Origin of the sequence: Streptomyces sp. JHA26 (assembly GCF_002005565.1) — a bacterium.
In the GTDB taxonomy this organism is placed as follows: Bacteria; Actinomycetota; Actinomycetes; order Streptomycetales; family Streptomycetaceae; genus Streptomyces.
In genome coordinates, this window is sequence record NZ_BDJC01000008.1 from 1 (window position 1) to 56,473 (window position 56,473).

55 protein-coding genes (1 of these 55 cut by a window edge) are annotated in these 56,473 nt (G+C 73.7%); 25 read left to right on the plus strand and 30 right to left on the minus strand.

Going from position 1 to position 56,473, the window contains the following annotated elements:
• Positions 1–106: 106 nt before the first annotated feature.
• The 3 genes from JHAT_RS06960 to JHAT_RS06970 all read right to left on the minus strand — a co-directional run bounded on the left by JHAT_RS06960 (position 107) and on the right by JHAT_RS06970 (position 3,141).
• Positions 107–1,162, minus strand: a complete 1,056-nt coding sequence (locus JHAT_RS06960) for a hypothetical protein (RefSeq protein ID WP_077797152.1) — start codon at positions 1,160–1,162, stop codon at positions 107–109.
• 91 nt (positions 1,163–1,253) lie between these two features.
• The gene (locus JHAT_RS06965) at positions 1,254–2,525 is read right to left on the minus strand and encodes an aromatic acid exporter family protein (RefSeq protein ID WP_077797153.1); all 1,272 of its coding nucleotides are present in this window, start codon (positions 2,523–2,525) and stop codon (positions 1,254–1,256) included.
• 121 nt (positions 2,526–2,646) lie between these two features.
• Positions 2,647–3,141, minus strand: coding sequence for an FBP domain-containing protein (locus JHAT_RS06970; protein ID WP_077797154.1), 495 nt, complete (start codon positions 3,139–3,141; stop codon positions 2,647–2,649).
• A 272-nt stretch (positions 3,142–3,413) separates the two neighbouring features.
• On the opposite strand from JHAT_RS06970, the gene JHAT_RS06975 reads away from it, so the two are divergent.
• Entirely contained in the window at positions 3,414–3,701 is a 288-nt protein-coding gene (locus JHAT_RS06975) for a hypothetical protein (RefSeq protein WP_077797155.1), read from the plus strand.
• 87 nt (positions 3,702–3,788) lie between these two features.
• Here the strand turns inward: JHAT_RS06975 and JHAT_RS06980 are convergent, their stop codons facing one another.
• The 3 genes from JHAT_RS06980 to JHAT_RS06990 form a co-directional block, all read right to left on the minus strand.
• Complete coding sequence (locus tag JHAT_RS06980) at positions 3,789–4,820, minus strand: SDR family oxidoreductase (RefSeq protein ID WP_077797279.1); 1,032 nt, start codon at positions 4,818–4,820, stop codon at positions 3,789–3,791.
• A gap of 289 nt (positions 4,821–5,109) precedes the next feature.
• On the minus strand, positions 5,110–6,420 hold the full coding sequence (locus JHAT_RS06985) for an aromatic acid exporter family protein (protein ID WP_077797156.1): 1,311 nt from the start codon (positions 6,418–6,420) through the stop codon (positions 5,110–5,112).
• A 40-nt stretch (positions 6,421–6,460) separates the two neighbouring features.
• A complete protein-coding gene (locus JHAT_RS06990) occupies positions 6,461–7,117 on the minus strand; it encodes an HAD family hydrolase (protein WP_077797157.1) in 657 nt (218 codons plus the stop codon).
• Positions 7,118–7,367: 250 nt separating this feature from the next.
• Between JHAT_RS06990 and JHAT_RS06995 the strand changes: the two genes are divergently transcribed.
• Positions 7,368–8,177, plus strand: a complete 810-nt coding sequence (locus JHAT_RS06995) for an SDR family oxidoreductase (protein ID WP_077797158.1) — start codon at positions 7,368–7,370, stop codon at positions 8,175–8,177.
• A gap of 61 nt (positions 8,178–8,238) precedes the next feature.
• The gene (locus JHAT_RS07000; protein WP_077797159.1) at positions 8,239–8,484 is read left to right on the plus strand and encodes a hypothetical protein; all 246 of its coding nucleotides are present in this window, start codon (positions 8,239–8,241) and stop codon (positions 8,482–8,484) included.
• A gap of 299 nt (positions 8,485–8,783) precedes the next feature.
• Here JHAT_RS07000 and JHAT_RS07005 read toward each other — a convergent pair whose 3' ends face one another.
• The 4 genes from JHAT_RS07005 to JHAT_RS07020 form a co-directional block, all read right to left on the minus strand.
• A complete protein-coding gene (locus tag JHAT_RS07005; protein ID WP_077797160.1) occupies positions 8,784–10,037 on the minus strand; it encodes a glycoside hydrolase family 16 protein in 1,254 nt (417 codons plus the stop codon).
• A gap of 151 nt (positions 10,038–10,188) precedes the next feature.
• Positions 10,189–10,728 (minus strand): VanZ family protein, encoded by a 540-nt coding sequence (locus JHAT_RS07010; RefSeq protein ID WP_077797161.1) that lies wholly within the window; start codon positions 10,726–10,728, stop codon positions 10,189–10,191.
• Between the two features lie 94 nt (positions 10,729–10,822).
• Complete coding sequence (locus JHAT_RS07015) at positions 10,823–11,485, minus strand: DUF4230 domain-containing protein (protein WP_077797162.1); 663 nt, start codon at positions 11,483–11,485, stop codon at positions 10,823–10,825.
• A gap of 154 nt (positions 11,486–11,639) precedes the next feature.
• Complete coding sequence (locus tag JHAT_RS07020; protein WP_375603550.1) at positions 11,640–12,029, minus strand: hypothetical protein; 390 nt, start codon at positions 12,027–12,029, stop codon at positions 11,640–11,642.
• Between the two features lie 96 nt (positions 12,030–12,125).
• Between JHAT_RS07020 and JHAT_RS07025 the strand changes: the two genes are divergently transcribed.
• Positions 12,126–13,082: a ribose-phosphate pyrophosphokinase gene (locus tag JHAT_RS07025; protein WP_077797163.1), complete on the plus strand. Its 957-nt coding sequence runs from the start codon at positions 12,126–12,128 to the stop codon at positions 13,080–13,082.
• Here the strand turns inward: JHAT_RS07025 and JHAT_RS07030 are convergent.
• The gene (locus JHAT_RS07030) at positions 13,045–13,434 is read right to left on the minus strand and encodes an anti-sigma factor antagonist (RefSeq protein WP_077797164.1); all 390 of its coding nucleotides are present in this window, start codon (positions 13,432–13,434) and stop codon (positions 13,045–13,047) included. The genes JHAT_RS07025 and JHAT_RS07030 overlap by 38 nt on opposite strands.
• A gap of 125 nt (positions 13,435–13,559) precedes the next feature.
• Positions 13,560–14,510, minus strand: a complete 951-nt coding sequence (locus JHAT_RS07035) for an NADP-dependent oxidoreductase (protein WP_171990783.1) — start codon at positions 14,508–14,510, stop codon at positions 13,560–13,562.
• A gap of 71 nt (positions 14,511–14,581) precedes the next feature.
• Between JHAT_RS07035 and JHAT_RS07040 the strand changes: the two genes are divergently transcribed.
• Positions 14,582–15,550, plus strand: a complete 969-nt coding sequence (locus JHAT_RS07040; protein WP_077797166.1) for a GlxA family transcriptional regulator — start codon at positions 14,582–14,584, stop codon at positions 15,548–15,550.
• A 169-nt stretch (positions 15,551–15,719) separates the two neighbouring features.
• Positions 15,720–16,115: a VOC family protein gene (locus tag JHAT_RS07045; protein ID WP_077797167.1), complete on the plus strand. Its 396-nt coding sequence runs from the start codon at positions 15,720–15,722 to the stop codon at positions 16,113–16,115.
• Positions 16,116–16,223: 108 nt separating this feature from the next.
• On the opposite strand, the gene JHAT_RS07050 is transcribed toward JHAT_RS07045, so the two are convergent.
• Positions 16,224–16,526: a DUF4235 domain-containing protein gene (locus tag JHAT_RS07050; protein ID WP_077797168.1), complete on the minus strand. Its 303-nt coding sequence runs from the start codon at positions 16,524–16,526 to the stop codon at positions 16,224–16,226.
• A 58-nt stretch (positions 16,527–16,584) separates the two neighbouring features.
• Positions 16,585–17,610 carry a glutathione S-transferase family protein gene (locus JHAT_RS07055; RefSeq protein WP_077797169.1) on the minus strand — a complete coding sequence of 342 codons (1,026 nt, stop codon included), beginning with the start codon at positions 17,608–17,610 and terminating at the stop codon, positions 16,585–16,587.
• A 122-nt stretch (positions 17,611–17,732) separates the two neighbouring features.
• Here JHAT_RS07055 and JHAT_RS07060 point away from each other — a divergent pair, with 122 nt between their 5' ends.
• Positions 17,733–18,776, plus strand: coding sequence for a cation diffusion facilitator family transporter (locus JHAT_RS07060; RefSeq protein ID WP_375603551.1), 1,044 nt, complete (start codon positions 17,733–17,735; stop codon positions 18,774–18,776).
• A gap of 65 nt (positions 18,777–18,841) precedes the next feature.
• Here JHAT_RS07060 and JHAT_RS07065 read toward each other — a convergent pair whose 3' ends face one another.
• Entirely contained in the window at positions 18,842–19,291 is a 450-nt protein-coding gene (locus JHAT_RS07065; RefSeq protein WP_077797170.1) for a nitroreductase family deazaflavin-dependent oxidoreductase, read from the minus strand.
• A 150-nt stretch (positions 19,292–19,441) separates the two neighbouring features.
• Positions 19,442–20,014 (minus strand): TetR/AcrR family transcriptional regulator, encoded by a 573-nt coding sequence (locus tag JHAT_RS07070; protein ID WP_077797171.1) that lies wholly within the window; start codon positions 20,012–20,014, stop codon positions 19,442–19,444.
• A 97-nt stretch (positions 20,015–20,111) separates the two neighbouring features.
• Between JHAT_RS07070 and JHAT_RS07075 the strand changes: the two genes are divergently transcribed.
• The 3 genes from JHAT_RS07075 (at position 20,112) to JHAT_RS07085 (ending at position 22,189) form a co-directional block, all read left to right on the plus strand.
• On the plus strand, positions 20,112–20,573 hold the full coding sequence (locus tag JHAT_RS07075) for a nuclear transport factor 2 family protein (RefSeq protein ID WP_077797172.1): 462 nt from the start codon (positions 20,112–20,114) through the stop codon (positions 20,571–20,573).
• A 31-nt stretch (positions 20,574–20,604) separates the two neighbouring features.
• On the plus strand, positions 20,605–21,147 hold the full coding sequence (locus JHAT_RS07080) for a flavoprotein (RefSeq protein ID WP_077797173.1): 543 nt from the start codon (positions 20,605–20,607) through the stop codon (positions 21,145–21,147).
• A 73-nt stretch (positions 21,148–21,220) separates the two neighbouring features.
• Positions 21,221–22,189, plus strand: a complete 969-nt coding sequence (locus JHAT_RS07085) for an aldo/keto reductase (RefSeq protein ID WP_077797174.1) — start codon at positions 21,221–21,223, stop codon at positions 22,187–22,189.
• 19 nt (positions 22,190–22,208) lie between these two features.
• Here JHAT_RS07085 and JHAT_RS07090 read toward each other — a convergent pair whose 3' ends face one another.
• A complete protein-coding gene (locus tag JHAT_RS07090; protein ID WP_077797175.1) occupies positions 22,209–22,910 on the minus strand; it encodes a DUF4232 domain-containing protein in 702 nt (233 codons plus the stop codon).
• A 106-nt stretch (positions 22,911–23,016) separates the two neighbouring features.
• Positions 23,017–25,395: a SpoIIE family protein phosphatase gene (locus JHAT_RS07095; protein WP_107481851.1), complete on the minus strand. Its 2,379-nt coding sequence runs from the start codon at positions 25,393–25,395 to the stop codon at positions 23,017–23,019.
• 255 nt (positions 25,396–25,650) lie between these two features.
• On the opposite strand from JHAT_RS07095, the gene JHAT_RS07100 reads away from it, so the two are divergent.
• The 6 genes from JHAT_RS07100 to JHAT_RS07125 all read left to right on the plus strand — a co-directional run bounded on the left by JHAT_RS07100 (position 25,651) and on the right by JHAT_RS07125 (position 34,810).
• Positions 25,651–28,746, plus strand: coding sequence for a glycoside hydrolase family 2 TIM barrel-domain containing protein (locus JHAT_RS07100; protein WP_077797177.1), 3,096 nt, complete (start codon positions 25,651–25,653; stop codon positions 28,744–28,746).
• Between the two features lie 151 nt (positions 28,747–28,897).
• Positions 28,898–31,141 (plus strand): glycoside hydrolase family 9 protein, encoded by a 2,244-nt coding sequence (locus JHAT_RS07105; protein ID WP_077797178.1) that lies wholly within the window; start codon positions 28,898–28,900, stop codon positions 31,139–31,141.
• A gap of 97 nt (positions 31,142–31,238) precedes the next feature.
• Positions 31,239–31,487 carry a hypothetical protein gene (locus tag JHAT_RS07110; RefSeq protein WP_077797179.1) on the plus strand — a complete coding sequence of 83 codons (249 nt, stop codon included), beginning with the start codon at positions 31,239–31,241 and terminating at the stop codon, positions 31,485–31,487.
• A gap of 3 nt (positions 31,488–31,490) precedes the next feature.
• Positions 31,491–31,868, plus strand: coding sequence for a toxin Doc (locus JHAT_RS07115; RefSeq protein WP_077797180.1), 378 nt, complete (start codon positions 31,491–31,493; stop codon positions 31,866–31,868).
• A gap of 500 nt (positions 31,869–32,368) precedes the next feature.
• On the plus strand, positions 32,369–33,979 hold the full coding sequence (locus JHAT_RS07120; RefSeq protein ID WP_077797181.1) for an RICIN domain-containing protein: 1,611 nt from the start codon (positions 32,369–32,371) through the stop codon (positions 33,977–33,979).
• Between the two features lie 225 nt (positions 33,980–34,204).
• Complete coding sequence (locus JHAT_RS07125; RefSeq protein WP_077797182.1) at positions 34,205–34,810, plus strand: bifunctional 2-polyprenyl-6-hydroxyphenol methylase/3-demethylubiquinol 3-O-methyltransferase UbiG; 606 nt, start codon at positions 34,205–34,207, stop codon at positions 34,808–34,810.
• A 3-nt stretch (positions 34,811–34,813) separates the two neighbouring features.
• On the opposite strand, the gene JHAT_RS07130 is transcribed toward JHAT_RS07125, so the two are convergent.
• Complete coding sequence (locus JHAT_RS07130; protein WP_077797281.1) at positions 34,814–35,983, minus strand: lactate 2-monooxygenase; 1,170 nt, start codon at positions 35,981–35,983, stop codon at positions 34,814–34,816.
• Positions 35,984–36,333: 350 nt separating this feature from the next.
• Here JHAT_RS07130 and JHAT_RS07135 point away from each other — a divergent pair, with 350 nt between their 5' ends.
• Positions 36,334–36,768, plus strand: coding sequence for a protease inhibitor (locus JHAT_RS07135; RefSeq protein ID WP_077797183.1), 435 nt, complete (start codon positions 36,334–36,336; stop codon positions 36,766–36,768).
• Between the two features lie 156 nt (positions 36,769–36,924).
• Here JHAT_RS07135 and JHAT_RS07140 read toward each other — a convergent pair whose 3' ends face one another.
• The 9 genes from JHAT_RS07140 to JHAT_RS07180 form a co-directional block, all read right to left on the minus strand.
• Entirely contained in the window at positions 36,925–37,155 is a 231-nt protein-coding gene (locus tag JHAT_RS07140) for a CDGSH iron-sulfur domain-containing protein (protein WP_107481852.1), read from the minus strand.
• Positions 37,136–37,780 carry a HemK2/MTQ2 family protein methyltransferase gene (locus JHAT_RS07145; protein WP_077797185.1) on the minus strand — a complete coding sequence of 215 codons (645 nt, stop codon included), beginning with the start codon at positions 37,778–37,780 and terminating at the stop codon, positions 37,136–37,138. Before JHAT_RS07145 ends, JHAT_RS07140 begins: the two co-directional genes overlap by 20 nt.
• A 5-nt stretch (positions 37,781–37,785) precedes the next feature.
• Complete coding sequence (locus JHAT_RS07150; RefSeq protein ID WP_077797186.1) at positions 37,786–38,841, minus strand: iron-containing redox enzyme family protein; 1,056 nt, start codon at positions 38,839–38,841, stop codon at positions 37,786–37,788.
• 53 nt (positions 38,842–38,894) lie between these two features.
• Entirely contained in the window at positions 38,895–39,077 is a 183-nt protein-coding gene (locus JHAT_RS07155; protein ID WP_077797187.1) for a hypothetical protein, read from the minus strand.
• 64 nt (positions 39,078–39,141) lie between these two features.
• Complete coding sequence (locus JHAT_RS07160) at positions 39,142–40,152, minus strand: hypothetical protein (protein ID WP_077797188.1); 1,011 nt, start codon at positions 40,150–40,152, stop codon at positions 39,142–39,144.
• 94 nt (positions 40,153–40,246) lie between these two features.
• Positions 40,247–43,069: an NHLP bacteriocin export ABC transporter permease/ATPase subunit gene (locus JHAT_RS07165; protein ID WP_077797189.1), complete on the minus strand. Its 2,823-nt coding sequence runs from the start codon at positions 43,067–43,069 to the stop codon at positions 40,247–40,249.
• A gap of 1 nt (position 43,070) precedes the next feature.
• Entirely contained in the window at positions 43,071–45,293 is a 2,223-nt protein-coding gene (locus tag JHAT_RS07170; RefSeq protein ID WP_077797190.1) for an NHLP family bacteriocin export ABC transporter peptidase/permease/ATPase subunit, read from the minus strand.
• Positions 45,290–46,096, minus strand: coding sequence for an HlyD family efflux transporter periplasmic adaptor subunit (locus JHAT_RS07175; RefSeq protein WP_077797191.1), 807 nt, complete (start codon positions 46,094–46,096; stop codon positions 45,290–45,292). The genes JHAT_RS07170 and JHAT_RS07175 overlap by 4 nt, the downstream gene beginning before the upstream one ends.
• Positions 46,097–46,197: 101 nt before the next feature.
• The gene (locus JHAT_RS07180; RefSeq protein WP_077797192.1) at positions 46,198–46,413 is read right to left on the minus strand and encodes a hypothetical protein; all 216 of its coding nucleotides are present in this window, start codon (positions 46,411–46,413) and stop codon (positions 46,198–46,200) included.
• A 567-nt stretch (positions 46,414–46,980) separates the two neighbouring features.
• Here JHAT_RS07180 and JHAT_RS07185 point away from each other — a divergent pair.
• From JHAT_RS07185 to JHAT_RS07205, 5 genes are all read left to right on the plus strand, one after another.
• Positions 46,981–48,336, plus strand: coding sequence for a S1 family peptidase (locus tag JHAT_RS07185; protein WP_077797193.1), 1,356 nt, complete (start codon positions 46,981–46,983; stop codon positions 48,334–48,336).
• Between the two features lie 217 nt (positions 48,337–48,553).
• The gene (locus JHAT_RS07190; protein WP_171990784.1) at positions 48,554–50,995 is read left to right on the plus strand and encodes a SpoIIE family protein phosphatase; all 2,442 of its coding nucleotides are present in this window, start codon (positions 48,554–48,556) and stop codon (positions 50,993–50,995) included.
• Positions 50,996–51,113: 118 nt separating this feature from the next.
• Positions 51,114–51,533 (plus strand): CBS domain-containing protein, encoded by a 420-nt coding sequence (locus JHAT_RS07195; RefSeq protein ID WP_077797194.1) that lies wholly within the window; start codon positions 51,114–51,116, stop codon positions 51,531–51,533.
• Positions 51,534–51,632: 99 nt separating this feature from the next.
• Entirely contained in the window at positions 51,633–51,812 is a 180-nt protein-coding gene (locus tag JHAT_RS07200) for a hypothetical protein (RefSeq protein WP_077797195.1), read from the plus strand.
• A 169-nt stretch (positions 51,813–51,981) separates the two neighbouring features.
• Positions 51,982–52,482, plus strand: a complete 501-nt coding sequence (locus JHAT_RS07205; protein WP_077797283.1) for a metallophosphoesterase — start codon at positions 51,982–51,984, stop codon at positions 52,480–52,482.
• 274 nt (positions 52,483–52,756) lie between these two features.
• On the opposite strand, the gene JHAT_RS07210 is transcribed toward JHAT_RS07205, so the two are convergent.
• Both JHAT_RS07210 and JHAT_RS07215 read right to left on the minus strand, forming a co-directional pair.
• Complete coding sequence (locus JHAT_RS07210; protein ID WP_077797196.1) at positions 52,757–54,016, minus strand: YncE family protein; 1,260 nt, start codon at positions 54,014–54,016, stop codon at positions 52,757–52,759.
• 324 nt (positions 54,017–54,340) lie between these two features.
• Positions 54,341–54,706 (minus strand): nuclear transport factor 2 family protein, encoded by a 366-nt coding sequence (locus JHAT_RS07215; protein ID WP_077797197.1) that lies wholly within the window; start codon positions 54,704–54,706, stop codon positions 54,341–54,343.
• 173 nt (positions 54,707–54,879) lie between these two features.
• Between JHAT_RS07215 and JHAT_RS07220 the strand changes: the two genes are divergently transcribed.
• The 3 genes from JHAT_RS07220 to JHAT_RS07230 all read left to right on the plus strand — a co-directional run.
• Positions 54,880–55,161 (plus strand): hypothetical protein, encoded by a 282-nt coding sequence (locus JHAT_RS07220; RefSeq protein ID WP_077797198.1) that lies wholly within the window; start codon positions 54,880–54,882, stop codon positions 55,159–55,161.
• Between the two features lie 200 nt (positions 55,162–55,361).
• Complete coding sequence (locus JHAT_RS07225) at positions 55,362–56,450, plus strand: S-(hydroxymethyl)mycothiol dehydrogenase (RefSeq protein ID WP_077797199.1); 1,089 nt, start codon at positions 55,362–55,364, stop codon at positions 56,448–56,450.
• On the plus strand, positions 56,450–56,473 hold the 5' end (the start) of the coding sequence (locus tag JHAT_RS07230) for an MBL fold metallo-hydrolase (RefSeq protein WP_077797200.1). It continues 606 nt past the right edge of the window; the window shows 24 of its 630 coding nt (coding positions 1–24); its start codon is at positions 56,450–56,452; the stop codon falls past the right edge of the window. Before JHAT_RS07225 ends, JHAT_RS07230 begins: the two co-directional genes overlap by 1 nt.

A 56,473-nucleotide genomic window follows, 5' to 3' on the forward strand; every position in this document is an offset into this window, starting at 1 on the left:
CGCCGCGGCGGCCGCCCGGGCGAGGACGCCGGCGAACCGGCGCCTGCTCCAGCCACCACCGCTCATGCGCGCTCCGTTCCGTCGCCCCGTCCCGTCCGCCCCGTGTCTACCAGTCGCCGTCCTGCACCGGTGCCCCCGGGGCGTCACCGAGGGGCTGGATCTGCTGCGGGGCGGGCTGCTGCCAGGGCTCGTGGTCGTCGCCGATCCAGTCCCCGACCGGCTTGACGTCCTGGAGCGGCTCGGCCGGCGCCAGATCCTGGGCGTCCTGGTCGTAGTAGTCGAACCACGGCAGACCCGCCCTGGTGTACGCGGCCCGGTCCACGGGGGACGGCGGTGGTGCCTCGCCGGTGATGCGCCGCCACTCGGGAGGCGTCACCAGGTGCACGAAGACCCGGCCCGCCGGCCGCTCGGCCCAGTCGGTCAAGGGCCGTTCGTCCTGGTAGACCTCCTGTCGCATGGAGCCGCCGACGCCCAGTCCCATGGCGGGCGCGGACCGCTGCGGGGCCCCGCCGGCGGGCGCCGGGGCCGCGCCCGGGGCGGGCGGCGCCGCCATCGGCATCGCGGTCCCGAAGGCGCTGCGCGGCCGGATCCCCCGGGCGCGCAGCGTCTCGGCCCGGCGCCGCTCCTCCTCGCGCCAGCGGGCCAGCTCCCGGTCGTTCAGGGGGAAGGCCTGCATCTGCACGCCGCCCCACACCTCCTCGCCGGTCACCTGGCCCTCGACGGTCGCACCCATGCCGAGCGGCACCGCCACGAACTGGCGGACCGTGCCCGCCCCCGAGTTGATGCCGTCCAGCCAGGGCTGCCGGGGGAGCACCACGTAGTTCTGCGGGTCGCGGGAGAGCCGGTCGCTCCACGGCCTGCCCGACACCGCGCACACCTTGCCCACCCCGACCTGGAGGGCCGCGGGCTCCGTGGTGCCGGCGAAACTCAGCCACATGGCCTCGCGCAGGTACACGGGCAGCATCACGCCGCCGCGCGCCCGCCACGCCTCGGGGACCGTGTCGGCGTAGTCGGCGACCCGGCGGACCGGGAACTCGCCGAGCCCCGGCGGCAGCGGATGCGTGCCCGTCTCGGGCAGCCGCAGGGTGCGGATGAACCGCACCGCCGCACCGCCCGGCAGCCGCAGCGTGTTCCCGTCGATCCGCACGCCGGTTCCCGTCATCCGTACGCCCCCTCTTCCCGTCGCCGGGCCTCCACCCGGCCGGCCGTGCCCGTCGGTGCCCGTCGGCGCGCGTCCGTTTCCGTCCGTGTCTTCAGTGAGAACGACGCCCGGCGGCACCCCGGTTCCGGCGCGGCCGTGTCACCTTGCGCACCCGGTCCCACATCCGCGTCAGCCGCGGGCGGCGTTCGCGCTGCTCACGCGTGTGGTGGTCCAGTTCCTCCAGCAGCCTGCGCGAGCGGTGCTCGGTGTCCATCTCGTCGATGATGCGGTTGACCTCGGTCAGCACCGCCCCCTGCAACTGCCACTGCCGGGCGTCGTGCTGGATCTCCTCCAGCAGCAACTGGGCGAGCTTGTCCCGGGTGACCGCGGCCTGCCGCAGCTCGGCGGTCAGCCGTTCCTCCGCCGACTCGGCGTTCTCGCTGACGCTGGTGGTGACCAGGACCGAGAAGCTGACCACGGCGTCGGCGATCTCGGACAGCAACTGCTGGATGGTCGCACCCGTCTCCGGGGGGAACAGGGGATCCGGCTCACGTTCCTTCGCGAGGTCGGTGAGGGTGCGCGCCAGGACCCGCAGCACCACCGTGCAGATCTCCAGGGTGTCCAGACCGGTGCGCAGCACCACGCGGTGCAGCAGCCCCTCCCGGACCCGCGGGTTGAGCCGCAGGCTGTCCTCGGCCTGTCTCAGGTCCTCGTCCACCTCGGCGATGTCGTGGTCGAGGCGGCGGGCCTCGTGCAGTCGGGCAGCCGCCTCGTGGAACGGCGTGCTGCCCGCGGCCTCCTCACCCATGCGCAGCATCAGCTGCCGCACCCGCCGGGCCAGCCCCTCGATCGACTCCCCGGCCTGCTCCACCCACACCGGAGGAGCGAAGAGCAGGTTGAAGACCAGTCCGACGATCGCCCCGATCAGCGTCTCCACCACCCGGGCCCAGGCCAGCGTCCCGTGCGAGGTCACCCCGAGCACCAGCATCGCGCTGATCGCCACCTCGGCCACGAACTCGTGCGCCCGCACCAGGTGCCCGACGCCCAGCGCCGCCACGATCACCAGCGCGAGGCTCCACCAGCTCAGTCCCACCACCGCGCTGAAGACGATGGCGACCAGGACACCGGCCACCACCGCGTTCACCCGTCGGACGCTCATCTTCAGCGTGGCGTACAGGGTGACCTGGACGACCAGCAGCGCGGTGAGGGGTGCGGTGAGCGGCGCCGCCGACTTGTCGGGGCTCAGCCGCACCGCGATGACATAGGCGATCGACGCCGCGGCGGCCGAGCGCAGCGCCTGCACGACCATCGGATCCCGGTGCCATCGGGCCAGGCGCTTCGCCTCTCGCGCGGCGGACGCCACGGTCTCACGTACATCCAGCATCCTCGGGCTGTTCCCCTTCCCCAGGCGCATCGAACGTATCCGGACAGACGGTAACCGGACGTAGGAGGCCAAAACCCCCCTCACGCGCCGGGCGCCGCCCGATGGGCCGAGGGTGGGTGGATCAACCGGTGATCTTGGCGAGGAAGGCCGACAGATTGCCCGTGGTGCGGGCGATCTGTTCCTCCAGGGTGAGGCTCTCCTCGAAGCGGGCGCCGGTCTCCGGCACCTTCTTGCCGCGCAGGTACAGGGAACAGGCGAGGTCGGTGCACATGTACAGGCCGACCGAGTTGCCCTCGCGTCCGGCCGGACCCGCCTTCCGCGCGGTCATCAGCGACACGCCGCCCCGGGGATGGGTGGTCAGGCACAGCGAGCACATGCTGCGGTGGAAGAAGCCGCGCTGGGCCGGCTGGAAGCGCAGTGCGACACCGACGAGGCGCCCGCCCTCCTCGGTGACCAGGTAGCTCCGGTCGGGCGCTCCGGGGTCCCGCCAGCCCAGGAAGTCGAGATCGTCCCACGGACGCTCGTCGAGGTCGCGGGGGACGGCCAGGCGTTTCGCCTCGCCCTTCGAGCAGTTGACGAAGGAGCCGCGGATGTCCCGCTCGGTGAGTGTTCTCATGGAAGGCCTCCGGATGTGACGGCGGTCGGTCGTGGGACCGTGAACCTAGGGGGTCTAGGGTTCTGCCTAGGGTAAGTAGCCACACGTCGGCCGGGCCAACGGATTTCGCGGCAGGCCTCCGGAACGCCGCTGGGCCGGCGCCCGGCGATCCCCTCCCCGTCCGGCGCGCGGCCCCCGGCGGACGAGCGCCGCGCCGAGGTTTCGCCGGTGACCGCGGAGGTACCCGGCGTGGCTCGTACGACCCGACGGAGACCACTGGGAGGGAGAGCGCCGTGACCGACCACCGCCTCGAAGGACCGGGGGAGAACGGTGCCCCCGTGCCGCGGGACCTGCCCGACCAGCAGGCCGGCACCGGCGAGGACCCCTGGGAGGCCGCGCCCTCCCGTGCGGAGCCGGAGACCGCCGACGACACCGAGGAGCAGGCCGACCGCGACGAACCGGCGGACCGGGGCGGCACCGACGTCCCCGACACGGACGAAGCCGGGACCGGCCGCCGGGGCGCACCGCGCTCCGGCAACGTGCACCCCGAGCACCCCGAACCCGACGAGTCCTCCGGCTGACGGCACGGGGCGCCGCGCGCACTCCGGCGCGGGACGGCCGGCCGAGACGGATCCGATCCGCCCGGCCGGCCGTCCCGCATCCGGCGCTCAGCCGACCTTGCGTCCCCGCAGCGGTTCCGTCGCCGCGCCCGCGCCCTCCCGGAAGCCCCGCAGGAACTCCTCCAGCACCTCCGTCGCCGTGCGCACCGGGCGCCAGCCGAGCTCCACGCGCGCCCGCGTGCAGTCCATCAGAGGGAGCCGCAGCACCGCGTCGAACAGGTGCGGGGACGCCGGCAGCAGGTGCAGCCCCCACGCGGCGGCGATCGCCGAACGGGCCGCCGTGCGGGGCAGCCGCACCGGCCGGGTCCCGGTCATCTCGCCCAGCAGCTCCGCGTCGACCGGCGGGTCGGTCGCCAGGTTGTACGGACCCCGGGCGTCCGGCGTACGCACCGCCAGCCGGTAGGCGTCCGCGGCGTCGTCGGTGTGCAGCACCTGCATCCGCAGCCCCGGGACGTCCGGCAGGAACGGCAGCCGCTCCGGACGGGCCAGCGCCCCGGGCAGGAACTTGCCGCCGAAGATCCGGCGCTGTTCGCTCGCCGACTCCCGCTTGAAGAGGAAGCCCGGCCGCATCCGGACCACCCGGACGTCCGGGTGGTCGCGTTCGAAGATGTCCAGGGACCGCTCCAGGTAGGCCTTCTCCCGGCAGTACGCCGCGTCCGGCCAGCCGTGCGTCGGCCATGACTCGTCCACGGCGCGGTCCTTCGGCCCCGGCGAGTACGCGCCGACCGACGAGGCGTGCACCAGCGTCGGCACCCTGGCCGCGGCCACCGCCTCGAAGACCCGCAGGGAGCCGAGGACGTTCGTGCGCCAGGTCGTCGCGGGATCGTGCGTCGGCTGGAACGCCCACGCCAGGTGGACCACCGCGTCGGCACCCGCGAAGAGACCGGCCGTGTCGGCCTGCTCGGAGGCCAGGTCGACCGCCGCCCACTCCGTCTTCGGGGGCGACCACGCGGGGATCCGCCGCGCCAGTCCCAGGACCGAACCGACCTCCGGATCCTCCGAGAGGAGTCTCACCACACTGGTGCCCACGTTGCCGGTCGCGCCCGTGACCACGATCCTGCTGCCCGTTGCGCTGCTCACCTTGCGCTCCTCCCGTCCGCCTGCCAGTTCGGAGGCCACGGGTACCCCGCCCTGCCGCGGGCAAAGAAGAGCCCCGACCGGACGGGGGGATCACGGTCGGGGCGGTCTGTGGCGGATACGGACGGCGGTCGCCTCTCGGCGAGGGGCTCCACAGGGCTTCAGCCGAACGATCGTCCCTGTGGGCGATAGGTGAGGCCCGGGGACACTGTCCCGTCCGTACCCACGCTCTCTTCAACGGCGGACATCCTCCCGGTGTTCCACCGTCTGTCATGTTCTGGGGTGATCCGCGTCACTGGTTCCCGAGCTCGGGACCGACCTCGGCCCACAGGTTCTCGGCCTGGAGCAGCAGCGCGCCCAGCACCGACGCCTGCGCGGCGCCCTGCCCGGCGTGCTTCCGCAGCCCGTCCTGCAACTGCCGGTGCAGCTCCTCCATCGTCTCCTCCGTCGCCTCGGCCGATTCCTCCTGCCCGGCCGCGCCCTTCGGGTCCTGCACGTCCTGCGTGTCCCGGGGGTGGGGGTCCGCCGCCCCGCCCACCATGCGGCCGGCCTGCGCGTGGCAGGAGTCGCCGATCAGCTTCAGCAGACGCGCGTACAGGTCGAGCACCGGGCCCTCGGGCATGGCGGGTGTGCGGTTCTCGTCGGCCGCCACCGCCAGCGCCCGGGTGAGCGCCGTGATGTTCCCGGTGACCCGGGTCCACCGCTGGTCCTCCTCCTCGGGCGGGGCCGGAGGGGGCGCCCGGTGCAGTGCGCGCAGCGGGCCGTAGGTCAGCCGCAGGCTCTCCTGGCTCCAGGACCGCGCCGACGTCAGCGCCTGCACGCGCCGCTGCAGCCGCGTGGACTCGCTCGACCAGCCGGCCGCGGTCTGCGCGTCCCACTCGTTCTCCCGCAGGTCGGCCGCGACGGTGTGCAGGACGTCGCCCGCGTCCCGGGCCAGCGCCGCGAGGTTCTCGTGGACGTCCCGCAGGTGGATCGGCGGCAGCACGAACGCGTTCACCGCGATGCCGATGACCGCGCCGAGCGCCGCCTGCCCCACCCGGTGCCCGACCGCGGCCGCGGAGACCGGTGTCCCCGCGGCCAGGACGAACACCGCCGTGGTGGCCGCGTAGACGCCCTGCTGGCCGAAGCGCGGCCAGTTCGCGAGCAGCATCAGCAACGGCAGGGACAGCGCCAGCGCCCCGGTGGTGTCGTCGGTGATCACCTGGGCCGCGGAGGCCACCAGCGACCCGAGGCAGATCGCCCCGAACTGCTGACCGCCCTGGCGTACGGAGCTGTAGACGGTGGCCTGGACGAGGACCACCGCCACCCAGGGGGCCATCAGGGCCATCGGATCGCCGAGCCAGACGCCCGCCACGGCCCAGGCGAGCAGAGCCGCGCCCGCGGCCTTCAGCGACTGGACGACCAGGTCGCGTTCCCGGCCCGGCCCCTGCCAGGCGGCCCGGACGGCCTGCCCGACGGCACCGGCCTCCCGCCGTGCCCAGTCCACCGGCCGTGCTCCGCGCAGCGCCCGCGTCAGGACGTTCCACCACCGCCGGCGCCCCGTCCCGGCACCCCAGCCGTCGTTCCCGGCCGCTCGCCGGGTGTCGTGCTCCACGTCCGTCATACGCGTCGTGCGGGGCCGAACGTCCTCATGACCGGGCGGCTCATGCCAGCGGGCTGTTCGCGAGCGAGGCCAGCAGGTCGGCCGGGTCCGCGTACACCGCGTCGGCGCCCGCCTCCTCCAGGTCGGCCCGCGGCAGGCCCCCGCACAGCACGCCCACGCACCGCACCCCGGCGCGGCTGCCGGCGCGCATGTCCCAGACCGTGTCGCCGACGAACACGGCCCGCTCGGCCGGCACCCCGGCGAGTTCCAGGGCGTGCTCCACCGGCTCCGGCGCGGGCTTGCCCGCGTCGACGTCGTCGGCGCTCGCGGTGGCGGAGATCACGTCGTCGGCGTCGATCGCCCGCCGCAGCGCGCCCAGCTCGGCGCCGCCCGCCGAGGTGGCGAGGACGACCTTCCAGCCGTCGCCGGCCAGGCGCCGCAGCAGCTCCCCCGCCTCCGGCAGCGCCGGCAGCCGGTCGAAGTACTGCCCGTAGAGCGCCTTGTGGGCGGCGCTCAGCTGCGCGTCCTGGTCCTTGTCCCGGTCCTCGCCCAGCAGGTGGCCGATCAGGTCGGTGGAGGCCAGACCCACCGCACGGTGGACGGCGTGCATAGGCACCCGGTGGCCCGCCTGCCGGAACGCCTCCCACCAGGTGACCACGTGCAGATGATTGGTGTCGACGAGGGTTCCGTCGACGTCGAACACGGCCGCCCGTTCCATGCACCGTTCCTTCCTTCGCGCTGTGTCGGCCCGGCGGGTACCACGTCAGCCGCCCGCCACTCCGGCCGGTACCCGGCCCCGACGGGTCCAAGGCCGACGACGCGTCGAGCGACCGGACGGTCCCGCCTCCTCCGGCACCTGCGGGGCCCCGCGGGGCCGAGGCCGTACGACGGCCCCGGCGGTTTGTCCGCGCGGACCCCGGGTACTGCGATGCCCCGTCACACCGTCCGCGCCCCCGAGGAGGCCCGCCGTGCCCAGTCCCACGCCGACCGACACCAAGGTGGCCGTCGTCACCGGTTCCGACTCGGGGATCGGCCGCGCCACCGCCGTACGCCTGGCCGAGGCGGGCATGGACATCGGCATCACCTGGCACACCGACGAGGAGGGCGCCGAGCGGACCGCCGAGGAGGTCCGCGCCCTCGGACGCCGCGCCGAGGTCGCCCACGTGGACCTGACCCGGCTGCCCGGGGCCGCCGAGACGGTGGACGCGCTGTGCGAACGGCTCGGCCGGATCGACGTCCTGGTCAACAACGCCGGCACCGGCACCGCCACGCCCTTCCTCGACCTCGGCCTCGACGACCTGCGCCACGTCCTGGACGTCGACCTGGCCGGGCCCTTCCTGTGCGGGCAGAACACGGCCCGGCGCATGATCCGCCAGGGCGACGGCGGCCGGATCGTCAACGTGACGTCCGTGCACGAGCACCAGCCGCGGGTGGGCGCCGCGCCGTACTGCGCGGCCAAGGGCGGCCTCGGCCTGCTCACCCAGGTCATGGCGATCGAGCTGGCCGAACACGGCATCACCGTGAACTCCGTGGCCCCGGGCGAGATCGCCACCCCGATGACCGGCCAGGAGGACACCGACCCGCACACCGAGCACCGCCCCGGCGTGCCGCTCGGCCGTCCCGGCGACGCCCGCGAGGTCGCCGCCGTCATCGCCTTCCTCGCCGGGCCCGAGGCCTCGTACGTCACCGGCGCGTCCTGGAGCGTGGACGGCGGCATGCTCCGCATGGGACCGATGGCCGGATCGCACCTGACGGGCGACGACTGGCGGCGCCCCTGATCGGGCCCTCGCGGATCCGGCCACGAGGCCGCTCCCGGGGTTTGCGGCCTACCCTCGAGTCATGACCGAAATCGCGAGCCCGCACATCGGCAGTCCGCGGATCCTCGTGCTCGGGGTGCAGCCGGGCACGCCGCCGTTCCGGATCGTGGAGATCGACGGTCAGGTGGTCGGAGAGGCGACGACCGTCGTCGACGTCCTGGAGGCCGCCGCCGCCTTCGGCATCAAGGTCCACGACCTCGACGACCCCGACGTGGTCCGCTGGGTGGGCGGGGACAAGTTCACCTGGACGCCGCGCACCCAGGTGTAGTGGTCACGAGCACACCTGGCGGCCCGAGCCGGGGATTCCGTCGTCGCCGACCGGTGCCCGGCGGGCCGCGCCGGCGGGCCGGGCGCGCACGGCCGCGTCCCGGCCGCGGGGCGAGGCCGACGGCACCCGCGGGCGGATCCGGTTCTCCCGCACGCCGGGCGTAGGCGTCCGGCGGTGGACGTGGCCGCCCGTCCGGGCCGTCGGCCGGGAGTCCGGTGCAGCCCGGTCGCTGCCGGGCCCCGCGCAGCGGCCGGGAGCAGCGGGGGTCCGCGTACGGACCCCCCGTCCCCGGCGTCGCGTCAGCCGACCGTCCACTTCTGGTTGGCGCCTCCCGTGCAGGTCCAGATCTGCAGCCGGGTGCCGTTGGCCGAGTTGTTGCCGGCGACGTCGAGGCACTTGTCGGCCTGCGGATTGACGATGTCGTGCGCGGCGGTGACGACCCAGCGCTGGGCGGCGGTGCCGTTGCAGTCCCACAGCTGGACGACGGTGCCGTCCGCGGTGCCGCCGCCGTTGACGTCCAGGCACTTGCCGAGCGCCCGGATCGTGCCGTCGGAGCCGACCGTCCACCGCTGGGCGGCGGTGCCGTTGCAGTCGTAGAGCTGCACCGGGGTGCCGTTGGCGGTGTTCGCGGCGGCGACGTCCACGCACTTGCCGGCCAGGCCCCGGATCGCGCCGCCGTTCGCCGAGTCGCTCGTCGTCACCGACACGTGGTCCACCACCAGCGTCTGCGGGAAGGTCGTGGAACCGTCCGGGTCGCCCGGCCAGTAGCCGCCGACCGCCAGGTTCAGGATCAGGAAGAACGGCTTGTTGAACACCCACTGCCTGCCGCCCAGATCGGCCGGGGTGCGCCGCTGGTAGACGTTGCCGTCCACCGACCAGGTGATGGAGTCGGGCGCCCAGTCGACGGCGAAGGTGTGGAAGGCGTCCGCGAAGGCCTGGCCGCCCGGCAGGGTGTAGCCGGCGCCGATGCCGCCGGAGCCGGAGTAGCCGGGGCCGTGGATCGTGCCGTGGACGGTGGAGGGCTCGAAGCCGACGTTCTCCATGATGTCGATCTCGCCCGAGTCCGGCCAGTTGACCGGTGTGCCCAGCATCCAGAACGCCGGCCACATGCCCTGCCCGCGCGGGATCTTCATCCGCGCCTCGACGTGCCCGTACTGCGCGCTGAACTTCCCGGAGGTGTTGAGCCGGGCCGAGGTGTACTGGCAGGTGCCGTACCAGCACTGGTAGTTGGCCGGGTTCTCGCGACGGGCCGTGATGACCAGGTGACCCTGGCCGTCCAGGGCCGCGTTCTTGTTGCCGGACGTGTAGTACTGCCGTTCGTGGTTGTTGACGTTGTCGCCGGTCTCGATCTGCCACTTCGAGGAGTCGACGGCCGCACCGGCCGGACCGTCGAAGGTGTCGGAGAACGTCACGGCGGCGGCCGCGGTGGTGGTGCCGGCGGCCCCGGCGGCTTCGGGATCGGCCTGGGCGGGACCGGCCACGAGCGAGGCGGCCAGTCCGGCGGACAGGGCGGCGGCGAGGAGACATCTACGGAGCAACAGTGGGCGGGCCACGGCTCTCCCTTCGTGCGGCGTCCCGTGGCGGGAGCGCCGGCAGAGGTGGGGGGTAAGGGTGTCGCCTCTTGATTTAAGGAGTGAGATAAGAGCCCGTCAATACTTTGGTACGGACCACTTGGCCTCGTCTCGGGCAGGAGCCCGGCCCCGCTCAGTCCCGGGGCCGGCGCGCGTGCACCGCGCGGCTGGTCCGCCGACCCAGGAGCAGGTAACCGACCAGCGCGCCCGCGCTGTTGAGGATGACGTCGTCGATGTCGAAGGCCCGCCCGGTGACCAGGGCGCCCTGCGCGAACTCCACCAGCAGCATCACCACGGCGGTCAGCAGCAGCACCCGCAGCACCCCGCGCGTGCGCGGCGCGACCACCGGGGCCAGGACGCCGAAGGGGACGCCCAGCAGCAGGTTGCCGCCGACCTGTTTCACGGCGTCGCGCAGCGCGGGCTGGTCCAGGTAGGCCCGCAGGGAGCGGCCGGGACGCATGTTGGTGTGCGTCAGCGCCTCCGAGGCGGGGGAGGGGTGCAGGGTCAGCCGGGCCAGTACGGCCGCGAACGCCACCATGAACACGAACGCGCACGCCATCGCCAGCAGGCGCAGCGGGAGGGCGAGCGGGTGCCGTTCGCGCCGGTCGGCGTCCCGCACCTTGGCGGCGCGGGGGCGCCACGGGGAACTCGGTCGTGGGACGGCGCGAGCCATGCGGTCCTCCAGTCGTCGACTTCCCCGCGTGCCGGTGCGGTTACCCGCGAAGCCGCCGGGGATGCGGGGCCTTCCCCGGTCCGGGTCCCGCGGTTCAGGAGCCGTAGGTCACCCGTACCTCCTCGAAGCCGAGGGAGTGCAGCAGGCCCTGGAGCATCGCCGTGGTGTTGCCCTCGGCCCGCGTGGTCAGCCCGCTCTCCTTCGCGGCGTCGCCGATGTGCCGGGCGGCGAGTTTCTGCACGGCCTGCTCGCCGTTGGGGTTGTCCGAGAACAGGTCGCCGAGCCGGTCGAGGAGGCCCCGTTGCTTGGAGACGGCGTACGAGTGCTCCGGGTCGAGGGCCGGTTCGCCCAGCGCGGCGTGCGGCAGCCGCAGCGTGGCCGACGTGCGGTCGTCGTTCACCGTCACGTCGTCCTCGCCCACCTCGCCGAGGTCGACGTAGGCGTCGACGGTCCCGGCGCCGACGTACAGGGTGCGGGTGCCGCGGATCGCGTCGGGCAGGAACCTGGCGTCCTTCTCCAGGTCCACGACGACCTGGAAGGAGCCGGAGGCGGCCTGGTAACGGCTGAGGTCCTGGACGGACTTCAGCAGCGCGGGCCCGGAACGGTCGTGGGTCTCGGAGCCGAACAGGTCCTTCAGGCCCGGCAGGACGCTCAGCCGCAGTCCCGCGAAGAGGACGACGAGCACCAGCACGATCACGCTCAGCGCCTTGGCCCAGCCCGGTATCCGTCCGGGGCGGTGCCTGATGGGAGTCGTCATGGCGACGGCCCTCCTTCCTGCTGTCCGCATGCCCCTCATCCCCCTTGCCAGACACGGAAGTCGGTGATCAGGCGGGAGCGCGGAGGCGGGTGGGGGCGCGGGGCGGTGGTCGGTGCGGTGGCTTCAGCGACCGGTTCCGCGACGGTCGGGAGGATCACACCCCCCTCCCCGCGCGTGAGCCCGGGCAGGCGCAGTTCGGCCTGCCGCACACGCCGGGCCGGGGTCGTCCCCGAGTGCCGCCAGGATGTCCGTGTCCACCTCGGCGGTACGGGCGGCGGGCCAGTGGGTCCGTCGGGCGACAGGGCCGCACGCGGGCACCGGCCCGGTCGATCGTGTCGACGAGGACGAGCGCGGGCAGCCGCAGCCACAGCCGCCGCAGGGTGCGCATCAGCGCCCGCGTCCGCGCCTGGGCGCCCTCCACGGCGGACAGCAGCGGCACCGTGCCGTCCAGGACCTCCACGACCGCGGAGCGGAGGGCGATGCCGCGCCGGCGCTCGATCCCGCCGTCGTCCGTACGGGTGTCCCCGGCGGCGACAGGGAACACGGACGGCGTCATCGTGACGCCTTCCCCCGGGCCCGCCGCAACCGGATTTCCGTAAGCTGAGGTCCCGGCCGGACAGGATCACGCGAGGAGCGGTCCGTGCGAGACATCGCCGTGTTCAGCGGTAGTGCCCACCCCGAGCTGGCCGAGGAGGTCTGTGCCCACCTGGGCGTGCCCCTCAGCCCCGTCCGGGTCAGCCGGTTCGCCAACGACTGCCTGGAGGTGCAGCTTCGGGCCAACTGCCGGGAGCGGGACGTCTTCCTGGTCCAGTCGCTGGTCAAGCCGGTGCAGGAGCACCTGGTCGAGCTGCTGCTGATGTGCGACGCGGCCCGCGGGGCGTCGGCCGGGCGCATCACCGTCGTCCTGCCGCACTACTCCTACGCCCGCTCGGACAAGAAGGACGCACCGCGCATCTCGCTCGGCGGGCGCCTGGTCGCCGACCTGCTGGTGGCGGCGGGCGCCGGCCGGGTCCTCGCCATGACCCTGCACTCGCCCCAGGTGCACGGCTTCTTCCCGGTCCCGGTCGACCACCTGCACGCGCTGCGCGAACTGGCCGCGCACTTCCGGCAGTACGACCTGTCCCGGACCACGGTGGTCTCGCCGGACCTCGGCAACGCCAAGGAGGCCGCCGCGTTCGCCCGGCTGCTCGGCGCCCGGGTGGCGGCGGGCGCCAAGCAGCGGTTCGCCGACGACCGGGTCAGCATCAGCGCCGTGATCGGGGACGTCGCCGGGCGCGACGTCATCGTGCTCGACGACGAGATCGCGGGCGGCAGCACCGTGCTGGAACTCCTGGACCGGCTGCGGGAACAGGGCCCGCGCACGGTCCGGCTCGCCTGCACGCACGGGCTGTTCGCGGCCGGTGCGCTCGGCCGGCTCAGCGAGCAGCCCGACGTGCTGGAGATCGTGTGCACCAACACCGTGCCGGTGCCGGCCGACGGCCACACGGAGAAGCTGCGGGTCCTGTCCGTCGCCCCCGCGCTCGCCGAGGCCGTGCGCCGCATCCACAACGGCGAGTCGGTCAGCGCCCTGTTCGACGCCCCTGCCGCGGCGGACTGACGCCGAGCACCTCCGTCAGGGTCGGCCGCGGGGGCAGCAGCCGCGCGAGTCCGGTGATCCGCAGCATGCGCAGCGTCAGCGGATGGACGCACACCAGGTGCACCTGGCCGCCCCCGTCGAGCACCCGGCGCCGGGCCCGGTACAGCAGCCGCAGCCCCGAACAGTCGAAGAACTCGACCCCGCCGAGGTCGAGCACGATCCGGGCACCGGGACGCCCCGTCTCCCGGTCCAGGTGCGGGACGATCTCGTCGGCCGACGCGATGTCGATCTCGCCGAGGAACTCCAGCACCGTGTGCCCCCGGTCACGGCGGACGCGCAGATGCCTGGTGAGCGACGCGGATTCCTGTCGCACGACGACAACGCCTCCAGCCTGCTCCGGGGGCCCAACTGCCCAACCTCACACGCAAGTTACCCCGAACGAGCGAGATTGAGCATGTTCGATCGACATATGTCATCGAATTCTTACGGCGCGGTCCGTCAGTCGACCACGAGGACCAGCTTCCCCGTCGTGCGGCCCGTCTCACCGAGCTCGTGGGCCTTCGCCGCCTCGGCCAGCGGGAACGTCTTCTCGATCGTGGCCCGCAGCCTGCCCGACTCGACCAGGCCGGCGATCTCCCGCATGTCGGCCCGGTCCGCGTCGACCAGCATCCGCACCGCCCGCACGCCGAGCCGCTCCGCCTCCTCGAAGAACTCGTCCGAACCGACCGGCAGGATCGACACCACGATCCCGCCCGGCCGCAGCACGCGCAGGGACCGCAGCGAGGTCTCACCGCCGAGCGTGTCCAGGACGACGTCGACGTCCTTCACGGCCTCGGTGACGTCCGTCTCCCGGTAGTCCACCGTCTCGTCCACGCCGAGGGAGCGCAGGAACTCGTGCTTGCCCGCGCTCGCCGTGCCGATCACGTAGGCGCCCCGGGCCTTGGCGATCTGCACCGCCACGTGCCCCACACCGCCCGCGGCGGCGTGGATCAGCACCCGCTGCCCCTCCCGCAGGTCCGCCCGCTCCACCAGGGCCTGCCACGCCGTCAGCGACACCAGCGGGAGCGCGCCGGCCTGGACGTGGTCGATCCCGGCGGGCTTGTGGGTGAAAGCGCGGGCCGGGGCCGTGACGTACTCGGCGTGGGAGCCGTGGCCGAACGGGTAGGACAGCATGCCGAAGACCTCGTCGCCCGGCCGGAACGCGGCGACGCCGATCCCCACCGCCTCCACCACGCCCGAGACGTCCCAGCCCAGGACGAAGGGCGGCTCGCCGAGGAAGCCGCCGTTCGCCCGGTGCTTCCAGTCGGTCGGGTTCACTCCGGCGGCACGCACCCGTACCAGCACCTCGTTCGGGCGCGGCTCGGGCCGTTCCAGCCGTACTTCACGCAGTACCTCGGGACCGCCGAGGGTGTCCTGGCTGATGGCTCGCATCGTGTTCACATCGCTCATGGTGACCCAGCCTGCCGTCCTCCGCCCCTCAGGGAAATGGCATGATTGCCATGCTCCGATAGAATCGTGCCATGCAGCATGCGAAGCGCCCCGCGGGGCGGACGGAACGGGTCGTGGTACTGGCCCTCGACGGCGCCTATCCCTTCGAGCTGGGCATTCCCAGCCGGATCCTCGGTGCCGCCGACGGCCGGTACGAGGTGATCACCTGCACCGCCGACGGCCGGCCGGTGCGCACCGACGCGGACTTCACCGTCACCGCCGACCACGGACCCGAGGCGCTGGACTCGGCCGACACGGTGGTCGTCCCCGCCGTCTCGCCCTCCCTGGTCACCGACGAACCGGCCCCCGAGGTCACGGCCGCCCTCGCGCGCGTCCGCCCCGACGCCCGCATCGTGTCCATCTGCACCGGCGCCTTCGTCCTGGCCGCCGCCGGGCTCCTCGACGGCCGCCGGGCGACCACCCACTGGCAGCTCGCCGACCGGTTCCGGCGCATGTTCCCGCACATCCCCCTCGACCCGGACGTCCTCTTCGTGGCCGACGGCCGCATCATCACCTCGGCGGGCGCGGCCTCCGGCGTCGACGTCTGCCTCCACCTCGTGCGCGAGGACCACGGCAGCGAACTGGCCAACAAGGTCGCCCGCCGCTGCGTGGTGCCGCCCTTCCGGGACGGCGGACAGGCGCAGTACATCGAGCAGCCGGTGCCCGAACAGGGCGCCGCGAGCACGGCGGCGACCCGGGCCTGGGCCTTGGACCACCTCGACGAACCCCTGACGCTGGCCCGCCTCGCCGCGCACGCCCGGATGAGCCTGCGCACCTTCGCCCGCCGCTTCCACGACGAGGTGGGCATGAGTCCCGGCCGCTGGCTGACCCAGCAGCGCATCGCCCGGGCCCGGCACCTGCTGGAGGCCAGCGACCTTCCGGTCGACCGGATCGCCGGCCAGGTCGGCTTCGCCACGGGCGCCTCGCTGCGCCAGCACCTGCACGCGTCGATCGGCGTCTCGCCCCAGGTGTACCGCCGGACGTTCCAGTCGGCGCGCTGAGCGGGCTCTCGGCGGGCCGTCGTCCCGCCATGGCCGGTGAGGGACGGTCAGGAGGCCCTGCGCGCAACGTCGTCGGCCGGTGACCGACTGAATCCGCCGGGCCGGGATATGCGCAAGGCAGAGGGCCGCGGGGTCCGACGCCCCGTGCCCGGAATTCCTCGGAGGAGACATGGCACTGGTCAACGCGGGCGTCGTGGTGCTCGACTGCGCCGAACCCGAGAAGCTCGCCGAGTTCTACAAGGGTCTGCTGGGCGCGGAGGAGACCGACGTGTCCGCCAACCGCATCGAGATCGAGGGCCCCACGGGCTTCCGCATGGCGTTCCGGCGGGACGTCAACGCGACCCCGCCGAGCTGGCCCCGTCCCGAGAACTCCCTCCAGGCCCACCTGGACTTCGTGGTGGAGGACCTGGACGCGGCCGAGCGCGGGGTCGTGGGGCTCGGCGGGCGTCCGCTGGAGGCGAAGGACGCGGCGGGCCCGCACGAGGAGCGCGGCTTCTCCGACCCGGCGGGCCACTCCTTCACCCTGCGCCGCAGCACGCCGCCGACGGCACCCAAGCAGGGCTGAGGCCCCACGGCCCGGGTGCCGTCGGCGGCGTGCGTGCGTGCGGCCGGGCGGCCGGACTCCGGTCCGGCCGCCCCGTCCGCTCAGGCCCGTCCGCTCGGTCCCGTCCGGTCAGTCCCGTCCGCCCTTGTCGCCGCCCGGCCAGACCCCGGTCGACCGCTCGATCGCCTTGGCGCCCGTCCGGTCCACGGCGCTGCGCACCGCGGCGAAGATGGCGCCCTGGACCGCCGCGGCCAGGAGGATCTCGCCCCAGCCGCGGTCCCGGTCCAGGGCGTCGGGCGCGTCGTCCTCGTGCCGGATCAGCTTCCACGTCTTCTGGAAGGCCGCCCCGGCCAGCGCACCACCCGCCCAGCCCAGGACGAAGCCGACGGGCTTGTACGCGAGGGGGAGCTTCTGCTTCTTCTTCTTGCCCACGTGGGTCTCCTTCGGGTTCGGTCGGTGATGTCGGGGCGTGACGCGTACGGCCGCGGGATCAGGGCCTGCCGGCCGCCGGTACCTCCTCGCCGGCGGGCACCGGACCGGGCGGGGTGCCGTCGCCGAACGGGCGTCCGCCCAGCTCCTGCCGGTGGTGCGGCGTGAGCCATCCGGACAGGTCCGGGCCCAGCGGCACGATGCCGGTCGGGTTGATGCCGGTGTGGACCTGGTGGTAGTGGCGCTTGATGTGGTCGAAGTCGACGGTGTCGCCGAAGCCGGGCGTCTGGAACAGGTCGCGGACGTAGGCCCACAGCACCGGATTCTCCGCCAGTTTCCAGCGGTTGCACTTGAAGTGGCCGTGGTAGACGGCGTCGAAACGCACCAGCGTGGTGAACAGCCGGATGTCCGCCTCCGTGATCGTGTCCCCGACCAGGTAGCGCTGCCGTTCCAGCCGGGACGCCAGCTGCTCCAGGCGGCGGAACACGTCCGAGCAGGCGGCCTCGTACTCCTCCTGCCCGGTGGCGAAGCCCGCCCGGTACACGCCGTTGTTGACGTCGTGGTAGACGCCGGCCATCACCTCGTCGATCTCGTCCCGCAGGGCGTGCGGATACAGGTCGGGCGCACCGGGCCGGTGCAGGGACGTCCACTCGGTCGCGAGATCCAGGGTGATCTGCTGGTAGTCGTTGGTCACCAGCCTCCCGCTGGGCACGTCCACGACCGCCGGGACGCTCACCCCACCCGGATAGCCGGTCTCCCGCTCGTCGTAGGCCTCGCTGAGGAAGCGGATGCCGAGGACCGGGTCACGGCCGTCCGGGTCCAGGGTGAACCGCCAGCTGCGGTCGTCCTGGATCGGGTCGGCGACCGCCAGGGACAGGGCGTCCTCCAGGCCGAGCAGCCGCCGGGAGACCAGGGCCCGGCTCGCCCACGGACAGGCGCGGCTGACCACCAGTCGGTAACGTCCGGCCGCCACCGGCCAGCCGTCGCGGCCGTCCGCGGTGATCCGGTCGGCGAAGTGGCTCCTGGACCGCTTGAACGCCTTCCGGCCGTAGCCGCTGTTGCCGGACGTCCCGTCGTCGCCGCTCATGGGACGAACCTCCCTGTCGTCGGTGGGTCCTGGTAACGCGTTCCCCGTTTTCGGCCGTCGGCACGGGTGGGCCACCCGCAAGGCGGGTGTGAGCCCGGCCGGCAGGGGGCAGTCGGCGAATCGTGAACCGGACAACCTCGAACGGGACAGCGAACGAACGGACCGACGGAAAGGACGACGGGACCGACGGGACCGGCGGGACCGACGGATCCGGCAGCAAGGCGGACCGCAGGACGCGGATCACCGTGCTGGTCGCCCTGGCGGCCAACCTGGTGATCGCGGTCGCCAAGGCGGTCGGCGGCTTCTTCGCGGGATCGCCCGCGCTGCTGTCGGAGGCCGCGCACTCGGTGGCCGACAGCCTGAACGAGGTCTTCCTCCTCGCCGCGCTGCGCCGCAGCCGCCGCCCCGCCGACCGCCGCCACCCCTTCGGCTACGGCAAGGAACGCTTCTTCTGGTCGCTGCTGGCGGCCGTGGGAATCTTCGTCATGGGCGGCTGCTTCTCGTTCTTCCAGGGCGTCGAGGCCCTCCGGACGGGCGCGGAGGAGGAACCCAGCGGCTACGTGGCCGGCCTGATCGTGCTCGGCGTCGCCCTGATCGCCGAGGGCGCCTCGCTGCTGCGGGCGCTGCACCAGGTGCGCCGGCAGGGCGGGGCCGCCGCCGGGATGCGCGACCCGGCCCTGCGCACGGTCGTCGCCGAGGACGGCACCGCGGTGCTCGGCGTCACCCTCGCCATGATCGGCATGATCCTGCACATGGTCACCGGACAGGTCGTGTGGGAGGCCTGCGCCTCGCTCGCCATCGGCGCGCTGCTCGTGTACGTGGCCTACCGGCTGGGCCGCGAGGCCCGTGACCAGCTGATCGGCGAGGCCGCGGATCCGGAGGCGAGCGGTCGCATCCGCGCGCTGCTCCGGGCGCAGCCGGAGATCGACAGTGTCGAGGCGCTGTTCACGATGAAGACGGGCCTCGACTCCACGTTGGTGGCCGCCCGCATCGACCTGGTGCCCGGCCTGGACAGCGAGCGGGTGGAGGAGGTGTCCGTGCGCATCAAGAGGTCCATCGCCCACACCGTCCCCGAGGCCCGGCAGATCTTCCTCGACGTCACCGACCGGACCGCGCGCGAGACGGCGGAAAGCCCCGCCGCGACGGGGGAACGCGGCGGGGCCTGACCCTCGTGTGCCCGGTGCCGGCCGGGCCATGCACGAGGATCCGGACTTTCTCGCCCGGCCCGGGATCAGTTCCCGCCGGCCGGTTCCAGCACGAAGACCGGGATCTCCCGGTCCGTCTTCTCCTGGTACTCGGCGTACGTCGGGAACGCCGCGACGGCCCGCTCCCACCACTCGGCCTTCTCCGCGCCGGTGACCTCGCGGGCCGTCATGTCCTGCTTCACCGGGCCGTCCTGGAGCTCCACACGGGGATCGGCCTTGACGTTGTGGTACCAGACCGGGTGCCGAGGCGCCCCGCCCAGGGAGGCCACCACCGCGTAGCGGCCCTCGTGCTCGACGCGCATCAGCGGCGTCTTGCGGATCTTGCCGCTGCGGGCGCCCCGCGTGGTCAGCACGATCACGGGCAGGCCCGTGTCCAGGAGGGTCGTCCCCTGCGTGCCGCCGGAGCTCTCGTAGAGCTCCACCTGCTCGCGCACCCACTGCGTCGGGCTGGGTTCGTACTCGCCCTCAAGAGGCATGGTTTCCGTCCCATCGTCGCGTCGTACGGCTGACTGGCACCGCGGTCCGACACCGGCCGGTGCACGCTCCATCCATACCGCATCCCGGCCGTGGACCGCCGACGTCCGCGCGACACGCGGTGCCCGGCGCGGAGCCGGAAGGCCGCGCGGTCACGGCGTCGGCGCACCCGCCCCGGCGGCCGCCAGGAGCACCCGGGCGGCCTCCCGAGCCTCCTGCGCGGGCTCCGGGCCGCCCGTGAGGCCCGCCGTCGTCATGGCGCCCTCGGCCAGCAGGAACAACTGCCCGCCCACCGCGGCGGACAGTCCCGCCTCGGCCGCCAGACCGTCGAGGAACTCCCGGAACGCCCGCTTGTGCGCCCGCACGTGCTCCGCGACCCGGGGCGAGCCGGCGCCCAGCTCGCCGTACGCGTTCAGCCACGCGCAGCCGCGGAAGTCCGGCTCGGCGAACCACCGCGCGAGCCAGTCGAAGACGGCCAGGATCCGGGGGACCGCGCCCTCGTGCCGGTCGACGTACCGCGCCAGCCGGCCCCGCCAGCGCACGTCGCGCCGCTCCAGGTACGCCAGCACCAACTGCTCCTTCGCCGGGAACAGCTGGTAGAGGCGCTTGAGCGAGACCCCCGAGGCGCCGCGGACGTCGTCCATGCCGACGGCCTGGACGCCCCGCCCGTAGAAGAGCCGCTCCGCGGCGTCCAGCGCCCGCTCGCGGGCGGCCTCGCTGTCCATGAAGGGCCTCTTCCTTGACGTGAGAACGATCGTTCTCCTACCGTAACAGGCACAGTGGAGAACGACCGTTCTCCAGTCTGTCGACGGAGGGTTCGCCATGTCCACCGACCGCCCGCCCCTGCCACCGTTCAGCCGTGAGACCGCCGCCCGGAAGGTCCAGGCGGCCGAGGACGCCTGGAACACCCGCGACCCCCACAAGGTCGCGCTCGCCTACTCCGAGGACTCGGTCTGGCGCAACCGCGACACCTTCCTCACGGGCCGGGCCGCCATCGTCGAGTTCCTGACCGCCAAGTGGGCGCGCGAGCGCGAGTACGCGCTGCGCAAGGACCTGTGGGCCTTCGACGGCAACCGCATCGCCGTCCGCTTCCAGTACGAGTCGCGCGACACCGAGGGGCAGTGGTGGCGCTCCTACGGCAACGAACTGTGGGAGTTCGACGAGCACGGCCTGATGACGCGGCGGGAGGCGAGCATCGACGACGTCCCCATCGAGGAGGCGGACCGCCGCATCCGCGGCCCGCGGCCCGAGGCGGAGCGGGGACTGTCCTTCCCCCTGCGGTAGGCCCGGCCGGCCGGTTGAGTAGGGTTCCGGCGTGACCCGACCGGCCCGAAGCACCGAGAAGCCCTTCCTCTACGTCGTCGTCTGCGCCGCCGGGGTGGCCTCCGGCGTCGGCGGGCTGATCACCGCCGCGCGGGAACGCGGCTGGGAGACCGGCGTCATCGCGACACCGGTCGCCATGGGCGGTTTCTTCGACGCCGCCGACGTCGAGGCACGCGCCGGCCGCCCGATCCGCTCGGCCTGGCGCTCGCCGGCCGACCCGCGGCCCTTCCCGGCGCCCGACGCCGTCGTGGTCGCGCCCGCCACCTTCAACACGATCAACAAGTGGGCCGCCGGTCTGGCCGACACCCTCGCCGTGGCCACCCTGTGCGAGGCGTGCGGCCTCGGCGTCCCCGTCGCCGTCCTGCCGTGCGTGGCCGACGCGCTGGCCGCCCATCCCGCCTACCGGGAGAGCCTGGAGAGACTGCGCGGGATGGGGGTGCGCTTCGGCGACCCGTACGCGGGACAGGCCGAAACGGGCGGCGGTCGCCCGGAGTTCCGCTGGGAGCGGGCCCTCGACCTGATCGAGGAGCCCTGACCCGTTCCGGGCCCGGGCCCGCACGAGGACGTACGCTCGCCTGGTACCGATCCGGAAGGCAGGAGCAGCAACGATGCAGTACGTGAAGCTCGGTTCGACGGGCCTGGACGTCTCGCGGATCTGTCTGGGGTGCATGACCTACGGCGTTCCCGACCGCGGTGCGCACGAGTGGACCCTCGACGAGGAGGCCTCGCGCCCGCTGATCCGGCAGGCGCTGGAGGCCGGCGTGACCTTCTTCGACACGGCCAACGTCTACTCCGACGGCACCAGCGAGGAGATCGTCGGCAAGGCACTCGCGGACTTCGCCCGCCGGGACGAGATCGTGCTCGCGACCAAGGTGCACGGCCGCATGCGGCCCGGACCCAACGGCGCCGGACTGTCCCGCAAGGCGATCATGACCGAGATCGACCACAGTCTGCGGCGCCTGGGCACCGACTACGTCGACCTCTACCAGATCCACCGCTTCGACCCGGACGCGCCGGTCGAGGAGACGATGGAGGCGCTGCACGACCTGGTGAAGGCGGGCAAGGTGCGCTACATCGGGGCCAGTTCGATGTACGCCTGGCAGTTCTCCAAGATGCAGTACACCGCCGAACGGCACGGCTGGACCAGGTTCGTCTCCATGCAGAACCACTACAACCTCCTCTACCGCGAGGAGGAGCGCGAGATGCTGCCGCTCTGCGCGGACCAGGGCGTCGGCGTGCTGCCCTGGAGCCCGCTGGCCCGCGGCCGCCTCACCCGGGACTGGGGAGCGGAGACCGGGCGCAGCGCCACCGACGCCTTCGGCAGCACGCTCTACCAGGAGGGCGACCGCGCCGTCGTCGAGGCCGTCACCCGCATCGCGGAGGACCGCGGTGTACCGCGCGCCCAGGTGGCGCTCGCCTGGCTGCTGCACCAGGCCCCGGTGACCGCGCCGATCATCGGCGCCGCCAAGCCGCGGCACCTCGAGGACGCCGTGGCGGCGGTCGAACTCGCCCTCACCGACAAGGAGATCGAGGAGCTGGAGCGGCCGTACGCGCCGCACCCGATCGCCGGTCACTGACCGAGGGGCGTCCGGGCGCTCAGGGCCCCGTCCCGGGGGCCAGGACGGTGACGGACACCGACGACTCGTTGCCGCCCACCGGGACCTCACCGGCCGTCCACGTCACCTCGATCGGCTCCCGTTCGTCCGGCGGGGTGACCAGCAGTGCCGCCGGGGCCGCGGTGCGGGCGCCGCTGATCTGCGGGCTGGAGAAGGACAGTCCGGCCCACGCGCTGCCGCCCGGCGTCAGCGTGACCGTCCGCGGTGAGGCGGGGGTGCGCTCCGGGGCGGGGCCCAGCTGCTTGCCGGACGCGTCCACGAAGGCGGCGCCCGGATAGCCGTACAGGGTGCAGGTGCGCGCGGAGGTGTTGGTCAGCACGAGGGGGAAGTTGCGCTGCCCGGCTCCGGGGTCGACGCGGCCGACCGAGGCGCGCAGCTCGGAGGTGTGGCAGCGGTCGTCGGTGCGGGCGGACGCGGACGCGGAACCGGCCGTGTCGCTGGGCACGGCGCCGACCGTCGGTGAGCCGTCGGTGCCCCGGCCCGGGCCGGCCGTCGGTCCGCCGTCGGCGCCCCGGTCCGGAAGCGTGCTGCCGCCGGTCGCACCGGTCGAGTGCTCGGCCCGGCCGGACTGCGTCGCGCTCGCCGTGCCGCTGTCGGTTCCGCAGGCGGTCAGCATGCCGAGCACCGCGACCGTGCTCGCCAGCAGGGCCGTCCGCCCTACGGGCTGGGACGTCTTCGCCATCGCTTCTCCACACTCCCGTGAGGTTCGTCGCGCACGGTCCGGCACGGGTGCCGGACGGCACGCCCTGCCTTCGAGTGTCCCGTGTCACGGGCCCGGAAACCGAGGGTCACTCGTCTTCGAGCAGGGCCAGCTCCGCCCAGATCGTCTTGCCCTCCGTGGTGTGCCGGCTGCCCCAGCGCTGGGTGAGCTGGGCCACCAGCAGCAGACCGCGCCCGCCCTCGTCCCAGGTCTTGGCCCGGCGCAGGTGCGGCGCGGTGTGGCTGGTGTCGGAGACCTCGCAGATCAGCGTGGTCCTGTCGTGGATCAGCCGCAGCCGGATGGGCGGCGAACCGTACCGGATGGCGTTGGTGACCAGCTCGCTCACCACCAGTTCGGCGGTGAAGGACGCCTCCAGCAGCGCCCAGGCGGACAACTGGTCGACGACCTGCTTGCGGATGGGGGCGACCAGTGACGGGTCGGCGGGAATGTCCCAGGTGGCCACCTGGCCGGGGGGCAGTCCCCGGGTACGGGCCAGCAGCAGCGCCACGTCGTCGGTGGCGCCGCCGCTCGGCAGCAGGGCGTGCAGCACACGGTCGCAGGCCGCGTCCAGCGAGTCGGCGGGGACGGCCAGGGCCTCGCGCAGCAGCGCCTGACCGGCGTCGGCGCCGCGGTCGCGGCCCCTGACCAGTCCGTCGGTGTAGAACGCGAGCACGCTGCCCTCGCCCAGTTCCAGCTCGGCGGACTCGAAGGGCAGACCGCCCACGCCGAGCGGCGGACCTGAGGGCAGCTCGAGCTGCCGGGGTGGTCCGTCCGGCGGGACCAGCACGGGCGGCGGGTGTCCGGCCCGGGCGAGGGAGAAGTGCCGGGAGACCGGGTCGTACACCGCGTACAGACAGGTGGCGCCGACCTCGCCCGCACCGTCGCCGCCGGCCTCCTCCGACAACCGGACGACCAGGTCGTCCAGGTGGGTGAGCAGCTCCTCGGGGGTCAGGTCGATGTCGGCGAGGGTGCGCACGGCGGTCCGCAGCCGGCCCATGGTGGCCGATGCCTGGATGCCGTGGCCGACGACGTCCCCGACGACCAGCGCGACCCGCATCCCGGACAGGGGGATGATGTCGAACCAGTCGCCGCCCACCCCGGAACGGGCCGCCGGGAGGTAGCGGGAGGCCGCCTCCAGCGCGACGGTGGGAGGCAGCCACCGGGGGAGCAGGCTGCGCTGCAGCATCAGGGTCGTCTCGCGCTCGCGGGAGTAGCGGCGGGCGTTGTCGATGCAGACCGCGGCGCGGGCGCTGACCTCCTCGGCCAGCAGCATGTCGTCGTGCGTGAACGCGTAGGGGCGGCGGAACCGGGTGAAGACGGCGATGCCCAGGGTGGTCCCACGGGCCTGCAGCGGGACGGACATCGTGGAGTGGATGCCGTACTCCTCGATCCGCCCGACCCGGACCGGATCCCACTCCCGCCACCGCTCCAGGTCGCCGGAGGGCACCGCGGCGATGATCGCGTGCCCCGCGGCCAGGCACTGGGCCTGGGGCGAGTCCGCCGGATAGACGTCGAGGCGGCCCGGCTCGGCCACCGCTTCCGGGCATCCCGGGTTGACCGACTGGTGGGCGGCCCGGCGCAGGGCGACCGGCGGCGTCGGCACGGTGACGGGATCGTCACCGTGCTCCTGCGGGTCCAGCAGGTCGACGCTGACGAAGTCGGCGAGCGAGGGGACGCACACGTCGGCCAGCTCCTGCGCGGTGCGGGTGACGTCGAGGGTGGTGCCGATGCGGACGCTGGCCTCGTTGACCAGCTGGAGCCGTTCCCGGGCGAGGTGCTGTTCGGTGAAGTCGTGAGCGGTCACGCAGACACCGAGCACCTCGCCGTCGGCGCCGGTGAGCGGGGCGATGCGGGCGAGCCAGGCGTGGGCGCGGCTCTCGCTGGGGGCCTTGAGGTACGTGTGCATGTCGTGGCCCTGGCCGGTGGCGAGCACGCGCCGCATGTGCTCCTCCAGCTCCGCGGCCTGCCTCCGGCCTCCCAGGTCGGTGGCCCGCAGACCGCGGAGGCGGTCCGGGGGGAGCCCGAAGAGCCGTGCCATGGTGTCGTTCACCCCGCGGACGCGGAGCCGGTCGTCGAAGATCATCGTGGCGCAGGGCGACTGGGTCAGGGCGGCACCGACCAGCGGGTCGTCCGGCTGCCCGGGGCCGTTGTCCAGGGGGGAGACGGCCAGCCACGTGCCCGGGCCGTCGGTCTCGGGCGGTCTGTGGCGGGCGAGCACCCACACGGAGACCGTGTGCCCGTCGCGGTGCCGCAGCGCCAGCGTCCCGTTCCAGCGCTCGGCGCCGGGTTCGAGCGCCGGGCCGTCGTCCGCGTCGGCCAGCAGCTCGGCGGCGGGGCGCCCCACGACGTCGGCGGCCGGGTGGCCCAGCAGCAGGCGGGCACCCTCGCTCCACTCCCGCAGCGTCCCGGAGTCGTCGACGACGGCGCGGGCCGCGGCGGCGTCGTCGTGCGGGTTGACCGGACTCATCGTCGCCACTCCATTGCGCACACCCACAGTGAACAGCGCGTCACCTGGGCCCCAGCCTAGTGCGTCCGCGCTCCGCGCGGACCCGAACCACCGGGCTCACGGAGCCCCCTCGGCACACGGGCCGCCCGGTCCCCGGGGCGCCCGGGACAGAAAGTGCTTTCCGTGGCCTTGACGAGCGCATACGAACCGACGTCAGAATCTGTTTGCTCACGATCACTTGTGAGTACTTCTGATTCTTGATGAGGGAGACTCGGCATGACGGTCACGCGCAGATCGGTCCTGATCGCCTCCGCGGCGACGCCCACGGCGGGCGTCCTGCTGGGCGCCCCGTCGGCGTGGGCCGGGGACGCGGCGGGAGAGGGCACGGGCCGCCGCACGGTCCCCCTGCGGGACGGCTGGCGCTTCGCCCTGGTCGATCCGGACGGGACCGCCGACCCGTCCGGGGCGTACGCGCGGGCCGCCGAACCGGACTTCGACGACTCGGCGTGGCGCGAGGTGGCCGTCCCGCACGACTGGAGCATCGAGCAGACGCCCACCACCGAGCACGGCACCACCAGCGGCACCGGCTTCCTGCCGGGCGGCCTCGGCTGGTACCGCCTCGCCTTCACCCTGCCGTCCGCGCTGGCCGGGAAGCGGATCTCGGTCGAGTTCGACGGCGTCTACATGGACTCCCGCGTCCACTGCAACGGCCGGGAGGTCGGCCGACACCCCTACGGGTACACCGGTTTCGCCCTCGACCTCACCGACCTGGTGCACACCGACGGCCGCACCGAGAACGTCCTCGCCGTCGAGGTGCGCAACCAGCTGCCCAGCAGCCGCTGGTACTCGGGCAGCGGCATCTACCGCGAGGCCCGGCTCGTCGTCACCGAACCGGTGCACGTGCGGCGCTGGGGCACGTACGTCACCACGCCCGAGGTGAGCGGCGAACGCGCCCTCGTCCGGGTGGAGACGGCCGTCGTCAACGCCTCGGGAGCCGCGCGCGAGGTCGAGATCAGGTCGACGGTCGAGGACGCCGAGGGGCGTACGGTGGCCCGCGCCGCCTCCACGGTCACCGTCGCGGACGACCGCAGCGAGACCCACGAACTCACCGTCCGCCGCCCCCGGTTGTGGGACTTCGCGGACCCGTACCGCTACACCCTGCGCACCGAACTGCGCGTCGGCGGACGCACGGTCGACACCTACCGCACCCCCTTCGGCGTCCGCACGTTCCGCATCGACCCCGACGAGGGTTTCCACCTCAACGGAGCCCACGCCAAGATCAAGGGCGTCGACCTGCACCACGACCTCGGCGCGCTCGGCGCGGCCGTCAGCGTCGACGCGATCCGCCGGCAGATGACCCTCATGAAGTCGATGGGCGTCAACGCCTTCCGCACCTCCCACAACCCGCCCTCGCCCGAGATGATCGAGGTCTGCGAGGAACTGGGCATCGTGATGCTGGTGGAGGCCTTCGACTGCTGGCGCACCGGCAAGAACCGGTACGACTACGGCCGGTTCTTCGACGAGTGGTGCGAGCGGGACGCCACCGAGATGGTGCTCGCGGCCCGCAACTCGCCCGCCGTCGTCATGTGGTCGATCGGCAACGAGATCCCCGACTCCACCTCCACCGCCGGCCTGGCGATGGCCGACCGGATCATCGCCGCGATCCGGGCCGCCGACGCCACCCGGCCGCTCGTCATCGGCTCCGACAAGTACCGCCGGCTGCCCGCCAAGGGCTCGGCGGCCGACCTGATGCTGGCCAAGCTCGACGGACTCGGCCTCAACTACAACACCGCCAAGTCGGTGGACGACCTGCACGCGGCGTACCCGCACCTGTTCCTGTTCGAGTCCGAGTCGTCCTCCGAGACCTCCACGCGCGGCACCTACCAGGAGCCCGAGCACCTCAACACCGGCGAGAACCACACGCCCGGCGGGCGGGCGACCTCGTCGTACGACAACAACCTCGCCTCCTGGACCATGAGCGGCGAGTACGGGCACAAGAAGGACCGGGACCGCAAGTGGTTCGCCGGGCAGTTCCTGTGGTCGGGCATCGACTACATCGGGGAGCCCACGCCGTACGACGTCTTCCCGGTGAAGGCGTCCTTCTTCGGCGCGGTCGACACCGCGGGCTTCCCGAAGGACATGTACCACCTGTTCCGCAGCCAGTGGACCGACGAGCCGATGGTCCACCTGCTGCCGGCCACCTGGAACCACCGCGAGGGCGACACCGTCGAGGTCTGGGCGTACGCCAACGTCGACACCGTCGAGCTGTTCCTGAACGGGAAGTCCCTCGGCGTACGCCGGTTCGACACCAAGAGGACGGTGGACGGGCGGACCTACCTGGAGACCACCGAGGCCACCGGCGACGACAAGACCTTCACCGACGGCCCGTACCCCGGCAGTTACACCAGCCCGAACGGCAGCGCGGGCAAGCTCCACCTGACCTGGAAGGTGCCCTTCGCACCGGGCGAGCTGAAGGCCGTCGCCCGGCGCGGCGGCAGGACCGTCGCCACCGACGTCCTGCGCACCGCCGGGGCGCCGCACGCCCTGCGCCTCACCCCGGACCGGGAGACCGTCGCCGCCGACGGCCGCTCCCTGGTCTTCGTGACCGCCGAGGTGGTCGACCGGCGCGGGGTGGTGGTGCCCGGCGCCGAGCACCTGATCTCCTTCGAGGTCGGGGGCGGCTCCCTCGCCGGGGTGGACAACGGCCGCCAGGAGAGCGCCGAGCGGTACCAGGCGAGCACCCGCACCGCCTTCCACGGCAAGGCCCTCGCCATCGTGCGCTCCGGCACCCGGCCGGGGACGGTGCGCGTGACCGCCCGCGCGGACGGACTGCGCGCGGACACGGCGACGGTGCGCGCCCGGCGGGCCGCGTCCCCCGCGACCACCCCGGCTCCCCGGTTCGCGCCCGAGCACCCGGCGCCGGTGGTCCACCCGCACGCGGACGCGAGCTACTCCGGACGCCCCGACACCCTGCCCGCCGCCATGCTCGACGGAGACCCGGCCACCGGCTGGTCCAACGGCTTCCACAAGGCGGCCACCGCGCTGCTGCCCGCCTTCGACGGGGCCCGTGCCGAGGACTGGGTCTCGGTGGACCACGGGCGGACCCGCCGCTACGGCCGGGTCGAGGTCTCCTTCACCGTGGACGCCGCGCACAGCCTGCCCGCCGCGGTGGAGGTCGCCGTCTGGGACGGCCGCGCGTGGCGGACGGCCGAGGGCGCCCGCACCGAGTGGGCCGGCGCGTCCGACGCCCCCACGGTGATCACCTTCGACCCGGTGCGCGGGTCCCGCGTCCGGCTCACACTGACGAGCCGCCACCCCGGTGAGGCGCGGGGAGCGGTCCGGATCAGCCGGCTGGAGGCACCCGCCGTCTGAGCGGCCGGGCAGCGGTCCGGACGGGGACCAGTCCCGTCCGGACCGTTGACGGGCTGTCATGTCTGCCACAAACATGGCCCCCGACCGCTTCTGGGAGCGCTCCCACGCCTTCGGTGGCGCTTCCCGTCCCTCACCCCCGAGGAGCCCGGACGTGAAAAGACGCAGAACCGCGCTCGTCTCCCTGACGGCCCTGCTCGCGGCGGCCGTCACCGCGCTGCCCGCCGCGCCGGCCGGCGCCGACGAGACCGAGCAGGTCAAGAACGGCACCTTCGACAACGGCACCGAGTCCTGGTGGGCGAGCAGCAACGTCACCGCGGCCGTGTCCGACGGCCGGCTGTGCGCCGACGTCCCCGGCGGCACCGCCAACCGCTGGGACGCCGCCGTCGGCCAGAACGACATCACCCTGGTGGCGGGGGAGACGTACCGCTTCTCCTTCACCGCGAACGGTGATCCGGCCGACCACGTGGTCCGGGCGATCGTCGGCCTGTCGGTGTCCCCGTACGACACCTACTACGAGGTCAGCCCCCGGCTGAGCGTCTCCGGCGACACCTACTCGTACACCTTCACCTCGCCTGTCGACACCACCCAGGGCCAGGTCGGCTTCCAGCTCGGCGGCACCCCCGACGCCTGGCGGTTCTGCGCGGACGACGTGTCCCTGCTGGGCGGCGTCGCACCGGAGCCGTACGTGCCCGACACCGGACCGCGGGTGCGGGTCAACCAGGTCGGCTACCTGCCGTCCGGACCGAAGAACGCCACGCTGGTCACCGACGCGACCGCGCGCCTGCCCTGGCAGCTGAAGAACGCCGGCGGCCGGGTCGTCGCCCACGGCTGGAGCGTGCCGCGCGGCGTCGACGCCTCCTCCGGGCAGAACGTCCACTCGATCGACTTCGGCCGCTACACGCGCCGCGGAGACGGCTACACCCTGGTCGCCGACGGGGAGACGAGCCGCCCGTTCGACATCGGCACGGCCGCCTACGAGCGGCTGCGCCTGGACTCCGCGAAGTACTACTACACGCAGCGCAGCGGCATCGCCATCAGCGACGAACTGCGCCCGGGCTACGCCCGCCCCGCCGGACACGTGGGCACGGCGCCCAACCAGGGCGACACCGAGGTGCCGTGTCAGCCCGGCGTGTGCGACTACACCCTCGACGTCTCGGGCGGCTGGTACGACGCCGGCGACCACGGCAAGTACGTCGTCAACGGCGGCATCTCCACCTGGGAGCTGCTGAGCACCTACGAGCGTTCGCTGCACGCCCGCACCGGGGAACCCCGCAAGCTCGGCGACGGCTCGCTGGACATCCCCGAGAGCGGCAACAAGGTGCCGGACATCCTCGACGAGGCCCGCTGGGAGCTGGAGTTCCTGCTGAAGATGCAGGTGCCGGCCGGGCAGCCGCTGGCCGGAATGGCCCACCACAAGATCCACGACGAGCAGTGGACCGGGCTGCCGCTGCTGCCGAGCGCCGACCCGCAGAAGCGCGAGCTGCACCCGCCGACCACCGCGGCGACCCTCAACCTGGCGGCCACGGCCGCCCAGGCGGCCCGCCTCTACCGCCCCTACGACCGCGCCTTCGCGGCGAAGGCGCTCGACGCCGCGCGCACGGCCTGGTCGGCGGCCCTCGCCCACCCGGACGTGCTCGCCGACGAGAACGACGGCGTCGGCGGCGGGGCCTACCCTGACAGCCGGGTCGACGACGAGTTCTACTGGGCGGCCGCCGAGCTGTACCTGACGACGGGGGAGCGGACCTTCGAGAAGTACGTGCTGGCGTCCCCCGTCCACACCGCCGACATCTTCGTCCCGCTCGGCTTCGACTGGGCGCGTACCGCGGCGGCGGCCCGCCTCGACCTGGCCACCGTGCCGAACCGGCTCCCCGGCCGGGACGCCGTGCGCCGCTCCGTCGTGAAGGGCGCCGACCGCTACCTCGCCGCGCTGAAGGCGCACCCCTACGGGATGCCGTACGCGCCCGACGGGAACGTCTACGACTGGGGCTCCAACGCCCAGGTCCTCAACAACGCGGTCGTCCTCGCCTCCGCCTACGACATCACCGGCGCCTCCGCGTACCGGAACGGCGCCGTCCAGACCATGGACTACATCCTGGGCCGCAACGCGCTGAACATCTCCTACGTCACCGGCTACGGCGAGGTCAACGCCCACCACCAGCACAGCCGCTGGTACGCAGGCCAGCTCGACCCCGCCCTGCCGGACCCGCCGGACGGCACCCTCTCCGGCGGGCCGAACTCGAACATCCAGGACCCCTACGCGCAGGGCAAACTCCAGGGCTGCGTGGGCCAGTTCTGCTACATCGACGACATCCAGTCCTGGTCGACCAACGAGCACACCATCAACTGGAACGCGGCGCTGACCCGCCTGGCCTCCTTCGTGGCGGACCAGGGCTGACCCTCCGCTCACCCGTTCGCTTCCCGCGGTACCGCCGCGCCGCTGCTCTGACCTGGAGGTATTTACGGGTCAGTACCCGCGCGGTACCGTGGGAGGCATGCCAGCTCTGAACGTGGAGTTCAGCGACCGCGAGCTCGAGGACCTGCGGCAGATCGCCAAGGAACGCGGTACGTCGATGAAGGCGCTCGTGCGGGAGGCCGCCGCCGCCGACATAGCCCGGCACCGGGCGCTGCAGGAGGGTGCGGAGGCGTTCCGCCGGTTCTTCACCGCCCACGCCGACGAGTTCGCGGCCGCCTTCCCCGACGACGAACCACCGCCCGCCCGGGGCGAGGGGCGGGCCGCCTGACCCATGGCACCCGCACTGCACATCGACGTCCCCTGGCTGCTCCAGCGTCACGAGGAGGTGCTGCCGGAGCAGCCCACGATCAACGACTTCTCCGCGCTGGTCGCCGCCGTCGCGCGGCATCGCGTCGACCCGCCCCGCCTCGGGGTGGACTCCGACCCCGCCTGGCGGGCCGCCGCGCTGCTGCACACCCTCGCCGTGCTCAGGCCCCTGCCGTCGGCCAACGCCCGCTTCGCCTGCGCGACGGCCGTGGCGTACATGTTCGCCAGCGGCGTCGGCATCGACCCGCCCTACGGCGCCCTGGTCGACCTCGCGCGCGATCTGCTCACCGGTGACGCCGACGTCTACGGGGCGGCCGACCGCCTGCGGTCCTGGCAGATCTGAGACCCCCGCCGCCCTTCCCGGAGCCGTCGGCCGAGGGACGGGAGGAACGGGACCGGCGGCCCTCCCGCGCGGGAACGCCGCCGTCCCGCGCGGGAACGCCGCCGTCCCGCGCGGGATCTTCCGGGAAGGGCCGTCGCCGGTTCACCGCGCCGGGTCGCACGCCGGGAGCGTGCGCGGCGCACCGGAGTGTGCGGGCCTTTCGCACGGGGCGCGCCGGGACATCCGAAAACCCGTGTAAACGGCATCAGTTGTCGAGGCTTCCGGATTTCTTCCCCAGAGGTCCGACGTTTCCCGGACGCCTTGTTGACCATGAGTGGTTTGTGCGAGAGTGAAGCACTCGTGCGGGGGGTGAAGGCCGGGTCTCGCACGCACCGTGGGAAACCGGGTCCGATTTCGCCGTGGCGAATTCACGCCCCACGCCGCGCCCAAAAGGTATACACCAATTCCCTTTCGGCGACCGGAACTTCCGCGTCACCTGCACGTGGGAAGGAAACAGCTCAGTGCCCACCCCCCACCCCCCTCGTCCCGTCCACCCGCCCTCCGGCGGGGGCCCCGGGGAGTCCGACGAGTGGCTGGCCGCCCGGCTCCGGGACGGCCCGGAGAGCGAGGCCTCCCGCGCCGCCGCGCTGCTGACGGCCCGGCACTGGGGACCGGCCCACGACTACGCGGCCATCTGCCTGGCCGCGTCGGGGCAGACCGCCGCCATGGTCACCGCCGCCGCCCAGCACCGGGTCCTGGACCGTCTCGCCCAGGGCGAACCGGCCACGGCCCTGCGCCCGCGCCTGCTGGTGGCCGTGCGCGACACCGTCCGCCAGTGGTCGGCCGACGACGCGGTCAACGGCCTTCTGCCGCAGCTGCTCAAACCCGCCGGCGGGCGCGGTATGCGGGCGGCCACGTCCCTGATTCCGGAAAACCGCACCCTGGCCGCGCGCGCATTCGCGTCCCTTCCCGGACCGGCCCGTTGTTTGCTGTGGCACACGGAGGTCGAGGGAGAACCCATAGATGTGCCGGCCGCTCTCCTCGGCATGGACACCGACATCGCGTCGGCCACGCTCGAACAGGCGCGTGAGCAATTCCGCGACGGCTGCCTGAACGCCCACCGGCAACTCGCGCCGACCCAGGACTGCCGCTTCCACAACCGCCTCCTCGACGTCCCGATCCGCCGCGGCGGGGATCTGCTGCCGGACGTGCGGAAGCACCTGGCGGAATGCCGGCACTGCCGCCACGCGGCCGAACAACTCGCCCATTTCGAACGCGAACTGGGCCCCCTGATCGCGGAGGCGGTGCTCGGCTGGGGCGTCCGGCGCTACCTCGACTCCCGTCCGGGCCGCGCGGACCGGGGCGCGCAGACCAGGGCCGCCGCCCGGCACCGCGGCGCCCGCCCCGGCCTGCTGTCCCGGCTCCCCGGGCCCGTCCGCCGGTTCCCGGGCCGGCCACGCTCCGCCCGGTCGGTGCTCCGGGGCGTCGGCGCCGCCTCGGCGGGGGTACTGGGGGTCGTGCTCGTGGTGAACGTGTGGTCCTACGACGGCGGCGGCGCCGGTCCGGCCGCGTCCACCAGCGCCGTCGACGGCCGGGACGCGGCGTCCGCCACCTCCCGCTCGGGGCCGCCCGGCGCCGCCGGGCTGCCCACGGCCGCTGCCCCCACCCGGCTGCGCAACGCCGCCGCCGGCCTCTGCCTCGACGTACGGGGCGAGCCGAAGGCCGGGGCGGGCGCCCGGCTGGCGGCGTGCTCCGAGGCGTGGACGCAGCAGTGGACCCTGCAGGACGACGGCCTGCTGCGCAGCGTCGCCGACCCCGGGCTGTGCCTGGACTCGCGGGCGGACGCCGGCGTCGTCATCCTCGGCACCTGCGCCGACGAGGGGACCGAGCGGGGCGACGACGTGCGCTACGACCGCACCGCTCAGGGCGCGCTGCTGCCGCGCTGGCAGGACCAGCTCGCCCTCGCCGCCACCGCCGGCGCGCCGGACGCCGACGTCGTCGTCAAGGTGCACGACGGCTCCACCGGGCAGCGCTGGCGCATCGAGAAGGCGCCGGAGGCGGACGGCTCGCTGTCGATCGCCGGGACCGACGCGGCCGGGGACGTACGGCCCGCGGAACTCTCGGGCCCCTAGAAGGCGCCCTCGAAGAGCCCGCGGGTCGCTTCCCGGCCCCCTGCCCGGGAGTCCCGTTCGCCGCCGACGGCCGGCCGCGCACGTGCGGCCCGAGACCCGAACGGCCCGCGGGCTCCCGTCCCCCAGGCACAACGGGGGGTCTCGCGGTCACCGGCGTTCCGCCGGTGGCCGCGGTCGCGACGGTGCCGGAGGGGCGTTCGGCGCGGACCGCCTAGGCTTGTCATCGTGAACCGATGGGAGCAGCTGACCGGCGGCAGGTCCGGCGAGCAGTACGCCGCGCGTTTCGCGGAACTCGCCGACCAGGGGCAGGACGTGCACGGCGAGGCGCGGTTCTGCGCCGCGCTGGTGCCTCCGGGGGCACGGGTGCTGGACGCCGGCTGCGGCACCGGGCGGGTCCTGATCCAGCTCGCCCGCCTCGGACGCGGCGGCGTGGGCGTGGACCAGGACGCTTCCATGCTGGCCGTGGCACGCCGGAGCGCGCCGGAACTGACCTGGCTGCGGGCCGACCTCGCGGACTTCGACCCGGCCGCCGCGGGCATCACCGCCGACTTCGACCTCGTCGTCGCCGCGGGCAACGTCTTCCCGCTCCTCGCTCCGGGCACCGAGGCCGCCGTCGCCGCGACGCTGGCCCGTGCCCTGCGCCCGGGAGGCCTGCTCGTCGCCGGCTTCGGCCTGGACCGGGACCACCTGCCCGTGCCCCCCGGCCTGACCCTCGCGGAGTACGACGCCCACTGCGCCTCGGCCGGTCTCACCCTCACCGACCGCTTCGCCACCTGGGACGCCGACCCGTACGACGGCGGCGGCTACGCGGTCAGCGTCCACCGCCGCTGACCCTCAGGCGGGCTCCTCGACGAGGTCGGCCGGCCCGGGCGTGGTGGGGGAGGCGTGCCCGGACAGGGCGAGCGTCAGGTCGAGTTCGGCCAGCAGGCAGCGGATCACGTGCTCGACGCCCGCCTGCCCGTCCAGGCCGAGGCCGTAGACGTACGGGCGGCCCAGCAGTACCGCCCGCGCGCCGAGCGCGAGCGCCTTGAAGACGTCGTCGCCGGTGCGGACGCCGCTGTCGAACAGCACGGTGAGCCGGTCACCGACCGCCTCCACCACGCCCGGCAGCGCGTCGGCCGCCGCGATCGAACCGGCCACCTGACGCCCGCCGTGGTTGGACACCACCACGCCGTCCATCCCGGCGTCGGCGGCGAGCCGGGCGTCGTCCGGGTGCAGGACGCCCTTGAGGACGATCGGACCGTCCCAGTTCTCCCGCAGGAACGCCAGGTCCGGCCAGGTCTTGCCCGGGTCGGAGAACATGCCGACGAAGTGCATCACCGCCGCGTTCGCATCCTCGTGCACCGGCTTCGCCAGACCCGCCCGGAACGCCGGGTCCGAGAAGTAGTTGGCGGTGCCCACCCCGTGCAGGAACGGCAGGTACGCCTGGTCGAGGTCGCGCGGGCGCCACGACAGCAGCGGGGTGTCCAGGGTGACGAAGAGGGCCGTGAACCCGGCCGCCCCCGCCCGGTCCAGGAAGCTGCGGGCCACCTCGCGGTCCTTCGGCCAGTACAGCTGGAACCAGCGCTCGGCGTCCCCCATCGCCTCGGCGACCTGCTCCATCGGCGTGCTGGACGCCGAGGACAGGACGAACGGCACGCCCTGCGCGGCGGCGGCCCGGGCGGCGGCCCGCTCCGCGTCCGGATGCATGATCGACAGCACACCGACGGGCGCCAGCGCCAGCGGGGCCGGCAGCGCGCGCCCCAGCACCTCGACCGAGAGGTCCCGCTCGTGCACGTCCCGCAGCATCCGCGGCACGATCCGGCGCCGCTGCAGGGCCCGCCGGTTGGCGCGGGCCGTGGAGCCGTCGCCCGCGCTGCCCGCGACGTACCCCACGGGGCCGGGACCGAGCCGTCGTTCGGTCAGTTCCTCCAGCCGGGTCAGGTCGGTCGGCAGCCGCGGCACCGCGCCCGTCATCCCGTTCAGGTAGATCTCGTACTGGAAGTCCGCCCAGTGCTTCGCCATCCGTACGTCCCGCCTCTCGTCGTCGAGCTCGCGCGCCGCCAGCACCATACTCATGAGTAGGTCGAGGGGGATCCGGCGGGTGCCGGACTGTTTCGGGAATGTTTCCGGCCTATTGGCGAACGCGCGGATCACGCCATCCGGCCAGATCGCATGATCGAGAACCGCCCAGTTCCGGACTTGGAACGTTCTAATTCCGTAACTTCCCGCCACTGATTCAATACGCAAGGTTACCGAAACCGGCGGGGTCGATGTGTCTTTCGGCGGCGGACTCGGCAGACTCGCGCTCGCCGCCCCGGCACCCACCGGGCCGGGCCGGCACCACCCTCGAACCGAGCGGAAGGATGCACACAATGCGGAACACCGCGCGCTGGGCAGCGACTCTGGGCCTGACGGTCACCGCCGTCTGCGGGCCCCTCGCCGGGACCTCCCTCGCCTCCCCGGCCACCGCCCCCGCGTCGCTCTACGCCCCCTCGGCCCTGGTGCTGACCGTGGGGCACGGAGAGAGCGCTGCCACCGCCGCGCCGCTGCGCGCCGTCACCCTGACCTGCGCACCGAGCCCCTCCGGCACCCACCCGGCCGCCGCCTCGGCCTGCGCCGAACTGCGCGGCGCCGGCGGCGACCTCGACGCCCTGACGGGCGACACCGATGTGCTGTGCACCCGGGAGTACGCCCCGGTCGTCGTCACCGTCGACGGGGTATGGCAGGGCCGGCGCGTCTCCTACGAGCGCGCCTTCGCCAACGAGTGCGCGAAGAACGCGGTCAGCACGAGCGTCTTCGCGTTCTGAGAGACCGGGACCGTGCGGTCCGCGCGACGTGACCGGCCGCTCGTCGCTGGGGAGTGCGAGCGCCGACGCGTGGACAGGACGCGGTCCCGCACCGGGGACGGCGGGCGGAGTGGGGCCGCCCGCCGCTCCCCGGTATCACGACCGGCCCGTCGGGCTTCAGTCCTCGCCCGCCGGGCCGTCGCCCCGCCCGGACGACCGGGCGCGGTGACTGGTGTCGCACCAGGGGTAGCGCCGGCTGCGGCGACAGGTGCACAGGGCGACCCGGAAGCGGTCGGAGGACACCGTCGTGCCGTCCTCCAGCTCGACCTCCACCGGCCCCTCCACCAGGATCGGCCCCCGGCGCCGGACGGTGATCCTACGGGGCGTGTCAGACGGGGAGTTCGGCACGGACGACCACCAGCTCCTCCTCGTCGTCGGCCAGGGACAGCAGGCCCCGCTGCCGCAGCCAGCGTTCCCGGCCACGCACCACGGGTCCGAAGGCGATCCGCTGCCGCCGGGTCACCGCGGCCTTCAGACCGGCCTCCCGCAGACATCCGACGGTCCGCCCGGGATCGCTCAGCGCGGACTGCACGAGCAGCAGCACACCACCGGGCCGCAGCAGGGCGGGAGCCTCCCGGCAGATCCGGTCCAGCACCAGCCGGCCGTCGTGACCCGCGTCCCAGGCCCGGGCCGCACCGCGCGGCCGCCGGCCGCCGCCCGGCGCCGGGACGTACGGCGGATTGGCCAGGACGAGGTCGAACGTCTCGCCCCGCACCGGGGTGAAGAGGTTGCCGCGCAGAACGCGGACGCGCACACCGGCCCGCGACGCGTTCAGCCGGGCGGCCCACACGGCACGCCGGGACACGTCCACGGCGGTGACCCGGCCGCCCCGCCGGGCGGCGGCCAGGGCCAGGGCGCCCGTACCCGTTCCCACGTCCAGGACGGCCGCACCCGGGGGCAGCGACTCGTCGGACAGGGCCCCGATCAGCAGGGCGGTGTCCTCCTGAGGGGCGTAGACGCCCGGTAGCACCATGAAATTCACGGAACCCGCGTACCCCGGCGCTCATGAAATATGGGGCCTCCGGAGGACTCGCGGGACACGCCCGCCAGGGGAGTGCGCAGGGAGGAGCGGCCGGCGCGCCAGTCGGCGAGCAGCCGGTCGCCGAAGCGGTCCTCCAGGAACCCGGTGGCGTCGATGCCGAAGACGATGTCCGCCGCGAGCTGCGGTTCCTGCTCCAGCAGACCGTCGATCACCTCGTGCCGGACGATCTGCTCGTGCACCGCGTCGGCCTCGACGTGCTCGTCGTAGAAGTGCTCGGCGGCGGGCCCGGCACCGGTACGGCGCATCGCCTCGGCGAGCCGCCGGGAACCGGGCGACGAGGTGATCTCGACCGCCGCGAAGTGACCGACCAGGGCGCCGCGCAACGCCCGGTGCAGGCCGAACAGGGACATCATGTTCACCGTGGCCAGGCACTCGGCCGAGGCCGCGTCGAGATGACGCCCGTACGCCGTGTCCAGCCCCAGGTCCGTCATCAGGTCGGCGAACAGCCGGGCGTGCACCCGCTCGGCGCGGCCGCCGCCGTACTCGTCGAACTCCACCGCCGCCATCGCCGCCTTCGCGCGGCCCCACAGCCGCGGCAGCACCCACGCGTGCGGGTCGGCCTCCTTGAGGTGGTACAGGGAGCGCTGGGCCGCGTACTCCCGCAGGTGCCACAACTCGCCCTCGTCCCGCAGGAAGTGGCTCACGCCCTTGCCGTCGACCGGCTCGACCAGCAGCGCCCCGACCGCGTCCGCCACGCTGTCGTGGACCGGCGTGTCGGCGCGCAGCGCGGACAGGAAGCGGTCCTCCAGCGCCGCCCGGACGCGCAGCAGGCCGGGGTCCCACTCCAGGTCGGGGGAGACGCCGGCGAAACCGCGGTAGTGCAGCTCGTAGCACTGGTACAGGGCCAACTGCAGGTCGTCGCCGTACGGTGACGCGGCGGCGACGTCCTCGAGGCGGGGCAGCGGGCCCGTGCCGAGCAGGTACGAGCCGACGGCCGCGGAGAGCGGGCCCCGGGCCGTCGGCGGCTGTGGTTCTTCGCGGACGTTCTCCATGCGCTGCGGGTACCCGTCGGACGCCGTCGCATCCGTGCCGGGCCCCGCGGCGCCTACTCCTTGCCGGACTCCTCCTGAGCCTCGACGTTCGGGGAGGTGGCGTCGCCCGCCTCGCCCCGGTGCCGCCGCTCCCGCGCGGACTCCGCGTCGCGGTTCTCGGCCTCCTCGATCTCGCGCATGACCTCCTCGATGGCCGTCTCGGGCTGCTGGTGGTCGCCGTCTCCGCCGTGGGACACGAAGGACTCCTCTTCTCGTTCGGTCGGGTGCGGCCGCCGGCCCCGCCAGGGGCCGGCGGCGGTGTCAGTTCGCCGTGGCCGCGATGCGCAGCGGCACCGGGTCGGCGGCGGCGGGCTCGTCGCTGCGGCGGGCGACCTCCGCCCACCAGGACGGCCCGTCCTCGATGTGGCGCAGCAGGACGCCCTCGCGGATCGCCCAGGGGCACAGCGTCACCGACTCCAGTCCGGTCAGCTTCATCGCCGTGTGCCCGACCACCGCGCCCGCCAGGCTCTGCGCGGAGCGCGGCGCGGAGATGCCGGGCAGGCGGGCCCGCTCGGCGGCGGACAGGGCGGCCAGCCGGCCGATCGCCCGCTTCAGGTCCGCGCAGCTCATCCGGCGTTCCTCGAAGGGGCCGTGGCGGCCGGGCAGGGCCCCGCACAGCCGCCCGAGCTGCTGGAACGTCCGGGAGGTCGCCACCGCCGTGCGCGGCCCCTCCCAGCGGATCCGCGCCGCGACGTCCCGCAGCTGGTGGCGGACCCTGCGGCGCAGCGCCCGCAGCTGCTCCGGATGCGGCGCGTCCTGGCCGCCCGCGAGGAACTCGTGGGTCAGCCGCCCGGCGCCCAGCGGCAGCGACGCCACGAAGTCGGGCAGCCGACCGCGGCCGAAGGCGACCTCCAGCGAGCCGCCGCCGATGTCCAGCAGGGCGAGCGGACCCGCCCGCCAGCCCATCCAGCGCCGGGCGCCGAGGAACGTCAGCTCGGCCTCCACCTCGCCCGGCAGGGTGCACAGACCGACCCCGGTGCGGGCCCGGACGGTGTGCAGCACCTCCCGGCGGTTGGGCGCGGCACGCACCACGGCGGTCGCGAAGGCCAGCGGGTCGGCCGCACCCCACCGGGCCGCGGTCCGGTTCGCGTCGGCGACCGCCGCCACCAGCCGCTCCACGGCCTCCTCGGGCACCGGAGCACCCGGCGGGACCTGCTCGGACAGCCGCAGGCGCCACTTCGCCGTGTGGACCGGCAGCGGAACACCGCCCTCCGCGTCCGCCACCACGAGCCGGACGGTGTTCGACCCCACATCCACCACGCTGATTCGCATGAAAGCGCAGGTACCCACTTTGCGCCGGTCCAACTGCGCACCGGCCGACACCTGCGGACCGGCGCCTCGGACCGGACACCGCCGGACCGGCGCCTCAGGCCAGCTGCCGCCGCACCAGCTCGTGCAGCCGGCCGCCCGTGTCCGCCAGCAGCTCCGCCGGCGGGCCCTGCTGGGCGATCCTGCCGTCCTCCATCACGATCACGCGGTCGGCGTCCATCACCGTGGTCAGCCGGTGCGCGATGACGATGCGGGTGGCGTTCAGCGCCTTGGTCGATTCGATCACCGTGCGCTGCGTCTCGTTGTCCAGGGCGCTGGTCGCCTCGTCGAAGAAGAGCACGCGCGGCCGGCGGATCAGCGCCTGCGCGATCATCAACCGCTGCCGCTGGCCCCCGGAGACCGCACCGCTGCCCGACACGATGGTGTGCAGGCCCATCGGCATCCGCTTGATGTCCTCGGCCAGCCCCGCCATCTCCGCCGCCGCCATCACCTCCTCCGGCGTGTACGGCTCGGTACCGCAGATGACGTCCATGATCGAGCCGGTGAACGGCTGCGCGTGCTGGAGCACCACCCCGCACTGCCGGCGCACGGCGGACGGATCGAGCGCGGCCAGGTCCTGGCCGTCGTACAGGACGCTGCCCGACAGCGGACGGTCGAAGCCGATCAGCAGCCTCAGCAGGGTCGACTTGCCGCAGCCGCTGGGCCCGACGACCGCCACGAACTCGCCCGGCCGCACCGCGAACGACACGTCGTCCAGCACCAGCGGCCCGTCGTCGGTGTACCGGAACGACAGCCGCCGCGCCTCGACCGCCCCCGACAGCGGCCCCGGCCGGGTGCTCGCCGTGCGCACCTCGGGCGCCGCCTCCAGCACCGGCTTGATCTCCTCGAACAGCGGCAGCGCCGCCACCGCCGACACGAAGGCACCGGTCAGCTGGGTGACCGAGGTCAGCAGCATCGTCACCGACGTGCTGAAGGTGAGGAACGCCGCCGCCGACATCGAACCGCGCGCCGGGCCGGCCAGCAGCATGAACATCAGCAGCGTGCACAGCGGCAGGTACACCGCGCCGAGCACCGCGTTGAGGTTCTTGACGCGTCCGGCCCGCTGCTGGAGCTCACGGCTGCGCGCGAACTGCGCCGCCCAGGCCGCGTAGGCGTAGTTCTCGGCCGCCGCGACCCGCAGCTTGGGCAGGCCGCGCAGGGTCTGGAAGGCCTGGTTGTTCAGCTTGTTCGTGAGCCGCACCAGCCGCCGCTGCCAGCGCACCTGCCACAGCCCGAGCCCCAGGAACACCGCGGCGACGACCACCAGCATGCCGATCGCCGCGAGCGCCATCGGCACGCTGTACCAGAGCAGCAGCCCCAGGTTCATCGCGCCGACGGTCACCGACTGGGCCACCGTCGGCCCGACCCCGGCCAGCAGCCGGCGGATCGCGCTGATCCCCATGGCCGCGCTCGCCAGCTCACCCGTGGAGCGCTCGGTGAAGAACCGGGTCGGCAGCCGCAGCAGCCGGTCCCACACGGCCGGCTGGAGGGTCGCCTCGATACGGCCCTCCAGCCGCAGGATCGTCAGGTTCTGCAACAGCGTGAACGCCGCCGCGACGACACTGCTCAGCATCACCGCCAGACACACCTGCACGATCAGCCCGGTCTGCGCCTTCGGCACGAACTCGCCGAGCACCTTGCCGGTCGCGAGGGGCACCAGCGCGCCGATCGCCACCGTCACCAGCCCGGAGAGCAGCAGACTCGCCAGATCACCGCGCGTGCCCCGCAGACAGAACCGCAGCAGCCGCAGCGGACCGAGCCGGCGCTCGGGCAGCGGCCGGTAGAACATCACCGCGCGCGGCTCGAACTCCTCGGCGTTGGCCTTCTCGACCGGCGTCTCCCGGCCGGTCGCCGGATGCACGGCCACATAGCCGCCACGCCGCCACAGCAGCGCCACCGGCGCGCCCGACAGGGCCCGGTGCCCGACCAGCGGCCCGACGTCGTCCCGCCACCAGCGGCCGTCCAGCCGCACGGCCCGGGTGCGGACCCGGGAGGCCAGGGCGATCCGCTCCACCGGGTCGAGCCGGTCGCTCTCGGTGCCGTTCTGCGCGGGCTCGGCCAGCGTGATGCCGGCCGCACGGGCGACCAGCTCGCAGGCCGCGTGGGTGGCGTCGGCGTCGGCGGCCGTGACGCGCCGGCCCGACCGCCCGCCGATGGAGGCCAGCAGCGTCCGGTCGGCCTGGGCGCGGACCGCCTCACCGGCCTTGATGCCGGCCGCCGTGCGCGTCTCGTGGGTGCGCTCCAGCTCCTCGATCCAGCGGTCCAGCGTGGTCAGCAGCCGGTACTGCTGGTCGACCATGCTCTGCCACAGCGCGGGGTCCATCAGCAGGTCGGCGGCCGCCTCCTCGCCGTACACCGCGCCGTACTGCACGCTGCCGGGCGGCACCTGCATCCAGAACACGTCGTCGTCGGTGGGTGCCGCCACCCGCTCGGAGGCCATCGGCGCCTGGAAGAGGATGGACAGACTGCGCCCGACGCCCAGGGCGAGGGCGTACTCCAGCGGACTCGTCGTCGGCGGCACGTACCGGGGGTTGCCGTACTCGTCGTACGACCAGGTCTGCGTGGCCGCCGGCTGGTACAGCTCGCGCAGCCCGATGCGGTGCACCACGCAGTCCCGCAGGGGACGGGCGACCAGCGTGTGCTGCGGGCCGGCCACCGGACCGAGCAGCACCGAGCCCGCCTCCAGACGGCCCAGGTGGTGCCAGTGGCCCTGCTGGCCCGCGTCCACCGCGAACAGGTCCACCGCGCCGGACACGACCAGCCAGAGCACCTGCGGGCCCTCCAGGTCGAGGCGGGTGAACCCGGAGCAGTCGACGCGTGTGCCCAGGGAGCCGAGCGCGCCGAGGACCAGATCGCCCTGCCCTTCGTGCACCGTCGTCATCTCACCGCTCCCCGACCAGCGCCGCGTACGCGCCGCCGCGCGCCACCAGTTCCTCGTGCCGCCCGCGCTCCACGACCGTGCCGTGCTCCAGGACGACGATCTCGTCGCTGTCCCGCACGGTGCTCAGCCGGTGCGCGATCACCACGCACGCGCAGCCGCGCCGGCGCAGGTTGTCCATCACCACCAGCTCGGTCTCCGCGTCCAGCGCGCTGGTCACCTCGTCCAGGACCAGGATGCTGGGCCTGCGCACCAGCGCCCGCGCGATCTCCAGCCGCTGGCGCTGACCGCCGGAGAAGTTCCGGCCGTCCTGCTCGACCCGGCTGTGGATGCCGCCCGGCCGGCGCATCACCACGTCGTACAGCGCGGCGTCCCTGAGCGCCTCCACCACGGCGTCGTCGGGGACCGACGGGTCCCACAGCGCCACGTTGTCGCGCACCGAGCCCTCGAAGAGGAACACGTCCTGGTCGACGAAGGAGACGGAGGACGCCAGCGCCCCGCGCGGAATGTCCTCCAGCCGCTGCCCGTCGATCCGGATCACGCCCTCCCACGGGGTGTACAGGCCGGAGATCAGCCGGGACACCGTGGACTTGCCGCTGCCCGAACCGCCGACGAGGGCCACCTGCCGCCCCGGACCGACCGTCAGGTCGAAGCCGGTCAGCAACGGCTTGTCGAGGGGGCTGTAGCCGAACGAGATGTTCTCCAGCTCGACGTGGCCGTGCAGCCGGCGCGTGGAGTCGCCGCCGCCGGGACGGCCGTACAGCGGGTCGGTCCGGAAGTTCTCCACGTCCTTCAGCCGGGCCACGTCGGCCGCGAAGTCCTGGATGCGGCCCGCGACACCGTTCAGCCGGGTCAGCGGCGCCGTGAAACGGGTGACCAGCGCCTGGAAGGCGACCAGCAGACCGACCGAGATGTGCCCCTCGACCGCCCGCATGCCGCCGATCCACAGGATCAGCGCGCTGTTGAGCGTGGCGAGCGTCGGCGCGACCACACCCAGCCAGGCGCTCGGCACCCCGAGCCGCTGCTGCTCCTCCAGCGTGGTGGCGTGCTGCCCGGCCCACTTGCGGAAGTAGCCGTCCTCACCGCCGGTCGCCTTCATCGTCTCGATCAGCTGAAGACCCGTGTACGCGGTGTTGGTCAGCCGGGCGGTGTCCGCGCGCAGCTTGGCCGTCCGCGTCGCGCGCAGTTTGATCACGACCCGCATCGCGACGACGTTCAGCAGCGCCACGCCGATGCCGACGAACGTCAGCTGGGGGTCGTAGGTGTACAGCAGCACGGCGTACAGCACGACGACGATCGCGTCGACGCCCGCCGCGGCGAGGTCGCGGGCCAGGGTCTCGGCGACGGCGTCGTTGGACTGCAGGCGCTGCACCAGGTCGGCCGGGCTGCGCTGCGAGAAGAACGTCACCGGCAGCCGCAGCAGGTGCCGCAGGAAGCGGGCGCTGGAGAGGGTGGAGGAGATGATGCGGCCGTGCAGCAGGTTCGCCTGCTGCAGCCAGGTCAGCACCACCGTGAGCAGCACGCACGCCGCCATCGACGTGAACAGCACGCCCAGCAGCGAGGTCTGCCCGCCGATCAGGAACATGTCGATGTAGGTGCGGCTCAGCGCGGGCACCGCCGCGCCCACCACGACCAGCAGCAGGCTCGCCAGCACGGCGGCGGGCAGCGTGCCCGCGGTGCCGCGCAGCCGGGCCGGCATCGCACCGAGCACGCCCGGCCTGCGGCCGCCCCGGACGAAGTCCTCGCCGGGCTCCATGGTCAGCACGACCCCGGTGAAGCTGCCGTCGAAGTCCTCCAGGGACACGAAACGGCGGCCCTTGCCCGGGTCGTTGATGAACACCCCGCGTCGGCCGAAGCGCCGGCCCATGCCGTCGTAGACGACGTAGTGGTTGAACTCCCAGAACAGGATGGCCGGCGCCGTCACCTCGGCGAGGGCGGCCAGGTCCATCTGCATGCCCTTGGCGGTGAAACCGTAACTGCGCGCCGCCTTCAGCAGGTTGCTCGCCCGGGATCCGTCGCGGGAGACACCGCAGGCGATGCGCAGCTCCTCCAGCGGGACGTGCCGGCCGTAGTGGCCGAGCACCATCGCGAGGGAGGCGGCGCCGCACTCGACGGCCTCCATCTGGAGCACGGTGGGCGTACGGACGGTCTTCGCCCGGCCCTTGGGCACCGTGCGCCGGGGCGGCGCGGCGCGGCGTCTGCCCCGGGTGTCGGTCGCGGTACTCACGGCAGCAGCCAATCGACGGGACGCTGCCCGGCCAGCCGGATGGAGCCCGTGGCCAGCGTCATGGAGGTCAGTTCGTACGGCGGTCCGTCCGCGGACGACCACGCGTAACCGCTCTTCGTGGACGTCGAGGTGTCGAGGCGCACCGTCACGGCGACCGGCCTGCCGTCCTTCGTGAACTGCTCGCCGAGCCCGCCGTCCCCGAGGAACGCGCCGATCGACCGCGCCGACTGGGCCGAGCGGTCCACCGACGCCACGTGGCCGCGCAGCACGCCGTACTCCTGGGCCGGCACCGACTGGACGGTCAGGTCGACCGGGGCGTCGGCCGGGATGGCGGCGGCGTTCTCGGCGGGGACGTAGACGGTGGCGTAGAGCGGGTCGCCGGCGTGGGCGACCTTCTCGATCGACGCGACGTCCGCGCCGGTCCGGATGATCTGGCCGACGGCGGCGGCGAGCGCGCTGACGCGGCCCGCGTCGAGCGAGCGGACGACGGTGTCGCCCTCGGCGGTGCGGACCTTCAGCACCGGCGAACCGGCGGCCAGCCGTTCGCCCTGCCGGGCGAGGACGGCGGTGACCTGACCGGAGACCGGGCTCTGCAGGACGTAACTGCCCTGCCCGTGGGTGAGGACGGCGGGTGCGCCGACCGTGGAGGCCACCGAGCCGGTCACCGCCCACACGGACGCGGCGGCCATCGCGACGACGGTCACGGACAGCACCAGCCAGCCCTGCGGGCGGGCGAAGCGCACCGGAAGGTCGAGCTCCTCCGGTGACTGGAGTTTGGCGAGGGCCTGTTGGCGGAACTGCACGTCGGACGTATCCCAGGAGATCGCTGTGAAGCCGTCGGGGAACGGCCGAGAAGTCCCGGAGCCGGGGTACGGCTCCGGGACTCAGCGGCACGAGGGCGCGATCAGAGACCGGCGACCAGGTTGGTGACCGGAGCCGTGTTCAGGCCCGTGACACCCTCGACGGTGCCGACGACGGTGTTGAGCAGGCCCGAGACCGGGGCGATGCCGTCCACCAGGCCGGTGACGGTGCCGACGGCGTTCACGTTCAGGCCGCCGGAGACGTTGTCGAGCTCGGCGTCGGAGATCTCGACGGTCTCGACCTGGGGGGTGGAGTTCATGATGGAACTTCCCTTCGTATAGCCAATTCACAAGGGGGGAGCGGCCCCCTCTGGGGACAGATGACGGCCGCGACCACGGGCGGCCGGGCGTCCGTCTCCGGAGCCCTCCGCGGCCCCCGCGGTGCGATGGATCAAAGCACGCGGCCGGTCGGCCCTTCCAATCAATCACCGCTCTCACCTGGGCTCTTGCGACGCCGAGGCGCCCAACCGTGCAGGAGTGCGCACGTCTTCGCGGCGACTTCTTCACACCGGGGACGGCATCGGGCCGTGCGGCTCCCCGCCCGCGGCGCCGCGAATCCGGCACTCCCGCACCAAAGGCGTGCGCGCCCCCCGGCGATTGTGGAGAACGGCCAATCCGCGTGACCGGGTTGGGCAGCCGATGTGCAGATTCGCTGAAGCCGGGATTCCGCTCCGCGAGTGGAACGGAGCGTGTCCGCCCGGACACGGAGCGTGCCGAGGTGACGCGATTGAACGGCCCGTACGGACCGTGCGTACCAACAGCCGTCCAGGCGCCCCCGAACTGCCGCCGTACGGCGGCACGAACCCCGTCCCAGGAGGTCGAGAAGCTTGAGTCACAAGCGAATCCCGAAGCGCAGGGCCGCGATGGCGGCGGGCGCGGTGGTGGCGCTCGGCGCGGCCGCCGTCCTGCTGCCGAACGCCAACGCCTCCCAGGACGGCGGTGATCCGGGCGCCACCGCCGCGCCGAGGACACTCAAGGCGGCGGAGGCCCCGGACCTCGCCTCACAGCTCTCCGGACTGCTCGGCGACGCCTTCGCCGGCTCCTACTACGACGCCGGCAGGCAGCAGCTCGTCGTCAACGTCGTGGCCGGCGACGACAACGACGTCGTCGTGCGGGCAAAGGAGGCGGGCGCGGCCGTCCGCGAGGTGGACAACAGCATCGCCGAACTGAGGGCCGGCGCACGGACCCTGAAGACCGAGGCGACCATTCCCGGCACCTCGTGGGCCGTCGACCCCCGGACCAACAAGATCCTCGTCACCGCCGACAGCACCGTCACCGGCGCCGCGTGGGACCGGCTGGAGTCCACCGTCGACAGGCTCGGGCCCGGCATGGCCACCCTCAGGAAGTCGGCCGGAACCTTCACACCCTTCGTGTCCGGCGGGGACGCCGTCTTCGGCGGCGGTGCCCGCTGCTCGCTCGGCTTCAACGTCACCGCGGCGGACGGCTCGCCCGCCTTCCTGACGGCCGGTCACTGCGGCGTCGCCGCCGCGCAGTGGTCCGACGCGCAGGGCGGGCAGCCGATCGCCACCGTCGACCAGGCCGTCTTCCCCGGCCAGGGCGACTTCGCGCTCGTCACCTACGACGACCCCGCGACCGAGGCGCCGAGCGAGGTGAACGTCGGCGGCCGGACCGTCGCGATCAGCGGCGCGGCGGAGGCGACGGTCGGACAGCAGGTCTTCCGGATGGGCAGCACCACCGGACTGGCCGACGGACAGGTCCTCGGCCTGGACGCCACCGTGAACTACCCCGAGGGCACCGTCACCGGCCTCATCCAGACCGACGTGTGCGCCGAACCCGGGGACAGCGGAGGCTCCCTGTTCACCCGGGACGGCCTCGCGATCGGCCTCACGTCCGGCGGCAGCGGCGACTGCACGGTGGGCGGCGAGACGTTCTTCCAGCCGGTCACCACGGCCCTGCAGGCGGTCGGCGCGACGCTCGGCGACGGCGGCGCGGGCGACCAGGCGGGCGGAGGGGACTCCGGCGCGGGCGACCGGGCCGGTGGCGCGGGGACCGGTGCCGGCGACCAGGCCGGTGGCGCGGAGGCCGGTGTCGGCGACCAGGCCGGTGGCGCGGAGGCCGGTGACGCCACGGGGGACGCCGACGACGGGACAGGGGCCGGGCAGGCCGGCGACGGGACGGGCGCCGGCAGCCCGGACGGCTCCGGACCGACCCGGACCCACTGACTCCCGCCACCCGCTCCGATCCTCCCTCCCACCCGCCCCGTACGGGTCCGCGGCCCGGTCCGGCCCTCCCGCCGGAGGGCCGGACCGGGCCGCGGACCTCCTCATCCAGTACGGGAGGCGCACCGTCTCCTCGTCCGGACGAAGCCCCCGCGCCCGGATCGCAGGTTCCCCGCTCACAGGGGCTGCGCGGCCGTCCCATACGCGCTGTAATGGCGACGTGGTCAGTGAGGGCACCGCGGAGAGCGGGACGAGAACGCTGCGTGCCGAGGATGCCCTGAAGGCGATCGCCGCCCTCCCGGACCGGAGGGAACGACTGCGCCGCGTCCTGGAACAGGCGCTCGTGTTCGGCGGAGCCGCCTTCGCCGCCGTGTACACACCCGGCGAGGACCGCGAGCTGCTCTGCCTCGCCGAGTCGGTGGGCGTGCCGAGGACGCTGTACGGCCTGCGCGACAGCTATCCCGCGGACGGCGGCTCCCCGGTCGCCGACGCCCGCCGGGGCGGGGCGCCGGTGTGGCTCGGCCCCGAGGCGTTCGCCGAGTCCGCCGAATCGCGGCGCGTCCCCTCCAGCGGCTTCTCCCTCGCCGCCCTGCCCGTGCCGCGCGACGGCGGCTGTCTGCTCGCCCTGACCGAGTGCCCGGGGGGCTTCGGCCCCGAGGAGCGGGCCTGCCTGGAACTGGTCGCCGAGGCGACCGTCGGCCCCGCCCCGCCCGTGGCCACCGAGAGCCGGGAACTGCGGCCGGACGCGTTCTCCCTGGCCATGGACACCGGCCGGGTCCGGGTCGGCGACGACATCCTCAGGCTGTTCGCCCTCACCCCGGACGACTTCGACGGCAGGGTCGAGACGCTGCTCGGCCTGACCGTGCCCGAGGACCTGCCCTCGCTGATGTCCGTGGTGGAGGCCGACCACATGTCCATCGGCGACCGGGAGCTGGAGTTCCGGGTGCTGCAGCCCACCGGCCCGCCGAAATGGCTGCGACTGCGCGGGCGCCTGCTGCCGGGTGGCGACGGACGGCCGGCCCGCCTCGTGGGCACCGTCGCCGACGCCTCCACCCTGCGCCCCGACGTGACCGACGTCGCCCGCGTCCAGCGCCTGGCCGCCGCCCTGGCCACCGCGGGCACCGTCCGCGACGTCAGCCAGGCCGTGGTCGCCGCCCTGCGCAGGCCGCTGCGCGCCGACCGGATCGCCCTGGCCGAGCTGGAGAACGACCGTCTCGTCGTCACCGTCCTCGACCCGCCCGAACCGGAGTCGTGGCCCGAGCTGTGGCGGCTGGAGTGGCGCACCGAGTGGCCCGACGCCCCCGTGCGCGCCATGCCCACCCTCGCCGCGGCGCTGCGCGAGGGGCGCGCCCAGATCTGGCCGGCCGGCACCGCACTGGAACCGGCGCTCGCCGACGTCGGGCCCGGCGGCCTGGCCGTCCTGCCGCTGCCGGCCGCGGGCCGCACGGCCGGCGTCTGCCTGATCGGCTGGGACTCCCCGCACGACTTCGGCCCCGACGAGCGCGCCCTGCTCACCGCCTCCGCCGGCCTCGCCGGGCAGGCCCTGATGCGCGCCCACGCCTTCGACGCCGAGCACGAACTCGTCGGCATGCTCCAGCGCCAGCTGCTCCCGCGCCGGCTGCCGAAACTGCCCGGCGCGGTCGCCGCCGCCCGCTACCTGCCCAGCACGGCCGGACTGGAGCTCGGCGGCGACTGGTACGACGTGATCCCGCTGCCCGACCACCACGTCGCCCTCGTCATCGGCGACGTCCAGGGCCACAGCGCCGGCGCCGCCACCCTCATGGGCCAGATGCGCACCGCCCTGCGCGCCTACGCCGTCGAGGGACACCCGCCCGACGTGGTCGTCTCCCGGGCCAACCGCCTCCTGGCGGACATGGGCACCGACCTCTTCGCCACCTGCGTCTACGTCGACCTCGACATGGAGGAGGGCTCCGCCTGGTGCGTCCGCGCGGGGCACCCGCCGCCGGTGCTGCGCCACCCCGACGGCACCACGGAGATCGCGGAGGCGGAGGGCGGTCCGCCGCTCGGCGTGGTGGCGCAGGCCGACTTCCCGATGAGCCCGCTCCGGCTGCGCCCCGGCACCCTGATCGCCCTCACCACGGACGGGCTCGTGGAGTCCGCCGACGCCGACATCGACGAGGGCATGGACCGCTTCGCGCACGCGCTGGCCGTGTCCGACCCCGCCCACCTCGGTCTCGTCGCCGACGCCCTGCTCGGCAACGCCCGCCGCAGCGACGACGTCGCCCTGCTGCTGGTGCGCTACGACGGCATGCGGACGCGTCCGCTGCGCGAGACCTGGACGGTGTGGCGGCTGCCCGAGGCCGTCCGGCACGCCCGCCGCTTCACCCACCGCACCCTGCGCTCGTGGGGCGTGCCGCCGGCCGACGTCGACGCCGTGCTCCTCGTCGTCTCCGAGCTGGTCACCAACGCCCTGGTGCACACCGAGGGCACGGTCCGCCTCGACCTCACCCTGGTGGGCGGCCGGCTGCGCGTCGCGGTCGCCGACGCGTCACCGCGCACGCCCGCCAAACCGACCAGCATCGGCTGGGAGGCCACGGGCGGGCGCGGCATCCTGCTGGTCGAGGCGGTGTCGACCACGTGGGGGACGCTGCCGGTCAGCGGGGGCAAGCAGGTGTGGAGCGAGATCGCGCTGGGCCGGTGAGACCGCCGGGCCCGTCCGCCGGACACCGCCCCGCACCCGACCGGAACCGGACGGATCGCCGCCGCCCCGCCGGGTACCCGGCCGGTGAAGCCGACAGCGACTCCCCGAGGAGGACGTCATGACACAGCACGTCCGCGACATCATGACCGCCGACCCGGTGACCGTCGAGCCGCAGACCTCGGTCACCGCGGTGGCCCGCATCATGCGCGACCAGGACCTCGGAGCCGTCCTGGTGACGGAGGACGACCGGCTGCGCGGACTGGTCACCGACCGCGACCTGGTGATCCGCTCCGTCGCGGAGGGCGGCGACTTGGAACAGACCACCGTGGCCGGCGCCTGCAGCGACGACCTGGTGACCGTCGGCCCCGACGACGAACTGGACCGTGCGATCCGGGTGATGCGCGAGCACGCCGTACGCCGCGTCCCGGTCGTCGACGGCGGACACCCCGTGGGCATCGTCGCCCTGGGCGACCTGGCCATGGAGCGCGACCCGGACTCGGCGCTGGGCGACATCAGCGTGGCCCGGCCCAACCCGTGAGGACGGCGCGCGCCGGTTTCACCGGCGCGCGCCCGGGGACCCGCCGGACAACGGCACCGGACACAGAAGCCGGACACAGAAGAAGGAAGATGATGCTCCGTGACCGCGGACACCAGCGAGAAACCCGCCGTCCGCCGCCTGGAGACGGGCTGGTCGCAAGCCCGCCGCCTGCGCACCAAGGGCGCCCTGCGCACCTGGGTGCCGGCCGTCGAGGACGGTGACACCCCGCGCGCGCCGCAGGCGGGCCAGGAGTCGAACATCGTCCGGGGCGAGGACTGACCGCACCCCGCGACCGAGATCGTCGAGCGCCGGCCACCGTGCCGGCGCGGCCCGTGTCCGGGCCCGCCGCCCCCGGGTCCCCGACTGCGGCGACGGGCAGGACCGACCGGTTGCCGGCCGGACGGCCCCGCCCGCTCACGGAGGATTCCGCGCGCTTGGAGTGGATCACGTGCGCCTGCTGCTCATGTCCGACACCCACCTGCCGAAGCGGGCCAGGGAACTGCCCGCGCCCCTGCTGGCGGAGATCCCGCGCGCCGACGTCGTCCTGCACGCGGGGGACTGGGTCGACACGGACACGCTCGACCTCCTGGAGGACCGCAGCCGGCGACTCGTCGCGGTGTACGGCAACAACGACGGACCCGGCCTGCGCGCACGGCTGCCCGAGGTGGCCCGCGCCGACCTCGGTGGCCTGCGCTTCGGCGTCGTCCACGAGACGGGTGCCGCCAAGGGCCGGGAGGCACGCTGTGCCGCCCGTTTCCCCGACCTCGACGTGCTGGTCTTCGGCCACAGCCACATCCCGTGGGACACCACGGCCGACACCGGCCTGCGGCTGCTCAACCCCGGCTCCCCGACCGACCGGCGGCGCCAGCCGTACTGCACGTACATGACCGCCACGGTCGCCGACGGCCGCCTCGAGGACGTCGGACTGCACCGCCTGCCGCGGCGTTAGCCGGCTCCACAGGGCAGGGGGAGGGAGAGGGGGAGGAACAGGGACGGGCAGCGCCCACGAGGGCGCTGCCCGCTACGTGCCGGGTCGCTCCATGTCGGGGGAAGCGGCCCGGGCGCTATGAGTGTGCGCTGTCACGGACCTCCTTCCGTCAGGAGTGCTGCGGAGGTCATGCATGCCTCATCCGATGCCGGGCGACTACCCCCCTGCGCGCGGCTCACACACGAAGGCGCGGACATTTTCGGTGCGGGCCGCGGGCTGCGGCCCGCACACCGGGTCAGTCGGCCGACGGCCCGGTCCAGCCGGCCGTGACATGGCCGAGCCGGACGCGCTGCGGATGGTCGCCGACCGGGACGGAGACCGTCTTCTCGCCGGTCGCGAAGTCGATGGCGGTGACCTGGTCGGCGCCGCTCTCGGAGACCACGCACTGGGTGCCGTCGCCGCTGACCGTGGCCCAGTAGGGTTTGGCGGCCGTGACCAGCGGGCCCTCCTCCAGTGTCGTACGGTCGACGACCGTCGCGTAGTCGTCCATCGTGCCCGCGACGCAGATCTTGGCGCCGTCCGGGCTCATGGACAGGCCGTGGTGCCGCGAGTCGTTGACCCAGGTGGTGCGGTCCTCGCTGGTGGCGGGATTCTTCGGCAGGGTCTTGGTCCGGGTGATCCGGTCGGTGGCGAGGTCGTACTCGAAGAAGCCGTTGAAGAAGGAGACCTGGAAGTACAGCTTGGACTCGTCGGGCGAGAACACGGCGGGCCGTACGGCGTCGGAGTGGTCGCCGAGACCGGCCGCGTCGAGACGCTCGCGCATGTCGATCACCTTGACCTGCCGGAACGTCGTCGCGTCCACGACGGTGATGCGCCGGTCACCCTTCGTCCAGTCCAGCCAGGGGGCGTCGAGCGCGGTGTTGACCTCGCCGATGGACATGTTCCAGATGTACTTGCCGTCCTTGGTGAAGATGTTCTCGTGCGGCTTGGCCCCGGTGCCGAAGGACCCGAGCTGCCGGCCCGTGTCGATGTCCAGCACGTGCACGGTGTTCGACGTGGAGGCCGACACCGCGACCCGGGTGCCGTCCGGCGAGACCGCCATGTGGTCGGCGCGGTGACCCGACACGGGGAACCGCCAGTTGAGGCGCCCGGTGGCGAGGTCGATGGACACGACGTCCGCGAAGCTCGGCCGGGAGACGACGACCGCCTTCCCGTCCGGCGTCGAGTACATGTCGTCGACGAACTGGTCGTGCCCCTCGCCGACACTGTTGCGGATGGCCTGGAAGTAGATCCACCGGATCGGGTCGGCGTTGATCTCGGCCATCCGCTCCTTCCGGTCGGGGATGACACTGATCCGGCCGATCCTCGCGAAGTCGCCGGTGGAGCGGATGACGTCGGCGGTGCCGTCCCAGTTGTTGCCGACGAACATCACCTCGCGCAGCGCGGTGGGGGCGTCCGGGGACGTGGTGGCGGCGGTCGCCGTCACGGGAGCGGTGACGGTGAGCGCGAGGGCGGCGGCCATGGAGCAAAGGTGCCTGGATCTGGGGACAGGCATGCTGCTCTCTCCTCTGGAGGCGGGGGCGGGGCGCGCGGGTGCGGGAACCCCGGACGGAGCTGCGTCCGGAGTGAACTTACTGAAAAGTAAGGAAGGGCTGCCCTTCTCCACAAGACCGCGTACACGACAAAACCGGCCCGGGCGCGAGGAGGTGGCGCCGGGGCCGGCGCACAGGAGGACACGGCTGCCGGACCGCCGCGACGCTCGACGAGGCCGTCGGCGGACCACCGGCCGGCTCCTGTCCGCCCTTCGGTCACCGGACCGTCGCACCGGTGACCCCGGGGCCCGGAAACGCCCGGGCCCCGGGCCGTTCCGCCGCTCCGGCTACTCGTCCCAGGCCTGGATCATGGTCTGCCGGACGATCTTCCCGTCCCGCAGCGACATCATCGACTCCGCCAGGACCCGGGCGCCGTCGGGATAGGCGCAGGACTCCGTGAAGGCGGCCTGGTCGCCCTGGACGACGCAGTTCTCGAGCCGGTGCGTCATGTCGCGGCTGTAGACGTCGTCGAGCAACTCGGCGATCTCGTCGCGGCCGTGCAGGACCTTGGGGCTGCTGGGCTGGGTGTAGCGGTCCACGATGCGGACCTCCGCGTCGTCCGCGTAGAGCGACAGGAGGGTTTCCGCCGTCTCTTCCTCGATGCCCCGGCGCAGCGCTTCGATGTCGAAGCCGGGGCCTGTGCTGGTGCCCATGACGACCTCCTTCGAAGGCCGCGGCCCGACCGGGAACGGGCCGCCGAGGGCCTCCCCTTCGAGAGTCCTCCGCCCGGACGGCTCCGGCAAGCCCCGTCGTACCGCTGCTCCCGACGGGTGAGGACGCCCCGTCCGCCCGTGTCCGCCACCGTCCCGCCGGCGTTGCCGAAGACATGATCCCCACACGACGTATCGCCACCGCCGCCGCTCTCGCCGCGGCTGTCACCGCACTCGTCGCACCGACGGCGAGCGCCGCCGGCACGGGCTCGCCGGCCAACGGCACACTCGTCCCGGTGCCCCACTCGCTCGCCGCCGACGGCCTGCCCCTCGGGGGCGAGGACGCCCGGACGACCCCCTCCACCCACCTGCACCGGCCCGACACCCGCGACCAGGTGCGGCAGCTCACCCTCGTCGGCCTGCTGTCACCGGTGCTCGGCCCCGCCACCCGGGGCTGACGCCCGCGCCGCCCCCCCCGCACAGGGCCGCCCACGTCCGGGCGGCCCTCACCTGTGCGCGGGCCCTGCCACGGGCCGCGCGGACGCGGTCCGCCGTTCACCGGCCCGGACGCGCGGACCGCCCCGTCACCGGCGTCCTGCCGATCAGTTGCGCGTAGGGTCGGGAGGAACCACGAGTGGCCGAAGAAGGAGTCAGGACCATGGCGCAGGAAGTACGCGGCGTGATCGCACCGGGCAAGGACGAGCCGGTACGGATCGAGACGATCGTCGTGCCCGATCCGGGACCGGGCGAGGCCGTGGTCGAGATCCAGGCCTGCGGCGTGTGCCACACCGACCTGCACTACAAGCAGGGCGGCATCAGCGACGACTTCCCCTTCCTGCTCGGCCACGAGGCCGCGGGCGTGGTGGAGTCGGTCGGCGCCGGAGTCACCGACGTGGCCCCCGGCGACTTCGTGATCCTCAACTGGCGTGCGGTGTGCGGCACGTGCCGGGCGTGTCTGCGCGGACGCCCCTGGTACTGCTTCGACACCCACAACGCGAAGCAGAGGATGACCCTCGCCTCCACCGGCCGGGAACTCTCCCCGGCGCTCGGCATCGGCGCCTTCGCCGAGAAGACCCTGGTCGCCGCCGGACAGTGCACCAAGGTCGACCCGGCCGTCTCCGCCGAGGTGGCCGGACTGCTGGGCTGCGGCGTGATGGCCGGCATCGGCGCCGCCGTCAACACCGGCAACGTCGGCCGCGGCGACACCGTCGCCGTCATCGGCTGCGGCGGCGTCGGCGACGCGGCGATCGCCGGCTCCCGCCTCGCCGGAGCCGCGAAGATCATCGCCGTCGACATCGACGACCGCAAACTGGAGACCGCCCGCTCCATGGGCGCCACCCACACCGTCAACTCCCGCGAGAACGACCCCGTCGAGGCGATCCGCGAACTGACCGGCGGCTTCGGCGCCGACGTCGTCATCGAGGCGGTCGGCCGCCCGGAGACCTACCGGCAGGCCTTCTACGCCCGCGACCTGGCCGGCACCGTCGTCCTCGTCGGCGTGCCCACACCCGAGATGAAGCTCGAACTGCCGCTCCTCGACGTCTTCGGCCGCGGCGGATCGCTGAAGTCCTCCTGGTACGGCGACTGCCTGCCCTCCCGCGACTTCCCGATGCTCATCGACCTCCACCTCCAAGAACGCCTGGACCTCGGCGCGTTCGTGACCGAGACCATCCGCCTCGACGAGGTCGAGAAGGCCTTCGAGCGGATGCACGCCGGCGACGTGCTGCGTTCGGTGGTGGTGCTGTGATGACCGCCCGCATCGAACGCCTC

Coding starts and splice junctions, on each gene's coding strand:
- JHAT_RS07015 (WP_077797162.1), bottom strand. CDS start 11,485: ATGACGACTCCCATCAGGCACCGCCCCGGACGGATACCGGGCTGGGCC.
- JHAT_RS06960 (WP_077797152.1), bottom strand. CDS start 1,162: ATGACGGGAACCGGCGTGCGGATCGACGGGAACACGCTGCGGCTGCCG.
- JHAT_RS07220 (WP_077797198.1), top strand. CDS start 54,880: ATGATCCCCACACGACGTATCGCCACCGCCGCCGCTCTCGCCGCGGCT.
- JHAT_RS07000 (WP_077797159.1), top strand. CDS start 8,239: ATGACCGAAATCGCGAGCCCGCACATCGGCAGTCCGCGGATCCTCGTG.
- JHAT_RS06985 (WP_077797156.1), bottom strand. CDS start 6,420: ATGACGGACGTGGAGCACGACACCCGGCGAGCGGCCGGGAACGACGGC.
- JHAT_RS07165 (WP_077797189.1), bottom strand. CDS start 43,069: ATGACGACGGTGCACGAAGGGCAGGGCGATCTGGTCCTCGGCGCGCTC.
- JHAT_RS06990 (WP_077797157.1), bottom strand. CDS start 7,117: ATGGAACGGGCGGCCGTGTTCGACGTCGACGGAACCCTCGTCGACACC.
- JHAT_RS07225 (WP_077797199.1), top strand. CDS start 55,362: ATGGCGCAGGAAGTACGCGGCGTGATCGCACCGGGCAAGGACGAGCCG.
- JHAT_RS07145 (WP_077797185.1), bottom strand. CDS start 37,780: ATGGTGCTACCGGGCGTCTACGCCCCTCAGGAGGACACCGCCCTGCTG.
- JHAT_RS07070 (WP_077797171.1), bottom strand. CDS start 20,014: ATGGACAGCGAGGCCGCCCGCGAGCGGGCGCTGGACGCCGCGGAGCGG.
- JHAT_RS07195 (WP_077797194.1), top strand. CDS start 51,114: ATGACACAGCACGTCCGCGACATCATGACCGCCGACCCGGTGACCGTC.
- JHAT_RS07210 (WP_077797196.1), bottom strand. CDS start 54,016: ATGCCTGTCCCCAGATCCAGGCACCTTTGCTCCATGGCCGCCGCCCTC.
- JHAT_RS07085 (WP_077797174.1), top strand. CDS start 21,221: ATGCAGTACGTGAAGCTCGGTTCGACGGGCCTGGACGTCTCGCGGATC.
- JHAT_RS07100 (WP_077797177.1), top strand. CDS start 25,651: ATGACGGTCACGCGCAGATCGGTCCTGATCGCCTCCGCGGCGACGCCC.
- JHAT_RS06965 (WP_077797153.1), bottom strand. CDS start 2,525: ATGCTGGATGTACGTGAGACCGTGGCGTCCGCCGCGCGAGAGGCGAAG.
- JHAT_RS06970 (WP_077797154.1), bottom strand. CDS start 3,141: ATGAGAACACTCACCGAGCGGGACATCCGCGGCTCCTTCGTCAACTGC.
- JHAT_RS07135 (WP_077797183.1), top strand. CDS start 36,334: ATGCGGAACACCGCGCGCTGGGCAGCGACTCTGGGCCTGACGGTCACC.
- JHAT_RS07160 (WP_077797188.1), bottom strand. CDS start 40,152: ATGCGAATCAGCGTGGTGGATGTGGGGTCGAACACCGTCCGGCTCGTG.
- JHAT_RS07045 (WP_077797167.1), top strand. CDS start 15,720: ATGGCACTGGTCAACGCGGGCGTCGTGGTGCTCGACTGCGCCGAACCC.
- JHAT_RS07150 (WP_077797186.1), bottom strand. CDS start 38,841: ATGGAGAACGTCCGCGAAGAACCACAGCCGCCGACGGCCCGGGGCCCG.
- JHAT_RS07075 (WP_077797172.1), top strand. CDS start 20,112: ATGTCCACCGACCGCCCGCCCCTGCCACCGTTCAGCCGTGAGACCGCC.
- JHAT_RS07095 (WP_107481851.1), bottom strand. CDS start 25,395: ATGAGTCCGGTCAACCCGCACGACGACGCCGCCGCGGCCCGCGCCGTC.
- JHAT_RS07090 (WP_077797175.1), bottom strand. CDS start 22,910: ATGGCGAAGACGTCCCAGCCCGTAGGGCGGACGGCCCTGCTGGCGAGC.
- JHAT_RS07040 (WP_077797166.1), top strand. CDS start 14,582: ATGCAGCATGCGAAGCGCCCCGCGGGGCGGACGGAACGGGTCGTGGTA.
- JHAT_RS07110 (WP_077797179.1), top strand. CDS start 31,239: ATGCCAGCTCTGAACGTGGAGTTCAGCGACCGCGAGCTCGAGGACCTG.
- JHAT_RS07065 (WP_077797170.1), bottom strand. CDS start 19,291: ATGCCTCTTGAGGGCGAGTACGAACCCAGCCCGACGCAGTGGGTGCGC.
- JHAT_RS07010 (WP_077797161.1), bottom strand. CDS start 10,728: ATGGCTCGCGCCGTCCCACGACCGAGTTCCCCGTGGCGCCCCCGCGCC.
- JHAT_RS07055 (WP_077797169.1), bottom strand. CDS start 17,610: ATGAGCGGCGACGACGGGACGTCCGGCAACAGCGGCTACGGCCGGAAG.
- JHAT_RS07215 (WP_077797197.1), bottom strand. CDS start 54,706: ATGGGCACCAGCACAGGCCCCGGCTTCGACATCGAAGCGCTGCGCCGG.
- JHAT_RS07130 (WP_077797281.1), bottom strand. CDS start 35,983: ATGGCGAAGCACTGGGCGGACTTCCAGTACGAGATCTACCTGAACGGG.
- JHAT_RS07115 (WP_077797180.1), top strand. CDS start 31,491: ATGGCACCCGCACTGCACATCGACGTCCCCTGGCTGCTCCAGCGTCAC.
- JHAT_RS07035 (WP_171990783.1), bottom strand. CDS start 14,510: ATGAGCGATGTGAACACGATGCGAGCCATCAGCCAGGACACCCTCGGC.
- JHAT_RS07180 (WP_077797192.1), bottom strand. CDS start 46,413: ATGAACTCCACCCCCCAGGTCGAGACCGTCGAGATCTCCGACGCCGAG.